Origin of the sequence: Actinomyces sp. SKVG-SVH-4(1) (genome assembly GCF_048514265.1) — a bacterium.
In the GTDB taxonomy this organism is placed as follows: Bacteria; Actinomycetota; Actinomycetes; order Actinomycetales; family Actinomycetaceae; genus Actinomyces; species Actinomyces oris.
Map to the genome: position 1 here is coordinate 91,345 of NZ_JBGEVE010000004.1, position 57,671 is coordinate 149,015.

Consider the following 57,671-nt stretch of genomic DNA (forward strand, 5'->3'; position numbering starts at 1 on the left):
TAGTAGGTCCGGGGGCCGTCGCCCAGGTCGAGCTCGACCTCGACCCACTCGGTGGCCTTGCCCAGCGGCGGCTCCGGGGAGGAGTCGGCGTCGTCGGGGTCGTAGGAGCGCGGCGAGTAGTCGGTGACCTCGGGCAGCTCGACCGGCAGCATCGACTCGGGCAGGGCGTGGACGCCGCCGTCCTCGTCCCACACGATCGGGAAGGGCTCACCCCAGTAGCGCTGGCGGGAGAAGAGCCAGTCGCGCAGGCGGTAGGTGACCGCGCCGCGGCCGGCGCCCTTGGCCTCCAGCCAGCCGATCATAGTGGCCTTGGCCTCGTCCTTGCCCATGCCGTTGATGTCCAGGTCGCCCTGGGCGGAGTTCACGACCACACCGTCACCGGTGTAGGCCTGGGAACTCAGGTCGACGCCGTGGGGGTCGTCGGCCGGGCCGATGGTCTGGACGATGTCGATGTCGTACTTGGTGGCGAAGGCGTAGTCGCGCTCGTCGTGGGCGGGCACGGCCATGATGGCGCCGGTCCCGTAGCCCATGAGGACGTAGTCGGCCACGAAGACCGGCACCTTCGCCCCGTTGACGGGGTTGATTCCGAAGAAGCCGGTGAAGACGCCGGTCTTGACCCGGCCCTCATCGGTGCGGTCGGCGTCCGACGTCGCCGCGGCCTGGGCGCGGTAGGCGGCCACGGCCTCGGCGGGGGTCGCGTAACCGCCGGTCCAGGCCTCCTTGGTACCCTCGGGCCAGGCGGCCGGGACGGTCAGGGCCGCGGCGTCGTCGGCGATCTGAGCCTCGGTGCGCACCGAGCCGGAGGCCTGCAGGCCACCCAGCATGGGGTGCTCGGGGGCCACCACCATGAAGGTGGCGCCGAAGAGGGTGTCAGGGCGGGTGGTGTAGACGCTCAGCGACGCGTCCTGCTGGGCGCCCTGACCGGCCCCGGGCACGGTGAAGGTCACCTCGGCGCCCTCGGAGCGTCCGATCCAGTTGCGCTGCATGAGCTTGACCTTCTCGGGCCAGTCCACGGTGTCCAGGTCCTCGGCGAGGCGGTCGCCGTAGGCGGTGATGCGCATCATCCACTGGCGCAGGTTGCGCTTGAAGACCGGGTAGTTGCCCCGCTCGGAGCGGCCCTCGGAGGTGACCTCCTCGTTGGCCAGCACCGTGCCCAGGCCGGGGCACCAGTTGACAGGGGCGCTGGAGACGTAGGCCAGGCGGAAGGAGTCGATGACCTCGGCCTGCTCGGCGGCGCTCAGGGCGTCCCAGTCGCGGCCGTCGGGGACGGGGACCTGGCCGGAGGCGAGCTTGTCGCGCAGCTCGGTCACCGGCCGGGCCGCACCCTTGCCGCGGCCGTCGCGGCGCGGGGCCTCGGGGTCGAACCAGGAGTTGAAGACCTGCAGGAAGATCCACTGGGTCCAGCGCACGTAGTCGACGTCGATCGTGGCCAGGGAGCGGCGCGGGTCGTGGGACAGGCCCAGGCGGCGCAGCTGGCGGCGCATGTTGGCGATGTTGGCCTCGGTGGAGATGCGCGGGTGCTGGCCAGTGGTGACGGCGTACTGCTCGGCGGGAAGGCCGAAGGCGTCGTAGCCCATCGTGTACAGGACGTTCCTGCCGGTCATCCGGGTGAAACGGGCGACGACGTCGGTGGCGATGTAGCCCAGCGGGTGGCCCACGTGCAGTCCCTTGCCGGAGGGGTAGGGGAACATGTCCAGCAGGAAGAACTTCTCCTTGTCCGCCCCGGGGCCGGCCAGAGCGCCGACGGGGTTGTCGGCGTTGAAGGTGCCCTCGGCCTCCCAGCGGTCCTGCCAGGCGGTCTCGATGGAGTCCGCCAGCTCCGCCGTGTAGCGGAAGGGGGTGTCGGACTCGACCGGTGCGGTTCTCTCTGACATCGCGGCAGCGCTCTTTTCCTACTCGTGCTTCCTGGTGCTGGGGCACAGCCTATCGCCCGCCAGCAGTGGCACCCGGCGGCGTCCACCCCACGGGCGGGCGAGACCGGTCACGTCGGTGGAGCCCAGCAAGGTTCGAGCGGTCTCGGCGGGACGTCACGCCGGCCCCGAGAGGAGAAGGCGCCGTCGATAAAGGCGCCAGATATGCGGCTAATCGTTGCTGTTCCAGTGATTCTGGAGCCTGCTTCAGCGTGCGGGGCACGGGCACCACTTGCTATACTGTACATATGTTCGACGGTGGTGCGCTTCCTCGCGTCCCGGCCGGTGATGCGGTCGGGATGCTGGGTGCGCCTGGCGGGGCGCCCACGTCGATACCGCAGGTCTCGGCAGAGGAGACGGCAGGCCTGTTGGCCTCCCTGGGTGCGGGCCAGGCGCTGGCCGGTGTGGTGGAGGGGCTGCTGTCCCACCTGCTGGTGACTGCCCAGGACTCCGACGATGAGGGCTCCACCGCTGATGGGGATGCAGCGCCGCCCCTCTTCACCAAGGAGCCGGGTACTGACGTAGCGCTGGTGGCCGCCTCCGAACAGCGCCGGACGATGGGCGTGGAGGAGGTCGGCACTTCGGGACTGATCGGCCTGGGGGCCTCGGGTTTGGGGGAACTGGCCGCGGCCTGCCACCGCCTGGCGGCCTGGGCCACCTGGGGCGAGGCCCTGGCGGCGGCCTGCCTGACCGGGTGCCCTGAGCTGTCCAGTCACCCGGGCCAGTGGGGCCCGCATGGTGAGGTCTCTCCGGTGGTGGGTTATGAGGAGCGGCGGTTCAATGCCACCTGTCTGCTCTCCACCCGCCTGGGCGTCTCTCGGACTCGGGCCGGTCAGATGGTGAATCACGGCCAGGCCCTCATGAGCATGGGCTTCGCCCCAGTCGAGGCCATGGAACGCTGCGGGGTCCTGGACTCGGCGAAGGCGTTCCTGGTGACCCGCCGCCTGGAAGACGTACCCACTCCGGTGGCGCTTGCAGTCCAGGACAAGGTTCTGCCTCAGGCGCCTAGGCGGAGCGTGTCGCAGGTGGGGAGGGATCTGGAGCGGGCCCTGACGGAGATCGACCCTGACGGCCACGCTGAGCGGAGCCAGAACAATACCGAGCAGCGGTGCGTGTCGCGCCCCCGGCCTGCGGGAGAGGGCCTCTGCCAAGTCCGGCTTCTGCTGCCAACCATGGACGCCCTGCTACTGGATGCCACCCTGGACGCAATCGCCACTTCGGCGCGGGCCTGCGGCGAGAAACGCACCCTGGGTCAGCTGCGAGCCGATGCCATCACCGCGATGACCCTCTCAACACTGCGCACCAGCCAGCAGGCCGCCTACCATATGCCCGCGCAAGACCCCACCACCCCCGCAAACACAAATCACGACGGCAGCAGCGGTGGCGACGACGGCACCGACAACGACAATCACGGAGGGTACAGCCTCGGCGGCGGCATCTGCGGCAGCGGCATCGGTGCCAGCGGTGATGACGGTATCTGTGGTGGTGGTGGTGGTTTGAGTGAGCCGGGTTCAGTGCTCTCGTCCTCGGTTCCTCTTGAGCCCCCTTCCCCGGGGCGGCTGCTGCCTGACGGGGTACCTCTGGAAGGGCTCCTGGGCGCTTTGAGCGGCCTGGTGGGATCGAACAGCCCGTGGTGGACCCCTTCAGCCACCGGTCACCTTCCTCTGCCAGAAGGCATCCGTATCAACGTCAACGTCACCGTTCCTCTGAGCAGCCTGGTTGGTCTGGCTCTGCCGGAAGAGGGCCCCACCGGCGGCGTCGATCCCGGAGGCGGCGGCCCCGGCACCTCATCCGAAGACAACCGGCTCCGGGACGGCATTTCTGGGGGCTGTGGTCCTGGGGACAGCGAGAGCCCCGACGACCCCCGCTGTCTTGATCCAGGTGGAGCCGGCCCTGGCGAGAGCTCCACCGCCATGCTCGAGCCTCTCAACAGCGCAGACTCCCCAAGCGGCGGGAGAAATCTGCCCACCCCCGGTGGGAGAAGTCTGCCCGGGCCTAGAGGGAGGAGTCTGCCTGAACTCGCCCCGGTTGCTCCCACCATCCAGCCCACTGCCCAGGTCATCTCCCCGTTTTCCGCCACACCAGTAGAGGTCGCTGAGGTGAGGATCGGGGCGCGCAGCGCAGCGGTACCGGCCATGACTGCCTGGGCCCTGGCCGCCGGCGGGACCTGGAGGCGCCTGGTGACCGACCCCGCCAGCGGCACCGTCCTGGACGTCGGCCGCACCAGGTACCGGCCCTCGGTGGGACTTGCGGACCTCGTGCGAGCCCGCGACAAAACATGTGTTTTCCCCACCTGCCAGACTCCGGCCTCCCGCTGCGACATCGACCACCTCACCGCCTGGAGCCAGGGCGGGACCACCAGCCTGGACAACCTCGTGGTGCTCTGTCAGGCCCATCACCGACTCAAGCACACTCCCGGATGGGCACTCACCAGGGACCGTGACAGCGGGGTCTTGTCTTGGCACACCCCGGACAAGACCGTCTATCGGCGCCACCCAGACGGCACCATCGACCGCCTGCCCCACAAGGTCGGCCCCCACCAGCACCTTGTTCCCAGCACCGTCGTCCCGGCCGACCTGAGCCAGCAGATCGGCCCCGAGCTCATCGACCGGCTCAACACCGCCCTCGACCGCACCCAGCCCAGCAGCGGCAGTGCCCGCCTCATGACCCGAGGCCCCCTACCCGGCGAAAAGGCGGGAGACTACGAGACCACCCCTCATCCAAGGGCCGCCCACACCCTGGGACTAGCGCCCCTCATCGACCAAGCCCCACCCTTCTGACGAGGACGAAGCGAGTAGCCTCGGGGGCTACGCGAGCGCCGCGCTGTCCATCTGCGCGGGCACGAACTCGCCCCAGCCGTCCTCGACGAGGCCGGCCCGCAGACGCTCCATGGCGGCGTCGAGTTCGGGGGCCTCGGGGTGGCGGGCCGAGGAGAAGGACAGGTCCTCCTCGCAGCGGATCGGCAGCACGTGCAGGTGCAGGTGGTCGACGCCGTAGCCGGCCACGACGAGCCCGGCGCGGGGCGCCTCGAAGACGCGCACCTGTGCAGCTCCAATGCGCTTGGCGACCACGGCCAGGTGCGCCACCACGTCATCGGGCGCGTCCACGTAGGAGTCGACCTCGAGCCGCGGGACCACGAGGACGTGCCCGTCGGTGTGCGGCTCAATGGTGGCGAAGGCGACGCAGACCTCGTCCGCCCACACGAAACGGCCGGGGATCTCGCCGGCGATGATCTTGGTGAAAATCGTGCTCATGGCCCCATTGTCCCCCAGCCACGCCCGGATCCGTCCAGGCCCCGCCCCTGGTCAGGCCAGCAGCCACAGGGAGCCGTCGGGGATGACGGCCTCCGGGGCGCCCGCGGGCACTGCGCCGCGTGAGGCGTCGTCATCCAGCAGGGCGATGACGGTCGCCCGCCTGCGGCCGCCGCCCTCCACGGCCGGCGCCACGGTGCCCCGATCGCGGATCCGCACCCGGCTGTCCAGCCCGATGCCGGCCCGCTCCAGGCGGCGCAGCGTCTCGGTGTCGTCCTGAATCCGTCCGACGACGCCGTCAGAGCCCACCGGAAGCGTCTCCAGGCCCACCAGGTCGGGCACGATGAGGCGGCCGTCGGCCGTGGGGATCGGGTCCCCATGCGGATCACGGGTGGGGTGCCCCAGGACCGCGTCGAGCCTCTCCAGCAGCCGCTCAGAGACGGCGTGCTCGAGCTCCTCGGCCTCAGCATGCACCTCGTCCCAGCCGAAGCCAAGCCGAGTGACCAGGTAGGTCTCCAGGATGCGGTGACGGCGGATCATGCCCATGGCCCGACGTCGCCCCTCCTCGGAGAGGGTGACGGCCTTGTAGGGCTCGTGGACGAGCAGCCCCTCCTCCACGAGGCGAGCCACGTTCTCCGAGGCGGTCGAGGGGGCCACCTCCATGCGTTTGGCCAGACCGGTGACGGAGGCGCCCGCGCCGCCCCACTCGCACGCGGCCCACACGATCTTGAGATAGTCCTGCGTGACGGTCGAGTCCCCCGCCACCGAGGACTTCCCACCAGACCCGCTTGGAGCCCTCCGCTCCCTGGGCGCAGTCACCCGAACAGCCTCGCCAGCTGGCCGCCGAAAGCGATGACGATGGTGAGAACCACCGCCAGGTACATCGCCGCCGTGATCCACCAGCGGGCCTTGAGCACGTCCAGCGCCAGGTTGTCACGCAGCCCCAGGTGCCCGCCGGCCGCGGCCCAGGCCCAGGAGTGAGCAGCCACCGGGATGGTGACGGACCAGATGACCATGCAGAAGGGGCAGAGCTTGCCGAAGGTCATGATGGATACGGACAGGAACCAGATGACGAAGGCGATCCCGCCGAGGCTGCCGGCGCTGAGCCCCCACCACATCCAGCGCGGCAGGCGCGCACCGCTGAGCAGTACCAGGCCGATCGCGGCCAGGGCCCCGAAGGTGATGGCCCCGACGAAGGAGTTGGGCACCCCCAGCAGGTTTCCCTGCCACACATTGAGGGAGTCGCCGCAGGACACCAGGGGGCTGACGTCGCAGACGAGCTCCGCGTACGGGTTGCGCAGCAGGTTGAGCTGGGCGGTGATGAGCTCCCAGCAGGCGAGGATCCCGATCAGTGCGCACACGGTGAGCAGCCAGCCGAATCCCCGCTCGGCCCCGGAGCGCCGCAGCCAAGCTGGGCGCGCGGACGAGCCCTCGCCGGTATCACGACGAGCGCGCCGGTCGAGCTCTTGAGCGGGGCCGGAGCCCAGGTAGGCCTCGAGCTCTTCCTCGCTCATCTCATCGATCTCGGCATCTGTGGGCATGCGCGACATCGTCAGTCTCCTCACCGGTGGTGCGTCAGCAGTTCTTCTGGGCCTCGTAGGGTTATCAGGACGAGAGCGTATGCCACATACGGTCACCTCTGTCCTACCCGTCCGAGGAATCGCTCTCCCCCTGGGGCTCGCCCTCCTCTGGCTGCGTGGCTTCCTCGGGCCTCGTGCTCTGCGGGGCTCCGGTCGGTGTCGGCACCGGGGTGGCCGACGCCGTCGGGCTCGGGGTTGAAGCCATCGTGGCCGTCGTCTGTCCCGCGGCGAGACCCGGCACGGACCGCCAGGCCCCCACCGTCACCGAGGCGTCGGAGTGGAGGATGACGGCGCGCCAGGCCACCAGCGCGCCGGCGGAGTCGAAGGACATGACGTGGAGGAAGGCGTCCTCAGTGACCGACCCCAGGGACGTGCCGCCCTTGCCTGCGCCCGAGATGATCCCGGTGACGGGCAGACCGGTTCGGGGGCTGATCGTCGTGGTCATCCCCCGTTCGGCGTGGACGTGCCCGGCCAGGAGCAGCGGCGCGCAGCCCTCCTTGGTGAGCGTGTCGAAAGTGGCGGGCTGATGAATGAGGACGACGTCGACCTGCGTGCTCCCGCAACTGGTCGTGGCCAGGCGGGAGGCGATCTTCTCGGTGGTCTCCCCGTTGCGGGGCTTGGTGCCCGCAGCTGTTGTGCGCTCGGCGTCGTCGTGCCCCAGGAAGGTGATCCCGGCGACCGTCTGGACCGAGCCGTTGGTGACGGTCCACCCCTGGGAACGCAGGCGGGCGGCCGTGGCGTCGGAGTCGTGGTTGCCGATCGTGGCGACCTTCTTCGTCGAGCTCGGGACCGCCTGGGTCAGCGCGTCGACGCACACCCGCTCCGGGTCCGAGCCGGTCATGGTCAGGTCGCCGTCGTCCATGTGGATGTCGGCGCCCGAGAGCTGGTCGAGGACTCCGGAGAAGGCGATGACATCGAGGTTGCAGTGCAGGTCCGTGGTGAGCACGGCGGTCTTGCGTCCCCGCTCGGGCACTGATCGGGCCCCGGTCACCGAGATCGAGGGCGTCGCGGTGGCCCGTGGGCTCTCAGAGGGCTGCGGGGCGGTGCCGGGCTCCGGGTCGGGGCCGGCATTCACCAGGGTCTTCGCGGAGGAGGCCCTGACCCGGCTCTGAAGGCTCTCGGTGTCCACCTTGCCGTCGACGGCGGTGACGTCCACCAGGCCCTCAGTCTGCTCGGCGGCCTTCCATGCGGCCCGCAGGTTGGTGTCCGCCTTGGCGTAGAAGCCCTTGTTCGTCTCCACGAAGGTTCGCGCCTTGGGCCCGTATGCGGTGACGACGTCGGCGATGCGTCCCGAGAAACGGGCCTGGGCCAACGGCGTCCCCTCGAGGACGGACAGGGTGGAGCCGGGCGAGGTGGCCGTGCGCATGGCCGGCACCAGGAGGGAGGCCGCGGTGGCCACGGTCGCACAGGCCGCCACGGTGGTGGCCCAGCGGTGTGAGGCGCCGGCTCGGACGGTCTCGCGCCAGGGCTTGGTCGGCGCCAGGCGCCAGGCGGCCACACAGCACAGGAAGATCGCCTCAACGACCCCGGCCCGGCGCAGGGCGTCGCCGGCCAGTGCGTAGAGGCCCTGCCGGATCGTCAGGTCGGGGTGGGAGACCAGTGAGAGGTAGGAGGTCGCGTCGGAGGACAGGGACTGGCCCACGCTGGCGGCATTGGCCGTATCGGGTGTCGGATCGCCCGGGATCTCCCCCAGAACCACCTTGACGCCGAGCATTCCTGCCGGGGACTCCAGCGAGGCCGTTCCCAGCGGCCCGAGGTCCAGCGTGACAGTGGAGTCCAGGGTCGTCGACCAGGTCGCCTCATGCGGGCCGACCGGTGACGAGGCCGTCGCCGTGGACAACCCCAGCAGGAGGGAGACGAGGCTGGAGGCCAGGATCATGGCCGCTGTTCCGATCACCGTGCGGGTGCCGGGGCGACGACGACGCCACCACAGGCGCGGCGACAGCAGCACCGTGGCGACCAGGGCGCAGCAGCGTCGCACGGCCGTCAGCAGACCGTCCCACAGGTCTCCTGCTCGCTCGGCGGTGCCGGTATCGGCGTCGGCTCCGGTGTCAGGGCCTGAAGATGTCTGTACCACCGCTCGCCTCAGAGCCGAGCACCCAGCGAGACCTGGGCGGCCGGGTCCTCACCGCCGTGCACGTCAGAGGCGATCAGACTCGCCAGGGAGGTGACGTAGGCAACGGTGTCCTGCCAGCCGCTCACGGCCTGGCAGGGAACGCCCAAGGCCTTGACGGGGTAGTCGTTGCCCTCCGGGTCCAGGCGGTCGCCGACGAAGATCATCTCCTCCAACGCGATGCCGGTCATCTCCGCCAAGCGCTTCATGCCGTAGGCCTTGTCCACCCCCTTGAGGGTGATGTCGACACTTGTGGAACCGCCTGAGCGAACCTCCAGGTCCGGAAGGAGCGGGGCGACGGCGTCACGCAGGGCGGCCTTCTTCTCACCCGTGGGATCCCACGCGCGTTTGGCGTCCAGGGGGGCCTCCTGCCCCAGTGCGGAGAAGGTGATCTGGCTACCGCGGTCCTCCAGGATCGCCCCCCAGGTCTGCTCCTCCCACAGACCGAGGCGTCGCGCCTGGGCCTCGACGATCTCAAAACCGGTGCGGATCTGCTCAGGGGTGAGGTCGTTGGCGTAGACCAGCGTCCAGGCGTCCTCATCGCTCTGGGCACGGGAGGGGTCGTAGGTGTAGTAGCGCGTTCCGCAGGTGGGCATGAGGTGAAGCCGGGAGAGCTCATCGGCGTCGGCGTCGAGGTGGGCCAGGACCTGGTCGCGGAACTGCCCCACCTGCCCACCGGAGATGATGCAGACGGGGACGACGTCGAGCAGCCGCCTGAGCGCTGTGGCCATGGCCGGTGGCATGGCCGACTTGGAGGGCGCCAGCGTGTCGTCGAGGTCGAAGGCCACCAGGCGGGGCAGCGCCCGGGGGCTCACATCAGTCTGAGTCATAGGCGTATTGTGTCCCACCCGCCTGGAAACCGGCCGAACCGGGCCCCAGACGGGTGGTGGAGTCAGTCTCTCTTCTCAAGCGGTCACGTCCGCGTTTCTCAGCGGACCGCACCGGTCAGTCGGTCTGCTCGGGGTGGAGCATGTGCTCGCGGGCCAGGGCCGAGGCCTCGGCCCGGGCGTCGCGGTCCTCGCGGCGTCCGCGCGAGATGAGCGCGGTGATGGAGACCGCCAGACCGCCCCAGATGATGACGATGGCGAGCAGCATGATGAGCACGGCGATTCCGGTCATCTCAGTCCTCCTCCTGGGAAGCGGCCTCCAGCGTGAGGGCCTCGAACTCGTCCACAGGGGTCCTCCAGGGGATGAGGCTCATGACGGCGGTGCCCAGGGCAACCACCAGCAGCATCCCCCATCCGAAGACCATGACGAAGCCGCTGGAGTAGGCCTCCGACTCATATCCCTCGGACAGGTACGTCCACAGGGTCTGGATGAACATGTACCCCAGCAGGACGGGGACGACGGCGCCGACGAGGAGCCTCCACCACAGGCCGATCATCCGGGACTCGGAGACGGCGTTGAGGTGGTCCTGAAGCAGCTTCGTGCGCCGCAGCAGCCAGGCGACCACCACGCACATGATGATGGCCGAGGCGACCACGCCGATGTTGTTGATGAAGGCGTCCACGACGTCGAGGTCCGGCAGGCCAGAGCTGGTGGCGAACAGGACGAAGGACAGGATGGCGGCCGGGACGCCGACGACGAGGGAGGCCGCCTTCGGAGTCAGGTCGAGCTTCTCCCCCACACCGGCGGCGACCACCTGGATGATGGAGATGAAGGAGGTCAGCCCCGCCATGGAGAAGGAGGCGAAGAAAAGCACCCCGAAGAGCGCGCCTCCGGGCATCTGAGCGATGACGGTGGGGAAGGTGATGAAGGACAGGGAGGGTCCGGTGATCTTCATCTCGCTGATCCCGACGTGCTGCGTGTGCGCCATGAAGCCGAGGGTCGCGAAGACGCCGATCCCTGCGAACAGCTCGAAGGAGGAGTTGGCGAAGCCCGCCACGAGACCGGTTCCCACCAGGTTGGAGCGGCGCCGCTGGAGGTAGGAGGCGTAGGTGAGCATGATGCCGAAGCCCACGGACAGGGAGAAGAAGATCTGCCCGAAGGCCGCCATCCACACCTGGTAGTCCAGCAGGGCGGACCACTTGGGCGTGAACAGGGCATTGAGCCCCTCCCCCGCGCCCGGGAGCAGGAGGGCGCGCACCACGAGGCCGGCAAACATGATGACCAGCAGCGGCAGGAAGATCTTGTTGGCCTTCTCCACACCTCCACTCACGCCCAGGGCGGTCACCACCAGGCCGAAGCCCCATACGAACAGCAGCGGCAGGGCCACGCCCATGACGACTGACGGCGAGTAGGCGACCTCGGAGCCGAGCCGGTCCATCCCGATGTAATGCTGGAAGAAGCCCGCCGCGTCGTCGCCCCAGGCGATGTTGACCGAGAAGAACATGTAGCGCAGGGACCAGGCCACGACCACCGCGTAGTAGGTCATGATGACGAAGCAGATGAAGACCTGGAACCATCCCAGCCACTCGAGCCTGGCGGACAGGCGCCTGAAGGCCGCCGGTGGCGAGCCCCGGAAGCGGTGCCCCAGGGCATAGTCGAGGAAGAGGATCGGCAGCCCGGCCGCCAGCAGCGCGATGACGTAGGGGACGATGAAGGCGCCGCCGCCGTTGGTGTAGGCCACCCCTGGGAAACGCCAGATGTTTCCCAGGCCGATCGCCGAGCCGATGGCGGCGATGAGGAAGCCGAGCTGCCCGCTCCACTGCTCGCGCGGGGGAGCCTGAAGAGACTCGCTCTCCCCTGTCTTGGAGGACATGAGTACCTTCCGTGATATGACGAATGCAGGCGGCCCAGGGGCCACCTCTTCCTGCGGACTGGTCGCAGGCCCTTTTGTCGTTGGACGCTAGTCGAGCGACCACGATATGTCGTCTGACGTCCACGATACGGACAGTTGTCAGGGTGGTCGCTTGTCTTTTCTCACGCGATCCATGCCACACTGAACACTACTGTTCACACCTGACTCACCACCCCGAGAGGACCCCCATGGCCACCCCTCACATCGCTGCAGAGCCCGGAGACTTCGCCCCCGCCGTCCTCATGCCCGGCGACCCCAAACGGGCCCAGCGCATCGCCGAGCTCCTCATGGATGACGCTCGTCTCGTCACTGACGTGCGCGGGATGCTGGGCTTCACCGGGACCGTGAACGGCAGGCCACTGAGCGTCATGGGCTCAGGGATGGGGCAGCCCTCCTTCACCATCTACGCCACCGAGCTGTTCAGCCAGTTCGGGGTGAAGCGGATCATTCGGGTGGGCACTGCCGGCGCCCTGTCCCCGAAGGTCAAGGTCGGCGACGTCATCGTGGCCACCGGCGCCCACACGGACTCCTCCATGAACCAGCTGCGCATCCCGGGCGTCAACTTCAGCGCCGTGGCGGACTTCCGGCTGGCCGCGGCCGCGTACCAGGCCGCGCAGCCCGAGGGGGCTCAGGCTGGAGGAGCAATCCACCTGGGCACCGTCATGTCGCGGGACCACTTCTACTTCACCCCCCAGGGACAGACCGAGGCGCTGGCGAGCTACGGGGTCCTGGGAGTGGAGATGGAGGCCGCCGCCCTCTACGGGGTCGCCGCCGAGTACGACAAGCAGGCGCTGGCGATCCTGACCGTCTCCGACCACCTGCTGGACCACTCCAGCGACATGAGCGCCACCGAGCGCGAGACACGTTTCACAGACTCCCTGCGCCTGGCCGTGGCCGCCGCGCACAGCTGATCGGCGCACGGCCTTCGGGCTTGCCGGCCTGTCCGGGCGACCCGGGCAACAGCGACTCCCCTGAGGCGGGGCGGGCACAGCTCGCCCCGCCCTTGACATCAGTGCCCTCCACACAGCGGAAAGTCCTCGACCACACTCGCGCAGGACTGCCTTACCTGCGAGGAATAACGAAAGTCGACGGCACACAACCCCGACTTTCCCCGAGGGCCGCAAACAGACCTGAACACCTTCACCTTGGCCGCTAAAACGGCGTCATTTCAACGTTCTTTGACATGCTGGGAGGCAGGGCAGGCTGTCCTTCGTTGCCGGGGAGCAGATGCGGATTTACGTTATTCATGTCCGCAGCGCACATCCGCTCGAAAGGAAAAGCATCATGTCCGTCACCAAGATCTCCTCCTGCACCACCACCTCCTGCGCCTTCAACAACGGCGGCTGCACCGCCTTCGCCATCACCGTCGGTGGCGACAACGGCGCACCGGCCTGCGACACCTTCATCAGCCTCGACGCCCGCGGCGGCCTGCCGGTGGCAGAGGGCCACGTGGGTGCCTGCCAGCGTCTCGAGTGCGTCCACAACAAGGACCTCATGTGCACGGCTGAGGCCGTGACCGTCGGGGGCGACACCGCCGCCTGCACGACCTACGAGGTCCGCTGACCGGAAGGCTCTCCAGCTCGAGCGGCTGGGGGCCAACGGGGGATGCCACCACATGGTGGTATCCCCCGTTTCGGTATTCGCGGCCAGCTGGTCGTAGCCGCGGCTGAGCTGACAGCCTCAGGGCCGGGTCAGGCGCTGCGGCAGAGCGTGAGAGGCCAGCTTCTCCAGGGCCGGCCCCACCTCGCCGGCGTCGGCCAGTGCCTGCCCGAAGGAGACCACGAGTGTGGTGACCTCCTCACCGGTGATGGACATGAGGGTCACCCCGTGAGCATCGACGTCGACGCACAGGGTCCTGTCCCACAGCGTCGGGCACACCCCGACGGCGGGGCGGGAGGAGCAGATCCATCCGGGCATCTGTCCCTCGCGCACGGCCTCGCACACAGCCCGCAGACCGAGCTGACCGACGGCGCTGACCGCCTCGTGGGCGTCCATGATCTCCTGGGGGCTCCAGGAGGCCGAGGGCGCCGCAGCGGCATCGGCCGAGTCGATGTCGAGGATCTCCTCGATGTCGTGGCTGGAGACCCCGGAGACGCAGTGAAGCATGACCCGTTCACAGGTGATGACGCCCAGCCGGCCGCCGGGACCCGCGGCGATCTCCCGGACCCGCTCGAGCGGATCCTCCCCGACGATGGCGCAGTGGCAGGCGGAAGCCCGAGAGGAGGCCAGCAGCAGGGCGCGGTCCTCGCCCTCGACCCAGGTCAGGCTCCCCAGCAGGTGAGCGGTGGCAGCCGTGATGCGCACACCGGGCTCGGCGGCGTCGAGAGTGACATCGAGTCGGATGTCGACGGCGACGTCGTCGGGCGCGATGGCCAACGGGGTGCCCTGGGGAGGACATGCGGCAACGAGGATTCGGCCATCGGCACGCAAGGCATGAGCGACGAAGGCGGCCGGCGCGGAGGGGTCGATGCGGTAGGCCGTTACCGCCGCGCTCCCACTGCCGGCCAGAAGACGCCGGGCCGTGCGCCGGGCACGCTGCATGATGTCGGGAACCTGAACGGACGTCACACGCTTACCTTCCTACCGTGTTGCCGCACGTGGGGGCGGGTGCTCCGGGCAACATCTGAAGGTGAGGCTACCCTCAGAGTGCCCGATGGGCCAGTTCCTTGCTGAAACCCGCACGTGGAGCGTGTCTCAGCGAGCCAGCCCGGGGAAGAGGTGCTGGATCCCGACGACGATCATCTGCACCGCGATCGAGGCCAGGATCATGCCCATGAGTCGGGTCATGATGGTGCGCATCGTCATGGACAGGCGAGCACCGATGCTGGCTGAGAAGTAGAGAACGATCCCGAGCGCCGCAAGGACAGCCACCAGGGCAGCTGCGACCGCCGCATGTCCACCCAGCCCCCGGGCCTGGGACTGGATGACGATGATGGTTGCGATCGTTCCCGGCCCCACGAGGATGGGGAAGGTCATGGGATAGAAGGCGACATCGTTCCCACCACCGGCAACGACGTTGTGCTGCGCCTTCTCCTGCGTACTGCCCTCGTGAGCACTGGAGCCGCCGCCATTGAGCATGGACAAGGAGATGATGAGCAGGACGATTCCGCCCGCAATCCGGAAATCGTCGACGCCGATGCCGAAGAATCTCAGGATCGTTGCCCCCAGGAGCAGGACGACGGCGCACATGACGGTGGAGGAGATCGTGGTACGAACTGCTGTGCGCCGCTGGGTCGCAGCATCCTGTTCCTGGGTGAGGCTCAGGAACAGGGGCAGGTTGACAAAGGGGTTCATGATTGCGAAGAAGGCGCCTAGCGCCTTGATAAGCACAGCAGTAGCCATCTCCACATTGTGCCGCACGCGGCGATGGCGGACAAAGAAACAAAATGGCCCTCGCCTCATGGCGGGGCCCCATATTGCTGGTGTGGTGGAGCTAGGGGGATTCGAACCCCCGACCTCTTCCATGCCATGGAAGCGCGCTACCAACTGCGCCATAGCCCCGTGACGGGTGTCCCACCCGGCGTTCACTCCGAGGGGATCGTGGAGCTAGGGGGATTCGAACCCCCGACCTCTTCCATGCCATGGAAGCGCGCTACCAACTGCGCCATAGCCCCGTTCGGGCGTCGCTCGCGTGCGGCGACGCGGATAACTGTATGAAGTTCGGACCCGTCAGGGCAAATCCGCACCACGTGCGCTACCTCACCTGCTCAGCCCAGGATTCTGCCCAGCGGACTGGAGTCCACCGGTGGTCCGGCATTCCACGTCACCACCGCCCAGCCCGGAGGCCGTTTGTTGGTCCGCAGGAGTGCGTAGCAGCAGTTGCTTATGCCACGCAGGCCGAACCACTGCTGGGCGTCCATCCCCAGCAGGTAGGTGGCCCCCAGGTTGGTAGCCGCTCCGTGGGAGACGGCCACGATGATGTCGTCCTTCTGGGAACCTGCGACGATGGCCTTGAGCGCCTCCCCCACTCTCTCGGCGGTTTGACGGCGCCCCTCGATCCGGAACTGAGGGAGGTCTCCCCCGGCCCGCCAGGTGGCGTAGTGCTCCGGCCACTGCTTCTTGATGTCAGCGGCCTTGAGGCCCTCCCAGTCCCCGAAGGACTTCTCCGCCAGACCCTCATCGATCTCGACGCTCAGTCCGGTCAGCGACGCCAGCGCCTCGGCCGTGTCCCGCGCCCGAATCAGCGGGGAGGAGACGATGCGAGTGGGCCCCAGGGCCGCGATGTCCTCGGCGGCACGCCGAGCCTGGTCACGACCGGTCTCATTAAGAGGGACGTCAACCTGGCCCTGAATACGCCCTTGACTGTTGTAGTCGGTCTGACCGTGGCGCCACAGAATGAGATCCGTCATGACGCGGTGGTCTCCCGACCGCCGAGGGAATCACCGTCCTGGCTGCCCTCATGCGCCAGGTCCGCCGGCAGCTCGATGGCGGGGCAGTCCTTCCACAGGCGTTCGAGCGAGTAGAACTCCCGGTCCTCGTTCTGCAGGACGTGAACGACGACGTCGCCGTAGTCCACCAGGACCCAGTGGGCGTCGGCGAAGCCCTCCCGGGTACGGCGCTTGGCCCCGGCTCGGTGCATGGCCTCATCGACTGCATCGACGATGGCGTGGACGTGGCGGTCGTTCGCCCCGGAGGCCAGCAGGAAGACGTCGGTGAGTCCCAGTCGCTCGGAGACGTCGATGGCGGCGAGGTGCTCAGCCTTCTTATCGGCCGCCGCGCGAGCGGCAGCGATCGCCAGGCCGGTGGCGTGTTCAGTGGCGGACACGGATCTCCTTCGGGAGGGTCAGTCGGACATCATGCGGCAGCGGCGACTGTACCGTGCCCACCTCCGTCAAACGAGCTGACGGATCCACTCCCCCGCACCGACGCCGGCTGCCATGGCGCTCGTACCACCGCCGAGCTTGCCGTTGGAGATCAGCAGTGCCAGGACAACAGCGATGATAATCAGCAGCAGGACGATGATGAGCGCTGCCATGAGGATCTTGCCGGTGCGCGAGGAGGCGCCGGGCTGCTCCATCGGCAGGACGTGATCCGGGGTGGGAACCCTTCCGGTCACCTCGTTGACGGGAGCCAGGTAAGGCTCCTCAGGGACCTCGGCAGCCGGGGCCGCCACGGAGTCCCACTCGGAGGCCCCCATCGGACCATTGCCGTTCTCGACCTCGTCGCTGTAGAAGGCGTACGGGCTGACGGCCTCGCCGGAGACGGCTGCGGTCTCTGCCGTCCCGTCGACGATCGCCTCCTGGAAGCTACCTGCCTGCGGGGGCTGATGCAGCGACCTCCACTGCGGGGCCCCGGGCGCACCGAACTCGGAGTCCTGTGCCCCCTGAGTCGAGGGTGCCGACGTCGACACCACCATGGTCTGCGCCTCAATGTCGACCTCGACCTCGGCGTCGTCCTGCACCATCGGCTCCTCGATGGAGGGAGCGCCGTAGACATCCTGCACGTCGGCGGCCTCCTGGGCGGACGGCGAGCTGTCCACGGGCTGGACCGAGCTGAGCTCTCCCGTGGAGGCGTTCACGGTGCGCACACCCTGAGCAGCAGCCGGAATCCGCACGATGGGTCGGCGCACCGAGCCGGCGGAGGACGCCGAGCCGGCGCTGACCCCGCTGCGGGAGGGCTCGGCGCTCCGCGTGGCACCAGCCTGCCCGTAGGCGGCGACGTCGGCAGCGCCGGGGGCGGTTGCGGAGACGGCGGGAACAGCGGAGGCGGCGCTCACGGCCTCGACCGCCGAGGAGGACTGTGAGGAGGCGCCCCCGTCGTCCTGGGCCAGCGGCTCGAGACCCTCCCGGTAGTCGTAGGGGCTGGTGGCGGGCTCCTCGGTCTCAGCGTCACCGCTCACCTCGACGGGGCCCTGAGACTCATTGTCCTGTGGGCTCTCCGGTTCGTCCGCCTCGGAGACGGAGCCACCTTCAAGACGGTCCTTGAGTGAGAAGCGGGTGGGGACCGGCGCCGGCTCGGAGCTGGCGTTCGCGGCCCAGTGAGCGTCGTAGTCGAGGGTGGCCACCGGCAGGTCGACGGCCTCCATCAGGCCCGTCTCGATCTCGGAGATCGCCACGGCCTCGGCCGCCGACAGCGAGCGCCAGCTCGGAGCAGAGGCGGCCGACCCCTCGGGGACGGACATGCTCAGGGGCGGGTTCTGCCCGCCCTGCTCGAGATAGTCACCCCCGTCCAGGGCGGTGGGCTCGGCCGGCTCCCCCGGCCCGGACTCGGCCTCGTCACCGGAGGTGGCGGAGGAACGGGAGGTGACCGACGAGGGATCGGCAAGAGGATCCTGGAGCGCCTGCGCCTGCTCAGGGGTGATCTCGCCCGCCTCGACGGCAGCCCTGAGCGCCTTGGCCTCCTCGCGCAGACGCCGCATCTCACGCCGGGTCAGGAGCGGCTGCTGACCGGTCAGGATCGCCTCGCGCTCCGCGGCGCGCTCCGCCTGCCGGATTGCACGACGACTACCGCGTGGAGCGTGCTCATCTGGCGTCGGCTCCTCGGACGTGGGGGCATTGACGCCGGTCTGCTCAGTGCTCACCGTCGTTCTCCTTCCTCAGGGACTGCTCGCGGGCCACTCTCGCCGTCATCGACGTCGCCGACGCCGGCCGCAAGGCCATACGATAGAGCCCGTACTTGCGTATGTACTGCACGACACCGTCAGGGACCAGGTACCACACCGGAGACCCCTCCCCGACCCGCTGGCGGCAGTCAGTCGACGAGATCGCCATGGCCGGCACCTCGACCAGCGAGATCCGGTCACGGGGAACCCCGGAGTCACTGAGGACGTGCCCGGGACGCGTCACCCCCACCAGATGAGCCAGGTCGAAGATCTCCTCACTGTCCTTCCAGGTGAGGATCTGCGCCAGCGCGTCGGCTCCAGTGATGAAGTACAGCTCCGCGCCCGGGTACTCGGCCGCGATGTCATGAAGGGTGTCGATCGTGTAAGTCGTCCCACCCCGGTCGATATCGACCCGGGAGACCGTGAACCTCGGGTTGGAGGCCGTGGCGATCACCGTCATGAGATACCGGTGCTCAGCCGGGGAGACCTTGCGCTCCTTCTTGAAGGGCTGGGCCCAGGTGGGCACGAAGATGACCTCGTCGAGAGCGAAGACGTTCTGAACCTCACTGGCTGCGACCAGGTGCCCATGGTGGATCGGATCAAAGGTTCCACCCATGATGCCGATGCGAAGCGGACGAGCAGACAGGGTCACGCGCTGCGCCTCGCTTCTCTCCTGGGGGACACGTTTGGTACTCCTCAACCGGCTTGGACAACTGCAGTTGGCGAACATACTGCCACGGCCTGCCCCCATTGTGGGTCTCCGCAACGCCATAAGCGAGTTATCAGCCAAGGGCGCAGAGACACGAGGCGGCATTCGGGCTGCTGTCAGGCTACTTCCAGTCGGCCAGTGCGCGCCCCGCCGCCCCCAGCGCCGGCGCGGTCGCCCCGAGCCGGGCCGCCACCAGTCGCGGTGCCGGCAGGTCGCCCACGAGATCCGCCACCCGGCCTCGCAGAGGCTCCAGGAATGCAGCCTCGTCCGCCCGCATCAGCTCGGAGTTGACGACGACGTCGAGGGGGCCGAGCAGGCCCACACCCTGAGCGATGAGCTCAGCCAGGCAGTCCAGGCCGGTGTCCCAGACACGGCGCGCCTCCCGGTCCCCCGAGGCGATCGCGCCCAGGAGGGACTCCAGCCCCGTGGCGCACTGGGCGAATGACTCATCGGAAGCGTCCTCGCAGCCGCCCGGCTCCGGCGCGGCGGAGCCGGAGCCGAGGGAGTCGGCAGAGTCATCGAGCATGCCGGCGGTGTGCCTCCTGACCATTGCGCACACCGAGGCGACATCCTCCAGGCGGGCCCGCTCCCCGCTCCAGTCCGGATCGGGAACCAGAATCCGACCGACCTGACCGGCCCAGCCCTCACCGAGCACCGGGGCTCCGCCCAGCAGGACGGCGGAGGAGATCCGCTCGCCGACCGCCAGATAGAGGCAGTTCCTCCCGGCCGCGCCCCACTGGCTCTCGGCCCAGGCGCCGCAACCGGCATCCTGATAGAGCCTCACCTCAAGGCCTCCGGAGAGTCCGGGTGACCCGGAGGCCTGAGACGACAGCGACCGTCTCACCAGACTCGCCAACGGGGCGTCCTGCAACCCAAGAGTCTCGCTGCGACGCACACGCCCCTCGTCCTCATCGACGACACCGGGCACACTGACCCCGACGACGAGGGCCGCTGCCCCGGACACCTCACCACTGAGGTCATCGGCGAGGCCCGCGCACAAGGACTGGATCGCGCTCCCGATCTCCTGGGCCAGCCGGTCGGCGTCTGCGCGGCACTGCCTGGGAACCGGCCGCTCCACGGAGGAGATGACACTCCCCCGGCCATCAGCGACAACCGCAGAAACGGCGTCGGCACTGACATCGACCCCTATGGCGACGACGCCCTCCCCACGGCGGAGGGGCTCGGCAAGGTCAGCGGGACAACCCATATCTTCTCTGTTCTCGGAGGCGGGATGGCGAGCCCACGGGGCCACCACTCCACACAATGACGTGATTGATGTCGACGACAGTAGCAAGGTTTACATCGCGATGTGTCGCCCTCAGGAGGCAACTGGGGACATCCCTGAACTATGCTGACGTCGGTACACCGACTACCTGCCGCACGGTCACTAGAATACGGCAAGTGGTTGATGCACAAATCAACCGTGCATCCCCTCCCAGCCCATCCCCTCTCCGTCCCGCACCACCCCCTTGACCCCCAGGAGGATCGAGATGTCTCGGCATGATCGCCATTCGGCCATCCTCGACATCGTCATGGACGAGGGCAGCGTCCATATCGACGACATCATCACGCGGCTGGGGGTCTCAGCGGCCACCGCGCGACGCGACCTCGACCACCTGGCTGACCAGCAGCTGGTCAGCCGCACCCGTGGCGGAGCCATCGCCAACCCCACCTCCACCGAGCCGCCTCTGCGCTACCGCACCTCCAAGATGGCCGATGAGAAGACCCGTATCGCCAAGGCGGCGGCCGCTCTGGTACACCCGGGCGACTCCATCGGTCTCAACGGCGGCACCACGACCACTGAGGTGGCGCGCGAGATCGCGCTCCTGCCGGCGCTGACCGATCCGGAGGTGCCGGTCACCCTGGTCACCAATGCCGTCAACATCGCCAACGAGATGGCCGTGCGCCAGTGCGTGCGCGTCGTCGTCACCGGGGGGATCGCACGAGCCCGGTCCTTCGAGCTCACCGGCCCTCTGGCCTCTCTCATCCTTCCCTCGATCAGTGTGGGCACGCTCTTCCTGGGAGTCGAGGGACTTGATGACAGAGGAGCCTACGCCCAGCACGACGGGGAGGCGGCCATCAACGCCGCACTGGTCGAGGCCGCCGAGCACGTCGTCATCGTGTGTGACAGCTCCAAGCTCGGCAGGACGGCCTTCGCCCTCATCTGCCCCACCTCCAGGATCGACACGGTCATCACCGACGACGGCGCCTGCGCCGACCAGGTCGAGGCCCTGCGACGAGCCGGAGTCCAGGTGCAACTGGTCTAGCATCCGACAAACCTGAGAGCTTTCTCATCCGCCCCTAATCGTCATCTTCTTCTGGCCGGTCAGGATCGTTTCAGAACGATCCAGAACCGACACCGGGAGAAGAGAGACGATCATGACGAGCGCTCCCCTACGCGTGGCCCTCTACAGCCACGATGCCAAGGGGTTGGGACACCTTCGCCGCAACCTCGCTCTGGCCCACCACCTGGCCCGGGCGCTGCCGGGGCTCACCGGCCGTGACGTCACCGGCCTGGTCATCACCGGGTTGACCCCGGGCCAGGAGTACCGCCTCCCCGACGGCTTCGACTGGCTGGTGCTGCCGGGGATCAAGAAGTCCGAAGGCATCTACCAGCCCCAGCGCCTGCGCATCACCCACGAGGACCTGGGCGAGGTCCGTAGCGCTCTGCTGAACGGCGTCCTGAGCACCTTCGCCCCGGATCTGCTCATCATCGACCGACACGCCTACGGGGTGCACCAGGAGCTGCGCGAGCCCCTGACTCACCTGCGCCGCACTCACCCCACCGCGCGCGTGGTGCTCGGTCTGCGCGAGGTCCTGGACACCCCCGCAACCGTGCAGCGCGAATGGGATGAGCTCGGCGAGGCCGACACGTTGCGCCGGCTCATCGACGAGGTCTGGGTCTACGGGGACGCCGCGGTCCACGACCTGAGCGCCACCGGCGAGGCCCCGCCTGCGCTGGAGGAGCGGATGCACTACACCGGTTACCTCGCCCACGGTCGCGACATCGCCGAGCCCAGGGACGGTTCCGAGGCCTCACCCGCTCTGGCCGGTAACGCCCTGGACCCCGAGCCCTTCATCCTGACGACCGCCGGTGGCGGCTGCGACGGCATCAACCTGCTGCGTGCCGCCGCGCAGGTACGCGTCCCTGACGGCTACCGGCATGTCGTGGTCACCGGCCCCCAGCTCGACGCCGCCCTGTTCCACCAGGTCGCTCAGGCGGCCGGTCCCCGCACCGTGGTACGCCGGTCCTGGCCCGGCATGAGCCGCCACATCCAGCAGGCCGCTGCGGTCATCGCGATGGCCGGCTACAACACGGTCACCGAGATCCTCGCCTCCCAGACCCCGGCCCTCCTCGTCCCGCGCGAGACGCCTCGCCTGGAGCAGTTCATCCGGGCCTCCGGCCTGAAGAAGGCAGGCGCCGTCGACCTGCTGAGAGTCACGGATCTGAGTGCCGCAGCGCTGGAGGACCGGCTCTCCGAGCTGCTGGGCGACCAGGAGGCCGCCCGTCACCAGCTGATGGGGCGACGTCGTCTGCGTCTGAACGGCCTGGCCACGGTCCCCCTGCTGGCCGCCGAGCTCATGGATCACCGACATGACGCACCCACCACGAGCCCGACCTACCTCACCAGCCACCCCACCAGCCTCACCAGGATGGAGATCCCCGCATGAATCCCCCACTCGACACCCACCAGCCCCACCAGGGCGCCCCCCGTATCGGATACGTCCTCAAGGTCTACCCCCGCTTCTCGGAGACCTTCATCGTCACCGAGATCCTGGCCCGCGAGGCCCAGGGCGAGGACCTGAGCATCTATGCACTGCGCCCCACCACGGATGCGCGCTTCCACCCCGAGATCGCCCGGGTCGCCGCCCGCGTCAACTGGGTGGGCCGACCGAACCGGGCCATCGACCTGTGGAGCCAGCTCACCGAGGGCCTGACTCGCCAGGAGGACCGCGAGCGCTTCGCCGTCATCATGCCGGTCCTGGCCGAGCTGCCCGGTGACGTGGTGGCCCAGGGCGTGGAGCTGGCGCGCCAGGCACGCCGGGACTCCATCACCCACCTGCACGCGCACTTCGCGTCCCTGGCGGGGCGGGTGGCGTGGATCGCCTCAGCCCTCACCGGCATCCCCTACACCGTGACCACCCATGCCAAGGACATCTTCCACGAGTCGGTGGACCCGGTGTGGCTGCGCCGGATCTGCGCCGATGCCCAGCGGGTCATCGCCATCAGCCGTTACAACGAGGACTACCTGGGAACTGTGCTGGCGGGCACGGGGGCCACGGTGTCGCTGCGTTACAACGCCCTGGAGCTGGATCGCTTCTCCTACCGTGCCCCGCAGCCGGTGTCCGCCACGAGGGCAGAGCCGCTGCGGGTGTGCGCCGTGGGTCGCCTGGTGCCCAAGAAGGGCTTCGCCGATCTGGTCGAGGCGGTGAGGATCCTGGTGAGCTCGGGGATCGACGTCGAGGTGGAGCTGGCCGGTGACGGCGATGAGCGTGAGCGCCTGACCGAGCAGATCGAGCGCCTGGGACTGGCCGACAGGATCCGTCTGCTGGGTCCGCTCACGCAGGCGGAGGTGCGCGAGCTGCTGGCGCGCTCGGACGTGTTCGCGGCGCCGTGCATCGAGGCGGCCGACGGCAATATCGACGGTCTGCCCACGGTGGTCCTGGAGGCGATGGCCTGCGGGACGCCGGTGGTGGCCACGGCGGTGTCGGGACTTCCGGAGGTGGTTCACGACGGCGTCACCGGGATTCTTCTTCCTCCGGGTGACCCGGCCTCGCTGGCCGTGGCCCTGCGCGGGATCGCACAGGGCGAGGTGGACATCGTCGCACTGTCGCGCGGTGCGCGGGCACTGATTGAGGAGCAGTTCGACTCTCGGGCCCAGGCCGCGGTGCTGGCCGCCTGGCAGTCGGGTCCCGTCCCGGCTTCCGGCGTGCGCCTGGCCGAGCAGGAAGGAGCCGCCTGATGCGCATCGCCTACATCTGCTGCGACCCGGGCATCCCGGTGTTCGGGACCAAGGGCGCCTCGGTGCACATTCAGGAGGTCGTTCGCGAGCTGCGGGCCGCCGGCCACGAGGTGGTGCTCTACGCCCTGCGCTCAGGCGAGCACGTGCCCGCCGACCTGGCCGATCTCGAGCTGCACCTGGAAGCGGTCGCCGACGTCGCCCCCGCTGAGCGGGAGCAGGCGCAGGTGCGTGCCGCCCAGAGGATTGCCTCGCGGGTCATCGCCGACGGCGCTGACCTGGTTTACGAGCGCTACTCCCTGTTCTCCACGGCTCTGGCCGACATCACGGCGGCCACCGAGGTGCCGGGGGTCCTGGAGGTCAATGCTCCGCTGATTGACGAGCAGCGTCGTCACCGCTCGCTGGTGGACGCCTCCGGCGCTGAGCAGGCGCTGCGCCGTCAGGTCGGGGCGGCGCGGGTCACGGTGTGCGTCTCGGACCCGGTGGCCGACTGGGTTCGCCGTCGCACCGCCGATATGCCGGACGCGGAGGCTGTTGCCGCCAGGGTCCACACGGTTCCCAACGGTGTGAGCGTGCGCCGCATCCAGCCTCAGCCGGCAGATCCCGAGCAGGTGGTCGTCACCTTCGTGGGGACGCTCAAGCCCTGGCACGGGGTGGCCGACCTCATCACGGCGGCGGCCCTGGCGCGTCAGCGGTGGAGCCTGCGGATCATCGGCGACGGACCCGAGATGGAGACGCTCCGTGCGCAGGCCGAACGCCTGGGGGTGGAGGCGGACTTCCGTGGGGCGGTCGCCCCTGAGGAGATTCCCACTCACATGGCGGGTTCGGCGATCGGGGTGGCTCCCTACCCTGATCTGGGGGGTCTGGAGCAGCAGTACTTCTCCCCCATGAAGGTCCTGGAGTACCTGGCCGCGGGGCTGGCAGTCGTGGCCTCCGACGTCGGTCAGATCCCCCAGCTGCTTGAGGAGGGATCGCAGCGCCACGGCGTGCTCGTGGCACCCTCGGACCCCACGGCGCTGGCCGCGGCCCTGGATGATCTGGCGGCCTCCCCCCAGCGGCGGGCCCGGATGGGGCGTAACGGTCGTCTTCTGGCTGAGGAGCGTCACTCCTGGAATCGGGTCGTCACCCGGATCCTGGGGCTGGCCGGCGTCGCTGAGGGTGGTGTGCGGTAATGGCTCCGCTTCCTCGTCGTCACGGGCGCAGTCGAATGCGCCACTCCCCCATGCGACAGACCCTGCGGCTGGTGGGCCCTGATGCCGCCCCGCAGTGGCGCCTCATGGCCGGCGGCACCGCGGTGCTTCTGGCGGAGGTGGTCTTCCGGGTGCTGGAGCCCTGGCCGCTGAAGGTCACCATCGACTCACTGGTGGCGGCGCTGGGCCGCCACACGGGCAGCGCCCCCGCCACGGTCTCCTCCCTGGTGGGGCTCGGTATCGCCCTGCTGGCGATCGTGGCCGGGCGGGCGGTGTGCAACTACCTGGCCACTGTGGCCTTCGCCCTGGTGGGCTCGCGCACCGCGGCCTCCCTGCGCAGCCGGGCCTTCCACCACGTCCAGGGCCTGTCCCAGCAGTTCCATGCCCGCAACCGCAGCGCGGACACGGTTCAGCGCCTCATCGCCGACGTCAACCGCATGCAGGAGGTGGCTGTCACCGCCGGCCTGCCGATGGCCGCCAACACCTTGACCCTGCTGGTCATGGTCGTGGTCATGGTGTTCCTGGACCCGCTGCTGGCCATGATCGTGCTCCTGGCGGTGGTGGCCTTCATGCTCGCCTCCTCGGGCAACTCGCGGCGGATCTCCGCGGCCTCCCTGCGCAGCCGCAAGTCGGAGGGGAACCTGGCCAACACGGCCCAGGAGGCGCTCGGCGCCATCAAGGTGGTCCAGGCCTACGGTCTGGAGCCGCTGCTGCATGAGCGTTTCACGGGCGCCAACTCGGTGTCCCTCAGTGAGGGGGTGCGCTCGCGCCGTATCGCCGCGCGCCTGGAGCGCTCCACGGACGTCATCGTCGGCGTGGCCACCGCCGTGGTCATGGTCGGCGGGGGCATCCGGGTCCTGAACGGCGCCATGTCGCCGGGGGATCTGGTGCTCTTCACGACCTACCTGCGCACCACCATGAAGCCGCTTCGGGACATGGCCAAGTACACCGGCCGCATCGCCCGGGCGACGGCCTCGGGTGAGCGGGTGGCCGACCTCATGGCGGTCAAGCCCGACATCGTCTCCCCTGCTGACGCCATCGTGCTGGACCGGGTCCACGGCATGATCCACTTCGACCACGTGCACGCCGCCTACGAGGGCCGCCCGGTGCTGCACGGTGTGAACCTGACGGTGGTTCCCGGTGAGCACGTGGCCCTCGTGGGGCCGTCGGGCTCGGGCAAGTCCACCCTGGTGTCCCTGGTGGTGCGGGCCCTGGATCCGACGTCGGGCACGGTGAGCCTGGACGGGCACAGCCTGAACGATCTCGATCTGCGGTTCCTGCGCTCGCAGGCCTCGGTCCTGCACCAGGAGGCGGTGCTGCTGACCGGCACGATCCGGGAGAACATCCGTCTGGGCCGGCCCAATGCCTCCGACGAGGAGGTGGAGGCGGCCGCGCGTGCGGCCCACGCCCACGAGTTCATCACCCAGATGCCCGGCGGCTACGACACGACCGTGGGCGAGCGAGGAGGCACCCTCTCCGGCGGCCAGCGCCAGCGCATCGCCATCGCTCGGGCGCTACTGCGTGACTCGCCGATCGTCATCCTGGATGAGGCGACCACCGGACTGGATCCGGCCTCGACGTCGGCAGTGCTGGAGGCGATCGATGAGCTGGTGGCCGGGCGCACGACCCTGACCGTCACTCACGATCCGCAGGCCGCCATGCGCGCCGACCGGGTGGTGTGGATCCAGGACGGGCGCATCCACCTGGAGGGCAGCCCTCAGGACCTCATGGAGTCCTCGGCCGACTTCCGTCGGTGGGCGAACAGCCACCTGGCGGACTCCTTCGCCCTGGTGGGGAGCGGATCATGACTCCTTCGCTCATCAAAGCGATGACCACGGCCGACGCCGTCGCCGCGGTCCTCGACGCCGATCGGCTCAGTGAGCTCCTTCAGCGCCCGGTGCGGGCCGCCAGGCTGCGCATCAAGCCTGAGGTCTCGGTCCTGGTCTCTCTGACGGACCGGAGCACCGGGCTCACCGCGGGCTGGGCCCGCTTGCTCTGGCCGGTCTCGCACTCCAAGGCCGCTCAGGCCGAGCGCCTGGCCGCCTCCCTGGGGCTGCAGCCCCCCGTCACCCGGTCCCTGGACGAGGGCCTGCTGCTGCAGTGCGGTGCGGTCCTCACCGACCCCAAGCTGGCTGAGCCTCTCGCCCAGGCCACGGAGCTGGGGGTGCTGGGCAGCTGGGAGGCCCGGGACGTGCTGCGCTACAACCCCTCACGGCGCCTGGTCCTCCGGGACGGCTCCACGGTTCTGCGGCTGCGAACCGGTGGCAGGGGACCTGCCGACGACGTCCACCGCGCCCTGTCCGGGCTCCTCCCGGTCCCCGGTCTGCTCGACTCACAGGCCGCGGCCCAGTGCGAGGGCCGTCTCAGCGTGCAGCAGTGGTGCGGAGACACGAACCTGGCTGACGTCTACGCGGACGACGCCGACCGGGCGGCCTCCGCTCAGGGCCTGAAGGAGGCCACCAGGCGTGTAGGGGCTCTGCTGGCCGAGCTGCACTCCTGCGCCGGGCAGCTGCCGGCGGACCTCATCGACCGGCTGCCGCATCAGCCTGCCGGCTCCCGGGAGCTGGCCGAGGTCCACGCCCGTCAGCTCGATGTCCTGGCGCCTGAGCTGGCAAGCCGGGTGCGGGCGGTGGGCGACATGCTGCCCTGCCACCTCCCCGGGACACCGGTTCTCACCCACGGCGATGCCTCCCCCGACCAGGTGCTCTACGAGTACTCGACCGGGCGGATCTGGCTGACCGACTTCGACCGGGTGCGCCTGGCGCCGGCGGCGACGGACCTGGGCTCCTACCTGGCGGAGGCACCGTCCTGTCAGCGGCATGCGCTGCTGGAGGGTTACGCCGTGCACCGGCTGGTACCGAGCGACGAGGAGCTGGGATGGGCGATCGCACTGTCGCGGCTGGCGCGGCTGGCCGACCCTCTGCGACGGGCCCACCCGTCCTGGCGTGAGCGCATCAGCGCGGACCTGGCCGCCATCGAGCGCATCGCCCGGTCGCCGGAGAAGGAGGCCGGCTGGGCATGACGGACACGACGAGCACAACACCAAGGACTGAGATGACACAGATGACGGAGGCGGCCGACATGCTCAGCACGCTGCGGGCCATCCCCGGGCTGCGACGGGCCTGGCCCGCCGGCCGGGACTCGGAGCCGGCGAGCGCGAGCATCGAGTGCGTCGACGGCCGGGGCCGCCTGCGCGCCGGGCACGTCACCGTGGGGAGCACCCCCGACCTGCTGTCCTACGCCAGTGACCCGGCCCTGCCGGCCCTGTCCAGGCAGCTGACCGGGAGACTCGTCGTCCACCGCGCCGGCCGCCGCGCCGTCGTCATGGAGGCCTCCCGGGTCCGCAAGATCGTGCGGCCCCACAAGGCCGCCTCCCTGGTGCGGGCCCACACGACCGCCGCCTCGGTGCTGCAGGTCACCGGTCTGCGCACCCCCAGGATCCTCGGCAACGGGGACGACGTCGTTGACCTCGAGCTGCTGCCGGGCCGCAGTCTCGATGAGCTCGGTGACGCCGGCCTGCCCGGGTGGAAGCGGTTCACGGAGGCCTGGTCGCTCCTGGGCGATCGTGAGGCGGACCTGCCCGTCCACGGGCCGCGTCAGGAGGCCCAGGTGCTGCAGCGCTGGCTGGCCTCCGCCCGCCGCTGCGGCCTCATCGACCAGCAGGATCTTCTGCACGAGCAGGTGGTGGACACCTGCCTGAGCCTGACAGAGGCGAGCGGGTTGCACGTCATCACCCACCGCGACCTCCACGACGGCCAGCTCCTGTGGGACGGAACCGACCTGTCCCTGCTCGACCTGGATACCGCGGCCATGGCCGAGGCGGCCCTTGACCTGGGCAACCTCTGGGCCCACGCGGATCTCATGGCGGTTCGCGGCCGGATCGGCCCCGAGGCCCACGCCCGGGTCCGCGGACTGCTCGACGACCTGGCCCGCGCACTGCCCGTGACGGAGCAGCGCCTGGAGACCTACTACCGCTCCTCAGCGCTGCGGCTCGTCTTCGTCCACTCCTTCCGGCCCGCCGCCCACCGGTGGCTACCGATCTGGGTGCGCCACTGCCTGGGAGACGCCTCCCCCTTCATGTCCCTGGACCTCACCAACGATTGGAACGACTCATGACCCCTCTTAAGCTCACCGTCATCGGCTGCGGATACCTCGGTGCCGTCCATGCTGCTGCCATGGCCCACCTGGGACACCACGTCCTGGGGATCGATACCCGACCCGAGCAGGTCGAGGCCCTCTCCCAGGGCCGCGCCCCCTTCTATGAGCCCGGGCTGCCCGAGCTGCTGGTCACCGGGGCCCAACAGGGAGACCTGCGCTTCACCTCAACGCCGACGCCGGCCGAGCTGGCCGAGGCCGACGTCCACTTCATCGCCGTGGGGACCCCACAGTCCACCACTGGCGGGGAGGCCGACCTGAGCCAGCTGTGGAGCGTGGTCGACATGCTTCACGACGCCCTGCCCGAGGGTGGGCGCAGCCTGGTGGTGGGCAAGTCCACCGTCCCGGTGGGCACCGCCCAGCAGGTGGCCGAGCGCCTGGCAGGACGCGCCCTGGTGCTGTGGAACCCCGAGTTCCTGCGCGAGGGCTTCGCCGTGGCCGACACCCTCCACCCCGACCGCATCGTCTACGGGGTCCCTGCCGATCCCGCCGACGCCCAGGAGGCCCAGGCCGTGCTCGACGCCGTCTACCAGGACCTGCTGGAGGAGGGCATCCCCCGGATCGTCACCGACTACCCCACCGCCGAGCTGGTCAAGACCGCGGCGAACTCCTTCCTGGCCACCAAGATCAGCTTCATCAACGCCATGGCCCACCTGTGCGACACCGCCGGGGCCGACGTCACCGTCCTGGCCGACGCCATCGGCCACGACCCGCGCATCGGTCGGCGATTCCTCCAGGCCGGCGTCGGCTTCGGCGGAGGCTGCCTGCCCAAGGACATCCGGGCGCTGCGGGCCAGCGCTGACCTCCACGGCGCCGTGCACCTGGCGGACCTGCTGGGCCGGGTCGACTCCATCAACCGCGAGCAGCGCGACCGGATCGTCGAGCTGGCCCGCACCCACGTGGGCGGCGACCTGTCCGGTCGGGCGATCACCATTCTGGGGGCGGCCTTCAAACCCCTGAGCGACGACGTACGCGACTCCCCCGCCCTGGACGTCGCCTCCCGTCTGGCCGACCTCGGGGCCGAGGTCACGGTCTGCGACCCGCAGGCCCTGCCCGTGGTGGCCCGCTCCCACCCCCACCTCACCTTGGAGGACGATCCCCGCGCCGCGCTCAAGGGAGCCGAGCTCGTCCTGCTGCTGACCGAGTGGGACCAGTTCGTAGCCCTCGACCCCGTTGAGGCCGCCACCGGCGTCGCCGAGCGCGTCATCATTGACGGACGCAACGCCCTGGACCCGGTGACCTGGCGTGAGGCCGGGTGGACCTACGCGGGAGTGGGACGCTGAATCGGGCCGCTCCCGGCTCCGCCCATGCCCGGATCCATGGGGCGGAGCCCAGTGGATCCGGGCACAATGGCGAGGTGACCTCACTGCTGCCCACTCGTACCGTCACCATCGGAACCCGCGTCATGTGGGCGATCGTGCTGGTGGCCGGCATCGCGCTGGTCATGTGCGGGGCGATCGTGTGGGCGCTGGGGCTCTCCAGCGTGTCGGCCGATGCCACCAACCGGCTCGAGCACAGCCGCGACCGGATCCGCCAGCTGGCCGCCGACAGGCAGGACCCCTCCAGCGGTCAGCCCCTGGAGGACGTCTCCGCGGTTCTTCGTACCCACATCCAGCGCACTGCCGAGGGGCGCGGTGAGGCCGAGCTCGGCTTCGTGGGCACCGATGCCAGTACGACGCTGACCTGGGTCTCCGCAGACAACGTCTCCTTCCGCCCCGAGCAGGACAAGGAGCTGCTCACTCGGGTCTCCTCCCAGGCCGCCGCCTCGGAGTCCGTCATCGAGACGGTGCGCACCCCCACCTCGAGCTACCGGGTCCTCGTTGTCCCGTTGCAGGGCGGCGCCCAGCGCGGCGCACTCGTGCACGTCATCGACCTCAAGGTCGCCGAGTCCCAGCTCCGGCGCACCATGGCCTTCTACGCGGCCGCGGCCGTGTTCACCGTCGCCCTGGTGACGGGTCTGGCCTGGTTCGCCGTCGAGCGGCTCCTGCGCCCCATCGAGCAGCTGCGCCGAGCCACCGAGTCCATCGGCGAGGAGGACCTGACCACCCGGGTACCGGTCAAGGGCCGGGATGACCTGACGGCCCTGGCCGCGGCCGTCAACCGGATGCTCGACCGGGTCCAGACCTCGGTGGAGGCCCAGCGCAACCTGCTCGACGACGTCGGCCACGAGCTGCGCACCCCGATCGCCGTGGTCCGCGGTCACCTCGAGCTCACCGACCCCGCGGACCCCGAGGACGTGCGCCAGACCCAGCTGCTGGCCCTTGACGAGCTCGACCGGATGGGAATGCTCGTGGGCGACCTGATCCTGCTGGCCAAGAGCGTCCAGAGCGACTTCGTCACCCCAGTGGACACGGATGTCGCCGAGCTGACCGAGCTGGTCTTCGACAAGTCCCTCGCCCTGGGTGAGCGCCGCTGGAAGATGGAGTCGGCGGCCTTCACCCGGGCCATGGTCGACCCCACCCGGATCACCCAGGCCTGGCTCCAGCTGGTGGCCAACGCGGTGAGGTACTCCGAGCACTGCTCCACCGTGTCCCTGGGATCGGCCGTTCGCGACGGCCACCTGCAGATGTGGGTCAGGGACGAGGGCATCGGGATCGCCCCCGAGGACATCGACCTGGTGCGCCAGCGCTTCAAGCGCACCGCCGGCGCTCAGAAGCTCGCCTCCGGAACGGGACTGGGGCTCAGTATCGTCGAGACGATCGTCGCAGCACACGGCGGGAGGCTGGACATACTCTCTGAGGTGGGCCGAGGATCGGTGTTCACCATGGTGATCCCTCTCAGGCCCCCCACCGCCGTGGCCTCCTCCCGAGGCGACGCCCTCACACCTGCCGGGGACTCGCTCCCCGCTCAGCCCCCGACAGCCTCCCGAAGGAGTCACTCACCATGAGCCGCATCCTCATCGTTGAGGACGAGCCCCGCATCGTCGCCTTCCTCACCAAGGGTCTCAAGGCGGCCGGGTTCACCACGCACACCACCGCCGAGGGCGGGCAGGCCGTGGCCCTGGCGGTCCAGGAGGACTTCGACCTCGTCATCCTGGATGTGGGCCTGCCCGACATCGACGGCTTCGAGGTGCTCCAGCAGCTACGCGGCCAAGGAGTGGGAACGCCGGTCATCATGCTCACGGCGCGCTCCTCGGTGGCCGACCGCGTCGCCGGCCTGGAGGGCGGCGCGGACGACTACATGCCCAAGCCCTTCTCCTTCGAAGAGCTCCTGGCCCGCATTCGGGTACGGCTGCGCCCGGATGCCACCGGCCCCGACCAGATGCGCCTGACCCACCGCGACATGGTTCTGGACCTGCGCACCCGCACCCTGACACTGGAGGGCAGGACCGTGGAGCTCTCCGCCAGGGAGTTCGCCCTGGCCGAGACCTTCATGCGCCACCCCGGTCAGGTCCTCAGCCGCGAGCAGCTGCTGAGCGCCGTGTGGGGGCTGGACTTCGACCCCGGCTCCAACGTGGTTGAGGTCTATGTCTCCTACCTGCGCAACAAGCTGGGAAGGCAGCGGGTGGAGACCGTGCGCGGCATGGGCTACCGGCTCATCTGATCCGCGACGCCGGCCGTCTCGTCAGCCGTCCGCTCAGTCATCGATGTCGCGGTCGTCGTCATCGGCTTCCTTCACACCGTTCCTGGCCGGCTTCTTGTCGTCGTCATCATCGTCCACCTCGGTGCGTCCGGGGGCGGCCGGTGCGGCGGTCCCGGCCGGGGCGGCCGGTGCGGCGGGGGCCGGCTGGCGATGGCCGTGGTCGACGGCGACAGGCGGGTCGGGCTCCACCGCCTGAGGCGCGTGCCCCTGCGTCGAGGAGTCCGATGAGGTCGAGGAGTCCACCTCGGAGCCGCCGGACTCGTGCCGGGTGGAGCCGGCACCGCCGCCGGCAGTCGAGCTCTGCGTGGCCGTCACGGAGGACTGGGACGAGGTGACCCGTGGGGTTGCCGTCAGGACGATTCCCGGTTCCTTCGCGGACTCGGCGGGGTGGGAGAAGACCATGCGGGTGACTGCGAGCAGGAGACCCGCGGTCACGATGACAACGGTGGTGGCCACGACGCGGCCGCGTCCGAAACGATGCAGCAGACTCGCCATTCCAGCGTCCCCCTTCTCCCCGGCTCTGGCTTGACGGGACCTGCCCGACTTTTGTCGACCGTAACATGAATAAGAGGACAAAGCACCGGAGCACGACGCCGGGGAGTGACAGAACTGATCCGCGGGCTTGTCGCAATCAGCACAACTCCGCGGCGCCCGGCATCGCTCGCGGGTGCGAGGGGTCAGGGACGGATGTGGCCGTCTCCCTCGACGATCCAGGTCGTTGTCGTCAGCTCGCTCAATCCCATGGGGCCGCGGGCGTGGAGCTTCTGGGTGGAGATGCCCAGCTCGGCTCCCAGCCCCAGCTGTCCGCCGTCGGTGAAGCGGGTCGAGGCGTTGACCATGACGGCCGCCGAGTCCATGCCGGCGATGAAGTCGTTGATGACGCTCACGTCCTGGGCGAGGACCGCCTCGGTGTGTCCGGTGGTGTGGGCGCGGATGTGGTCGATGGCCTCCTCCAGGCTCTTCACGACGCGCACGGCCAGGTCCAACGAGCCGTACTCGGTGTCCCAGTCGGCCTCAGTGGCCTGGGTCAGGAGGACATCACGTCCAGCGGTCGTCACAGCCTCGGTCAGGATCCGGTGGGCGGTGGGGTCGGCGTGCAGGACGGTGTCCTTGTCCCACAGGGCGCGGGCGGCTGCCGGCAGGTAGGTGGCGGCGACGTCGGCGTGGACCAGGAGCGTCTCGGCGGCGTTGCACACGCCGACGCGCTGGGTCTTGGCGTTGACGATGATGTCCACCGCGGCCTCCAGGTCGGCGCTGGCGTCGACATAGACGTGGCAGTTGCCCGATCCGGTCTCGATAACGGGGACGGTGGACTGCTCGACGACGGTGCGGATGAGCCCGGCCCCTCCCCGCGGCACCAGGGCATCGACCAGTCCGTGGGCGCGCATGAGGGCGCGGGCCCCGTCCCGACCGGCGGCATCGACGCTGGTGACGAGATCTGCGGGCAGTCCCTGCGCCTCCAGGGCGCTGCGCAAGGCCGCGACGATGGCGGCGTTGGAGCCCTGGGCGGCACTGCCCCCGCGCAGGATGATGGCGTTGCCGGACTTGACGGCCAGGGCGGCGGTGTCGACGGTGACGTTGGGGCGGGCCTCGTAGATCATGCCGACGACGCCCAGTGGCACCCGGACCCGACGCACTCGCAGCCCGTTGGGCATGACCGAGCCGTCAACGACCTGGCCCACAGGGTCGGGCAGGGCGGCCACCTCGCGCAGGGAGTCGGCGATGGCCGACAGCCGCCCACTGTCCAGGGCCAGGCGGTCGAGGAGGCCGGCCTTCATCCCGCCCTGGCGTCCGCGCTCCAGGTCGGCGGCGTTGGCCGCGAGGATCGCTTCGCCGTGCTCGGTGAGGCTATGGGCCATGGCCTCCAGGGCGGCGTCCTTGACGGCGCGTGGGGCCCTGGCCAGGCTCCGTTGCGCCACGCGAGCGGAGCGGGCGGTTGCGGTGACGAGCTCGTGGGCCTCAACGTCGTTCATGGGGACACCTTAGAAGACGAGGCCGCTGGTGTCCTCAGACCCCGGCGATGCGGGGCAGCTCAGCCAGATCGTCGCGGTGGATCACGGGAGCCACGTGGTCGGGGGCGGGGGCACCCTCGGCCCGGGCCGCCAGGACCTCGCGCAGCTCGGCTGCGGCGTAGCGGCATATCCCCCGGGCCAGGACACCCTCGGGGCCGACGACGTCGACGACGGAGCCCGACTCGAAGTCGCCGTCGAGACCGGTCAGGCCCGGCAGCAGGAGCGACTTCTTCCCCACGGTCAGGGCCCGGGCCGCCCCGGCGTCGATGAGAACGCGCCCGTCGGGCTGGGAGGCGTGGGCCATCCACAGCCGGCGGCTGGGGCGGTGGGGACCGGTGGGCTCGAACCAGGTGCCCAGGTCTGCGGGAACCTGTTCCTGGCCCAGGAGCGCTGCGGCGTCGTCGGCCCGGGCGATGAGGGTGGTGGTGCCCGAGGCACAGGCGATGGTGGCGGCCTGGAGCTTGGTGGTCATGCCACCGGTTCCCACGAAGGAACCGCGCCCGGAGACACTGACCCCCGCCAGGTCCGCCGAGGAGCGCACGTGGCGGATGGGAGTGGCGCCGGGGGTTCCGGGGCGCGCGGTCCACAGGCCGTCGACGTCGGTGAGAAGCACCAGGACGTCGGCGGTCACCAGGTGGGCCACGAGAGCGGCCAGCCGGTCGTTGTCACCGAGGCTGAACTCGCTGGTGGCCACCGCGTCATTCTCGTTGATGATGGGGACGGCTCCCAGTGAGAGCAGGGAGTCGAAGGTGGCGCGCACCGTGCGGTAGTGGCTGCGGATGGCGACGTCGTGGGCGGTCAGGAGGACCTGGGCGGTCACCAGTCCGTAGGCGCTCATCGCGGTCTCCCAGCGGGCGGCGAGCCGCCCCTGTCCCACGGAGGCGGCCGCCTGCAGGAGGCTGAGCTCGTCGGGGCGCCGGCTCAGCCCCAGGGGCACCAGCCCTGAGGCGACGGCCCCGGAGGAGACCAGGACGACGTCGTGGCCGCGACTGCGCATTCCGGCGATGAGGCCGGCGAGGATATCGATGCGGTTGAGATCGAGCCCGCCGTCGGCGCGTGTCAGGGAGGAGGAACCGACCTTGACCACGACGCGGGCCCCCTCAGGCAGGCGTTCCGGGCGCTCCTGTCCGTGGTCTGAGTCGGCACCGGTTGCTGCTGGAGTCATGGGTTCGCGCCTCAGTCCTCGTCGTCCCCGTGCCAGGAGGCGGCATCGGTCCACAGGCCCTCGGCGGCCTCGTCGCGCAGCTGCTGGCGCGCGGCCTCCTTGGCATCCATCATCTCGTGGTACTGGCTGCGCCGCTCCACGTTGGTCCGACGTCGACTGGTCTCCAGGCGCAGGTCGGTGCCTCGGGCGCCCAGCAGCTCGGGGCCGGTGGTCATCGTGGGCTCCCAGGTGAAGAGCACTCCCCCGTCGACCTCGCCGATGAGGACGGTGTCGCCGGCGTGGGCGCCGGCCTTGACGAGCTCGTCCTCGACCCCGGCCGCGGCCAGGCGGTCGGCGAGGTAGCCGACGGCCTCGTCATTGGTGAAGTCGGTCTGACGCACCCAGCGCTCGGGGCGCTGCCCGCGGACCTGGTAGACCTGACCCTCGCTGGGATGGGCCAGCAGACGCACCTGGGCGACGCTCTCCTTCTCCCGCCGCCCGACCGCCGCGGGCCGGATGACGGGACGCGCCTCACCGGAGCCGTCGGTCCCAGCGGACTCACCGTCACGCTGGGACGTGGCAGGAGCGGCCTTCCGGGCCCGCTCGACCTCCCCGGCCAGGGCGAAGGACAGGGGGCGCAGCCCCGTGTGCGCGACCGCGGAGATGATGTGGACAGGCAGTTCCCGGGCCTCGATGTCGGCGCGCACGAACTCGGCGAGCTCGGCGGCGTCGGGGACATCGACCTTGTTGAGCACCACGATGCGGGGGCGCTCCATGAGGGGGACCCGGCCGGTGAGGGAGGGGTCGTCCTCCTGCTCGCCGAGGCGCTCGGAGTAGGCCGCGAGCTCGGCCTCAATGGTGTCCAGGTCGGAGAGGGGGTCGCGGCCCGGCTCGAGGGTGGCGCAGTCCAGGACGTGGACGATGACGGCGCAGCGCTCGATGTGCCGCAGGAAGTCAAGTCCCAGACCTTTGCCCTGGGAGGCTCCGGGGATGAGTCCGGGGACGTCGGCGATGGTGTAGCGCACGTCGCCGGCCTCGACGACCCCGAGGTTGGGGACGAGGGTCGTGAAGGGGTAGTCGGCGATCTTGGGGCGGGCGGCGCTCATGGCGGCGATGAGGGAGGACTTGCCGGCGCTGGGGTAGCCCACCAGGGCGACGTCGGCAATGGTCTTGAGCTCCAAGGTGATGTCCTGGGCCTGACCGGGCTCTCCCAGGAGGTGGAAGCCGGGGGCCTTGCGCTTGGAGGAGGCCAGGGAGAAGTTGCCGCGTCCGCCGGTGCCACCCTGGGCGACGACGACGCTGGTGCCCTCCCCCACGAGGTCGGCGATGACCTGACCGCGCGAGTCCTTGACGACGGTGCCCTCGGGAACGGGCAGGACGAGGTTCTTGCCGTCGGTACCGCGGCGCCAGTCCCCCATGCCGGGGGTGCCGTTGCCGGCCCGCTGGTGCGGGGAGCGGTGGTAGCTCAGCAGGGTCGTCACCCGGGGGTCGACCGTCAGGACGACGTCACCGCCATGACCGCCGTCGCCGCCGTCGGGCCCGGCCAGGGGCTTGAACTTCTCACGGTGCACGGAGGTGCAACCGTTGCCGCCGTCGCCGCCGGCCACGTGGAGGACCACTCGGTCAATGAAGCTGGGCATGGGGTCTCCTGTGAGTCCGGGATAGCGCGAGAGGGCGGACGGCAGGTGCCGTCCGCCCTCTCGCGACGTGTTGATGTGCTCGGGGCTCAGGCCTCGGGGAGCACGACGTTGACGACCCGGCGACCGCGGAAGGTGCCGAACTCGACGTTACCGGCGGCGGTGGCGAACAGGGTGTCGTCGTTGCCGCGGCCGACGTTGCGGCCCGGGTGGAAGTGGGTGCCGCGCTGGCGGACGATGATCTCGCCGGCCTTGACGAACTGGCCGCCGAAGCGCTTGACGCCGAGGCGCTGCGCGTTGGAGTCGCGGCCGTTACGGGAGGAACCAAGACCCTTCTTGTGTGCCATGGTTGAAGGCTTCTTTCTTCTCGAGCGTGTGCGTTCAGGATGCCCGCGTACTGGCTGACGCCGGGGCGGTCACTTGATGGCGGTGACCTTGACGGCCGTCAGCTGAGCGCGGTGGCCCTGGCGCTTGCGGAAGCCGGTCTTGTTCTTGAACTTGAGGATGTTGATCTTGGGGCCCTTCTCGTCGCCGATGATCTCGGCGGTGACGGAGGACTTGGCCAGATCGGCGGCAGAGGTGGTCACCTTGTCGCCGTCCACCAGCATGACGGGGGCGAGGGTGACCTCGTCGCCGATCTCACCAGCAAGCTTGTCGACAACCACGACGTCGCCGACGGAGACCTTCTCCTGACGGCCGCCGGCCTTGACGATCGCGTAGACCACTTGAATGCTCATCTCTGTAGATTCTTCGAAAGGCTCTCACTCGCTGCAAGACCGGGATCGGCCTCGCCGGGAGGGCCCTGTCTGGGCAATGGCGCAAGAAGCACCGGCAGATAACTCTAGGCGATCATGTCGCCAGCACCAACCTCCGATCCGCCCCGCCCCCTGTGTTCTTGGGCACGGAGACGTCGTCAGGCCGACTCCTCCGGGGTGTCTGAAGAATTCTCCGGTGAGGGCGCGGCGCTCTTGGCCGTGGCCCGCCGTCGCGTTCTCCTCGCCGGCTTGTCCTCGGCCGGCTCCGGCGGCGCCTCGCCGGGCTGCGGCTCAGCGGGGTCCTCGGAGGTCGCGGCAGCCTTCTTCTCGGCCTTCTTGCCGGTCTTCCTCCCCGACTTCTTGTCCGCCTTGTCGCCCTTCTTCTCACTGGACTTCTTCGCCGGCTTCTTGTCAGCCGCCTTCCTCGACCGGCTCTTGACCGGCTTGTCCTCGACCGGGGCATCCGAAGCATCCTGGCCATCGGCGGGCTGCCCGTTCTCCGCGGTCTGCGTTGCAGCGTCGGCGGTGTCACTCACGCCGGCCTCTGGGGCCTCAACGGCCCCCTGATCCTCATGAGACTCCTGCCCCTCCTGCTGGCTGTCCTTGTGAGCCTGCTCGGCGGCGGCCGCGATCTGAGCCAGGGCTCCGCGCACTGCCGCCCGGGCCTCATCGTCGGCTCCGGGTTCTGGCGATGCGGCGACGTCGCGCCCTGCCGATGCCTTGCCGCGACCGGAGCCCTTGGAACTCTTGGAGCCCTTGGTCTCCTGAGAGTCCTGCTTAGTCTCCTTCTTGCCCCCGCCGGCAGCCTGCTCCTCACGGTTCTTGCGTCCGCGCGAGCGCCCGCCCCCGCGCGAGGCTGAGGCCGACATGTCGACCTGCTGGTTCTCCACGGGCTCGTCGTGAACGATGAAGCCCCGGCCCTTGCAGTGCTCGCAGGTGGTGGAGAAGGCCTCGACCAGGCCCTGCCCCACCCGTTTGCGGGTCATCTGGACCAGTCCCAGCGAGGTGACCTCGGTGACCTGATGGCGTGTCCGGTCGCGCCCCAGGCACTCCACGAGCCGGCGCAGCACGAGGTCCCGGTTGGACTCCAGGACCATGTCGACGAAGTCGATGACGACCATGCCGCCGATGTCGCGCAGGCGCAGCTGGCGGACGATCTCCTCGGCGGCCTCCAGGTTGTTGCGGGTGACGGTCTCCTCCAGCGTGCCCCCCGCGCCGGTGAACCGCCCGGTGTTGACGTCGATGACGGTCATCGCCTCGGTTCGGTCGATGACCAGGGTGCCGCCGCTGGGGAGCCAGACCTTGCGGTCGAAGCCCTTGGCGAGCTGCTCGTCGACGCGGTGGGCGGCGAAGACGTCCTCGGGCCCGACCCAGTGCTCGAGGCGCTCGGACAGATCCGGGCTGACCTCGTCGATGTACTGCGAGATCGTGGACCAGGTGTTGTCCCCGGAGACGACGAGCTTGCGGAAGTCCTCGTTGAAGACGTCGCGGATGACTCTCACGGCGAGCTCGGGCTCACCCTTGAGCAGGACGGGGGCCTTGCCGCTGCCCTTCATGACGGAGGACGCCTTCTTGTCGATGGCCTCCCACTGGGCCACGAGGCGCTCGACGTCGGCGGTCAGCTGCTCCTGGGTGGCCCCCTCCGCGGCGGTGCGCACGATGACTCCGGCCGAGTCGGGCACGATCCGCTTGAGGATCTTCTTCAGGCGGCTGCGCTCGGTATCCGGCAGCTTGCGCGAGATGCCTGTCATGGTGCCGCCGGGGACCAGGACCAGGTATCGGCCCGCCAGGGTGATCTGACTGGTGAGCCGGGCGCCCTTGTGGCCGATGGGGTCCTTGGTGACCTGGACCAGGACGGTGTCGCCACTGGAGAGGGCGTCCTCGATACGGCGGGGCCTGCCCTCCAAGCCGGCGGCGTCCCAGTTGACCTCGCCGGCGTAGAGGACGGCGTTGCGCCCCTTGCCCAGATCCACGAAGGCGGCCTCCATGGAGGGCAGGACGTTCTGAACCCGGCCGACGTAGACATTGCCGACCATGGAGGTCTGGGTGTGCCGGGAGACGTAGTGCTCCACGAGGAGCCCGTCCTCCAGGACGGCGATCTGGTTGAGACCGTCGGACTCGCGCACGATCATCTGCCGGTCCACGGACTCGCGACGGGCCAGGAACTCGGCCTCGGTGACGATGGGACGACGGCGCCCGGCCGCCCTGCCCTCGCGGCGGCGCTGACGTTTGGCCTCCAGGCGGGTGGATCCCTTGAGGGCGGTCACCTCGTCACGCAGGTCGCCCCCCTCCGAGCGGGTACGGGAGCGACGTCGCCGGCGGCGCGATCCGGACACGGTACTCGTGGCGGCCTCCGCGACGGCATCGGAGGAGGTCTCACGCGAGGGAGCCTCATCGGCGCTGTCATCCTCCGCGGCCTGCGACTCATCATCGGCGTCGGCGCGCGTCGGGTCTTCGCCACGCGAGCGCGAGCGCCGACCGCGCCCACCACGGCGCCGCTTGCGGCGGGCCCCGCCCTCGTGGGCGTCCTCCGAAGAATCGGCCCGGGCCTCATCGGTCCCGTCAGCACTGTCAGTGCCATCGGCCTCTGAGACCTCAGCGGGCTCGGCGTCGGCCTCGTCGTGGGAGGAGTCCTCGCGGCGCTCCTGCGGGGTCCCGGTACCGGCGGCAGCCCGCCGACGCCGACGGCCGCGACCACCACTGCGGTCGGCACGGGAGGACTCGGACTCAGCATCCTCGTCATGTCCCTGGGCACCGGTCCGCGCGTCGGCGTCCCCCTCATCCGCCTCGTCCTTGGCTCCCTGGTGACGCGAGGCAGTCGGCGCCTCCTGGGGAGCGGCGCTCGCCGCGGTGACCCGACGACGCCGACGGGCCCGGCTGGGGTCGGGGGCCTGGAACAGGAGCGAGGCGGCAGGAAGCCGGGGAACCTGGAGGTCCTCCTCCTCATCGAGGTTCGTGCCGGCGGGCTCGTCGCCCTCGTGGGGCTGGTCGGATTCCTCGTCGTCGGTCTCGTCGATCTCAGCCGCCCCCTCGACCTGGTCCTCGAGATCCTCCTGCGCGGCTTCGTCCCTCGATGCATCCTCGGTCACGCCCGGCTCGTCAGGCTCGTCGGCCTCGACGGCGACACGGGCCTCGGCGGCGGGAGCCTCCTCAGGAGCGGCGGAGGCCGCGACAACCTTCCGGCGCCGACGCGGCGGGACCGGCTCAGCCACAGGAGCTGCCGGGGCCTGCTGCACACCGGGTTCCTCAAGGCCGGAGGTGGTGACGGTCTCCGAACTCCCCGCCGAACCGGGCTGCTCGGCAACGGGGGCCTGTGCGGGGGCGGCCGCGGCCGCGGTGACCCTGCGGCGGCGGCGCGGAGCCGGGGAGCTCACGACCTCACCGTCGCCGTGCTCGAAGGATTCTGTTGATTCTGATGTGGTGCGACGTGCCATGGGGCTTGCACTCTCCGGGGCCGACGCCGTCGCCGTACCCTCGACGCGTCAGCGCGGTTGTGCCCCCTAGCGGGAGCAGCGAAAAAGTCTTGAGCGCACCCGCGAGGGCGCACGCCTCACCTGACGTCCACTCAGACCGGGCTCGCAGCGGCGCATCTCAGGCGGCGCAAGGTCCTCGGACAGGGACGGTCGTAAGGCGCGGCTTCAGGTACTGGTACGAGGCACCCGACGCCGACTCGAAGTATCCCACACAAACGCCGAGATGCGCTTGTGCGACTCATGGCGCCCTCGATCTGCGTTCACGTTGCCCTCATCACGCCCCCAGCAGGCACCCACGAGAAAAGAACCGGTCGGACCGCATGCTGCGACACCTTCACACGCCACACGTTTCACGACATGACGTCATGGTTGCCTTATAATACTCCTATTGACCTGTAGGACGATCTACAGAGCAACCTATCGATCTCATCACCATCTCCGAAAGGTGGCGCGGATGGCCATCTCTCCTATGGCGCTGGACTCTCTGGATCTAGCGCGCTGGCAGTTCGGTATCACCACTGTCTACCACTTCATCCTGGTTCCGCTGACCATCGGGCTGTCCCCGCTGGTGGCTCTCATGGAGACGCTGTGGCGCAGGACCGGTAACAAGCAGTGGCTCGTGGCTACCAAGTTCTTCGGCAAGATCCTGCTCATCAACTTCGCGCTCGGCGTGGCCACCGGCATCGTTCAGGAGTTCCAGTTCGGCATGAACTGGTCGGAGTACTCCAGGTTCGTCGGCAACATCTTCGGCGCCCCCCTCGCCTTCGAGGCCCTGCTGGCCTTCTTCATGGAGTCCGTCTTCCTGGGCCTGTGGATCTTCGGATGGGACCGTCTGTCTCCCAGGCTGCACAACCTGTGCATGTGGGCTGTGGCCGCCGGCACGAACTTCTCCGCCTTCTTCATCCTCACCGCCAACTCCTGGATGCAGCACCCGGTGGGCGCCGTCGTCAATCCCAAGACGGGGCGCGCCGAGCTCGACGGGGTGAGCGGCTTCCTCAAGCTCCTGTCCAACGAGCTGGTGTGGGCCACCGTGCTGCACGTCATCTCCTCGGCTCTACTGGTGGCCGCGGCCGTCGTCATGGGCGTGTCCGTGTGGTGGATGGTCAAGGCCGCCCAGGCCAAGCAGGACTTCGAGGCGCGTGAGCTGTGGCGGCGGGTCGCCCGTTTCGGGGCCATCACCATGGTGGCCGCGGGTCTGGTCACCGCCGGCACGGGCCACATGCAGGGTCAGCTGGTCGCCGAGTACCAGCCGGCCAAGATGGCCGCTGCCGAGGGTCTGTGCCACACCGAGGCCGGAGCCCCCTTCACCGTGGCCGCCTTCGGGGACTGCAAGAACGAGGACGGCATGGTCCGGTTCATCTCGGTTCCCGGTGTCTACTCCTTCATGGCCACCAACGACTTCAACGCCAAGCTCACTGGGCTCAAGGAGGCCGGCGACACCTACGCCAAGCAGTACGGCACCACCGATGCGCGCGGCAACGCCGTCGACTACAGCCCCAACATCATGGTCAACTTCTGGTCCTTCCGCCTCATGATCGGGCTGGGCATGGCCTCCATGGGCCTGGGGGCCCTGGCCCTGTGGCTGACCCGCTCCAACAGGCTCATCTCCCGCCCGGTTCTGGGCAAGGCGGCACTGGCAACCATGTGGCTGCCCTTCATCGCCTGCTCCTTCGGGTGGATCTTCCGTGAGATGGGCCGTCAGCCCTGGGTCATCGTCCCCAACCTGTCCGATCCGGTCTCCCAGGTCTACATGCTCACCGCCGACGGCGTCTCCTCCGTGGTCTCCTCGGGCACGGTGCTGGCCTCCATGGTCATCTTCACCCTGCTGTATGCCGCACTCGGAGTGGTCTGGTTCGTGCTGCTGCGCCGCTACATCCGTGAAGGGGTGCGCACCCCGGTGCCGGACAAGACCGGCACGTCTGAGCAGACCGATCAGGACGGCAAGGAGACGGACTCCAGCGACGACTCCAATGACTCCTCCGAGGCCGCCCCGGCCCTGTCCTTCGCCTACTGAGCCGAGGAAGGTAGAAAACCCATGACACTGAGCATCCTCTGGTTCATCCTCATCGCCGTCCTGTGGATCGGCTACCTCACCCTGGAGGGCTTCGACTTCGGCGTCGGCATGATTCTGAAGATCCTGGGCCGCGACGAGCGCGAGCGGCGCGCGACACTGGCCACGATCGGCCCCCACTGGGACGGCAACGAGGTATGGCTGCTGACTGCCGGCGGCGCGACCTTCGCCGCCTTCCCCGAGTGGTACTCCACCCTGTTCTCCGGGGCCTACATCGTCCTGTTCATCATTCTGCTGTGCCTCATCGTGCGCGTGTGCGCCATCGAGTGGCGCCCCAAGGTCAACTCCCAGACCTGGCGCGACCGCTGGGACTGGGTCCACACGATCAGCGCCTGGCTGCCCTCCATCCTGTGGGGAGTGGCCTTCGCGAACCTGGTTCAGGGCATGCACATCGAGGTCGTCCAGATCTCCAACGGCGCCGTCGTCCCGGCCGACCAGGTGCCGGCCGACTCCCTGGTGCCCGGTGCCGCCCACCAGATCACCGGGGGCCTGCTCACCATGGTGACTCCCTTCACTCTGCTGGGCGGAGCCGTCACCTGCCTGCTCTTCCTCAACCACGGTGCGCTCTTCGTGGCCCTCAAGACCACCGGGGATCTGTCGCAGCGCGCGCTGCGGATGTCACGCCGCCTCGCCCCGGCGGCCACCGCGGTCACCGCCGCCTGGGCCCTGTGGGCGCAGCTGGCCTACTCGGGCAGCGCTCTGTCCTGGATTCCGCTGGTCATCGCCGCCGCCGGACTGATCGGCTCTCTGCTCATGGGACGCTCCGGGAACGAGGGACGGGCCTTCGCCCTGCACTTCGTGGGGATCGCCTTCGCCGTCGTCTTCATCTTCGCCGCGATGGCCCCCAACGTCATGCGCTCCTCGGTGGACCCGGCCTACTCGCTGACGATCCAGCAGGCCGCGAGCGCCGACACGACACTGCTCATCATGAGCGTCGCCGCGGCGGTGTTCGTCCCCGGGGTCCTGGCCTACACGATCTGGAGCTACAAGGTCTTCGCCTCGCGCATCAGCGTTGAGAGCATCAATCCCGACGAGGGCGGGTTGCACCCCACGCTGGTGCGCGACTCGACGCAGCCCGAGGCGCACTTCGGGTACTGACGGACAGCGCGATGCATCGGCCGGGGGTCTCCGGGCCCTTGGACCTACTCCCCTATCCTTGAGCAGGTGAAGCCCCTCGATCCCCGGCTGATGCGTTACGCACGCTCCGCCCGCCGATACATCGCCGCCACCGCCGTCACCGGAATGGTGACCGCCGTGCTGGTGGTGGTTCAGGCCTTCCTCATCTCCGGTGCGGTCTCCTCGGTCATCTCCGAGGGGGCCGCACCGTCTGCCGTCAGGGCACTGGCGGTGGCTCTGGGCGGGGTGCTGGCGGCCAGGGCCCTGGTGGTCCTGCTCCAGGAGGTTCATGCCCACCGGTCCGCCACGGAGACCATCGTTGAGCTGCGTCGTCTGGTTCTGGAGCACGCGGCCCGACTAGGCCCCCGGTGGCAGGCGATTCACGGGACGCAGACGGCCACTCTTCTGACTCGCGCGCTGGACGACCTCGAGCCCTACTTCACCCGCTACCTTCCCCAGCTGGTGCTGGCCTCGACGGTGACACCGGCCACGGTGCTGGTGCTCCTCACCCAGGACTGGTCGGCCGCGGTGGCCGTGGTGTGCACCTTGCCCCTCATTCCGATCTTCATGATCCTCATCGGCAGGATGACTCAGTCCGTCTCCCAGGAGCGTCTCAAGACCATGCAGGTCTTGGGCGATCAGGTGCTCGATCTCATCTCGGGCCTGCCCACGCTCAAGGCCCTCGGGCGCGAGCGGGGACCGGTCGAGCAGGTGCGCTCCTTGAGCAGCTCCTACCGGCGCACCACCATGTCGACCTTGCGGGTCGCCTTCCTGTCGGGGGCGGTCCTGGAGTTCATCACGACGCTGTCGGTGGCGATCATCGCCGTCCAGATCGGGTTCCGGCTCGTGGCCGGACGCATGGACCTGTTCACCGGTCTGCTCGTCCTCATGGTGGCCCCTGAGGTCTATCAGCCGCTGCGGCAGGTGGGTTTCCAGTTCCACGCCTCGGCCAACGGGGTGGCGGCGGCGAACGCGGTCTTCGAGGTTCTTCAGACCCCGGTGCCCGAGCACGGCGACCTGCCGGCCCCCGACCTGCGCTCGTCGACGATCGAGCTCGATGAGGTGTCCGTCGCCTCCCGGGGCGCGTGGGCCCCCGCCGGGCTCAGTGCCTCGATCCGGCCGGGCAGCCTGGTGGCGCTGACCGGCCCGTCAGGTGCGGGCAAGACGACGACGACGCAGGTCCTCCTCGGCCTGCTGCCCCCCGACCGGGGGCGGGTGAGGATCGTGCCGGACGGCGGCGCCCCCAGCGGCGTCGTCGACCTCGCCCAGATCGATCCGGCCACCTGGTGGGAGCAGATCGCCTGGGTGCCCCAGCGCCCCACCATCACCCCGGGCACGGTGCTGGACAACGTCCTGGATCAGGTCGGGCCGGGAGCCGCGGCGGCAGAGGACGTGCCCGACGTACTGGTCGAGGCGGCCCGGGCCACGGGCTTCGATGAGGTCGTCGACGGCCTGCCGCAGGGCTGGTGGACCCCGGTGGGCAGTGCAGGTGTGGGACTGTCCGTGGGGCAGCGCCAGCGTCTGGCCCTGACCCGTGCCCTGTGCTCGACGGCGCCCCTGGTGGTCATGGATGAGCCGACCGCACACCTGGACGCGGCCAGTGAGGCCCACGTCCTGGACGCAGTCCGTGCGCTGCACGCCTCGGGGCGCACGGTGGTGGTCATTGCGCACCGTCCTGCGCTCATGGCCCTGGCCGAGCAGACCATCGCCGTGACGAGCCAACCGGTACCGCCGGCGGACATCGCACCTGACCGGACACCTGACCAGGTATCTGCCCATGAGGCGGCAATGGCGCAGGAGGAGGCCCTGTGAGCACGGCAAGCACATTGACCCCTGAGCCCCCTGAGCCCCCTGAGAACCCCGCGAACCCCGCACATCCGACTGCCTCCGCCCTCTCCCCCGCGCTGTCCGCTGATGAGCGACGCTCCCTGCGCCGGGCGGTGGGACTGCTGAACCTGGACCGCTCACGCTTCATCCTGGCCGTAGTCGCCGGGACGGCGGGTATGGCCTCGGCCGTGTCCCTGTCCGGGGTGGCGGCCTGGCTCATTGCGCGGGCCTCACAGATGCCCGACGTCGTCGCGCTGGGGGTTGCGCCGGTGGCGGTGCGGCTCTTCGGCATCTCACGCTCCGTGCTGCGCTACTGCGAGCGGCTCGTCTCCCATGACACCGCCCTGAGAGGCATGGGCGCTCTGCGCACCCGCCTCTACAAGTCCTTGGCCTCAGCCCGCACCGACACGGTTGCGGGCCTGCGCCGCGGCGACGTCCTGGCGCGAGTGGGCAGCGACATCGACGCGGTCGGGGATCTCGTGGTGCGCGCCTATCTGCCGGCGGCTGTCGCCGCCGTCCTGGGCGCAGCCACATGTCTCGGCGTCGGCGTGGTCTACTGGCCGGCGGGCCTCATCCTGCTGGCCTGTCTGCTGCTGTCGGGACTGGTGGGCCCGTTGGCCACCATCCGTTCGGCGAGAATCGCCGAGCAGGCCCGTCAGAGGCAGGCCACTGAGCTGTCCACGGAGGTGCTGGCGGTCCTGGAGGGGGCCCCCGAGCTGTCCGTCTCCGGGCGTCTGGCCGGCTCGATGCGCCAGGTCGCCTCCCGGGAGGAGAGCCTGACCCGTCTGCGGGACCGGGCCGCGGTACCGGCCGCGATCGCGGCGGCCGTGGACATGGCCGCCATGGGCCTGGCGGTCCTGGGAAACCTGGTGGTGGGGGTGAGCGCCGTGTCCTCCGGGCAGCTGGCCCCGGTCTGGCTGGCAGTGATCGTCCTGGTTCCACTGGCCGCCTTCGAGGCCACCTCAGCGCTCGGCCCGGCCAGCGTGCAGCTGGTCAGATCGGCCGGCGCCGCCTGCCGCATCGTGGAGCTCATCGAGGCCGCTGAAGCCAGTGCCGCCAGCGGCTCCGCGACGTCCTCCGCGCCTCTGGAGCTGCCCGAGCCCTCTGCCCAGGGCCCGTACCTCAAGGCACGGGGTCTGGCGGTGGGCTGGCCGGGCGGCCCGGTGGTGGCCGAGGACATCGACCTGGATCTGCGGGTCGGTCACCGAGTGGCGATCGTGGGGCCGTCGGGGATCGGCAAGTCGACACTGCTGGCCACGCTGGCGGGGCTGCTGGAGCCTCGGGGCGGCACGCTGACGCTCGACGGCGTCCCCCCGTGGCAGGCGGACCACTCAGAGGTGGCGGCCCGGGTGTGCCTGACCGCGGAGGACGCGCACGTCTTCCACACCAGCGTCCTGGAGAACCTGCGCGTGGCGCGCGGGGACGTCACCCCCGCCGAGGCCGGCGAGCTGCTGAGGCGGGCCGGCCTGGGGAGGTGGCTCGAGGCTCTTCCCGAGGGAGTTGAGACCATCATCGGCACCGATGCCACCACACTGTCAGGTGGGGAGCGGCGTCGGCTCCTGCTCGCCCGGGCCCTGGCGGCTCCGGCTCCCCTGATGCTGCTGGACGAGCCCGGTGAGCATCTCGATGCCCTCACCGCGGACCGGCTCGTGACCGACCTGCTGACAGCGGGCGACCAGGGCCGCGGCACTCTCCTGGTCACCCATCGTCTCAGCGCCCTGGAGCACGCCGATGAGGTCCTCGTCATGGGACGCCGGCCGCAGGCCATCGGCGAGCAGGCCCCGGCGACTATCCTGCACCGAGGCAGCCACCGCGAGCTCCAGGACGTCTCCGAGACCTACCGGTGGTCGCTCTCCCAGGAGGATCAGGACAGGCAGCAGGACCACGTATCCGGTACGAGCTGAACGAGCTGAGCACGATGACGACACCCCACCCGCAGCACGCAGCAGACACTATCGGCGAGAGTCTTGGCTTCCCCGGTGTGCCCGAGGACGCCCCGGAGGAGCTCGACGGCCCCCCGGCGCGACGTGAGGAGGCGCTGGCGACCTCTTCGGAGGAGAACGCCGCGGCGGGGCGTCTGGCCTACGCCGTCCACGCCGACCAGCTGGTCTCCACCCGTGGCCGCCGGGTGTCGGCCCTTCAGCCGAGCCTGGACGAGGCGACTGTCGCCCTCATCCAGGCGGCCCTGAGCCTCACCAGCTCCCTGCGGGTCCCCGACGCGCTGCGCCGTCTGGTGGAGTCGGCCTGCTCCATCACGGGTGCCTCGTGGGGAACCATCGCCGTGCTCAACCACGCGGACATGGATGTTGATTCGGCCGGCCCCCTCTCGCCCGATTCCTCCGGCGCGAGCTCGGGCACCGGTCTGTGCAGCGGGGTGCCCACGGCGACCCTCGATGAGCTCGCCCAGATGGCCGGCGCCCCCGATACCGCCGGCACTTCGCACGCCTCCTCTGAGTCCCTGCTCAGCGGGCTCGAGGGCACCGGGATGGTCATCGACAACGACCTGGGCAGGGCATCGGCCTTCACCGGTGCCATCGAGGGTGAGGAGACCGGCAGTCTGCTCTCGGCCCCGCTGCGCCTTCACGGCCAGGTCTACGGACATCTCTACCTGTGTGACAAGCCGGGGGGCTTCACCCGCTCGGACGCCGACGCCGTCCTGACCCTGGCCCAGGCCGCAGCCGTCGCCGTGGAGAACGCCCGCCTGTACCGCGAGGCCCGTGACCGCGAGCAGTGGATGGTGGTCTCCCAGGAGCTGACGACGCTGCTGCTCTCGGGCGCCGAGGAGGATGACGCACTGACGCTCATCGCCCACCGTGTCCGCCAGGTCGCTCACGCCGACACCGCCGCCCTCATCCTGCCCAGCATCGGGGAGCGCTGGATCTGCGAGATCGCCGACGGCGAGCACGCCCGGGAGCTGATCGGCACCTTCTTCCCGCCCGAGGGTCGGGCCCTGACCACCCTGGCCCATCAGACCGGCCTGGTCGTGGACTCCCTGGAGGACGCCTGGGGCGACGGCGACCTGATGGTCCCCCAGCTGGCCCAGTTCGGGCCGGCCCTCTACGCCCCCATGATCCACCGGGGGCGGGGCGTGGGGGTGATGCTGCTCCTGCGCTCCCCCGGCGCGGCACCCTTCACCGCCCAGGACCTGGAGATCGCCGAGCTCGTGGCGGGACAGGCCACCATGGCCTTCGAGCTGGCCGACGCCCAGCACGCCGAGGAGATGGCCACGCTGCTCGATGAGCGGGCCCGTATCGGCCGGGATCTGCACGACCTGGCCATCCAGCAGCTCTTCGCCACCGGGATGCAGATCTCCGCGGCCCGGGAACGGCTGGCCTCCAGCGCGCAGGCGGACCTGGATGCGGTGTGCTCCGTGCTGAGCACCGCCCTGGAGGCGGTGGACGACTCCGTGGGCCAGATCCGCTCCATCGTGCGTTCCCTGCGCGATCGCGATGAGGAGGTCGGGGTGATCGAGCGGCTGCGGCGCGAGGCCTCGCTGGCCCGCAACGCCCTGGGCTACGCCCCCTCGCTGCTGCTGAGCGTCGACGGCCGGGGTCTGGCCCAGGTGGACCGCGATGAGGAGGACCGGCTCATCGCCTCGGTCGACGCCGCCGTGGCACCGGATATTGCCGACGACATGGTCGCCGTCGTGCGTGAGGGACTGAGCAACGTGGCCCGTCACGCCCACGCCTCCTCGGTGACGGTGGACGTCAAGATCGAGGGGGTGCAGCCGGGCTCGGAGCAGTGCTGCGGCCCGGGCGACGACGAGGGTCACGCCTCGGGAGACGCCGAGCCCTTCCGGGGCAGCCCGGTGGTGGAGATCGTCTGCCGTGACGACGGCGTCGGGGTGAATCCCTCAGTGACGCGCCGTTCGGGGACGGCCAACATGGCCGAGCGGGCCCGCCGTCACGGCGGCAGCTTCGTCATTGGTCCACGGGCCCGCTCCGACGGCGAGCGGCGCGGCACCTGCTTCACCTGGCGAGTGCCCTTGGACGGGGGCGGCCGGGTGCGCTGAGTCCGCGTGCGCCCCTCAGTGGCGGGCTCAGCGCGCAGAAGGACCCGTCAGCTGTTGCGCCAGCCTGAGGCTCGCTGACCGGCGACCCAGGCGGCGACCTGGGTGCGTCGCTGCAGACCCATCTTGGCCAGCAGGGAGGTGATGTGGTTCTTGACCGTCTTCTCGGCGACTCCGAGCCGCTCACCGATCTCCCGGTTGGACAGGCCGTCGCCGATGAGGTCGAGGACCTTGCGCTCGGCGTTGGTCAGGTCGGCGGTGGGGTCATCGTGGTCCGCCCGGCGGCGCGTCACAGTGCGCTCGTCGAGCAGGACGCGTCCGGAGGCGACGGCCCGCACGACGTCGCTGATCTCGGCACCGTGGACCGTCTTGAGCAGGTAGGCCCGGGCACCTGCCGCCAGGGCCTCGGCCAGGGCCTCGTCGTCGTCGAAGGAGGTCAGCACGATCGGCAGGGCCTGGGGCACGGAGTCCCTCAGCTCCTGCATGAGCTCGATGCCGGTGCCGTCGGGCAGCTGGAGGTCCACGAGGATGACATCGGGGCGGACCAGCTCGGCCCGACGCACCGCCTCAGCTCGAGATCCCGCCTCGGCGACGACGTCGAGCCCATCAGCGCGGTCAATGATCTCGGCAATGCCGCGACGGACGATCTCGTGGTCGTCCACGATCATGACGCGGACGATCTCCGACGATGGGGTGTGTGCCATACTCATGACATTACCAGGGTATGGAAACCTACGTCACAATCCTGGCAGCACTGTGGCGATGCTGCGGTGATGCTGTCGTGGAGGCTCCCTGCGAGCACTGGCGGCGCCTACCGGTGCCGGCGCGGACGGGTCTGGCAACGGGGACAGTAGGTGTGAGAACGCCCTCCCAGAGTCTCACGCACCATGGTGGCCTTGCAGCGGCGGCACTCCAGTCCCTGGCGCCCGTAGGCGCCCAGCTCGCGGGCGAAGAACCCGGCGGCACCCTCGACATCGACGTAAAGGGCATCGAAGCTCGTGCCACCGACCTCAAGGGCCCGGCGCATGACCTCAGCGGTGGACTCGAGGATCCGGGCCACCACCCGTGGGCCGAGACCGGTTCCCGGGCGCAGGCCGTGCACCCCGGCCTCCCACAGGCCCTCGTCGGCGTAGATGTTGCCGATGCCCGAGACGAGTCCCTGGTCGAGCATCTGGGTCTTGATGGCGCGCCTCGAGGCGCGTACCCGGGCGACGACGCCGGCGGGGCCGGTCAGCTCCAGGGCCGGGTCGAGCAGGTCCCGGGCGATATGGGTGGCGTCGGCGGGCAGCAGCGGCCGCGGGTCGCCCATCCCGCCGGGAGCGCCGTCAGCGGTGGGGGTCAGATCGACGATGTGCAGGCCACCGAGCATGCGCTGGTCGACCAGGTCGAGGACCGCCGCGCCGTCACCGTCGTCACCATCGGCGCCGTTGTCGCCGCCGAGGCCGGTGCTGAGGTGGAGGCGTACTCGCAGGTGGCGGGCGGAGGTGGAGATGTCCCGCACGTAGCGGGGCTGCTCGGTAGCACTCAGGTCCGCTGGGCGCCCGCCGGGCAGAGTGTCCGGATCGGCCAGGAAGGCCGCGGCACGGTGGGACTCCGGGGCAGCGTCAGGAGCGGTCGCGACGGTGGTGCCGCGCACGAGCAGCTGGCCGCTCATGCCCAGGTGGGCCGACAGGGCGCGTCCGTCATCCAGGGGCAGCCACAGGAACTTCCCGCGGCGGACGGCCGCGGTCAGGGTGCGCCCGGTGAGCTGGTCGACGAAGGCCTGTGCTCCCCCGTCCTGGCGGCGCAGCGGACGCGGATCGAGGACCTCGACGCGGGTGACGGTGCGTCCGGCCACGTGCCGGGCGAGACCGGCGCGCACCACCTCGACCTCGGGCAGCTCTGGCATCAGCTCGTCTGGGAGCCCTGCCCGGTGAGCAGGTCGGCGCGTAGGGCCTCGTTGACTCCGGGCAGGTTGAGGCCGCCGTCGCCCCGGGCGGCCAGGATGGCGGCGTAGGCGGCCTCGGCGGCGTCGTGCTCGGCGACCTTCTTCGAGCTGCCGGTGCCCTGCCCCAGGACCTCGCCGTCAACGATGGCGCTGGCGGTGAAGACCCGCTGGTGATCGGGGCCGGTTCCGGTGACCTCGTAGGCGGGGTTGCCGAGCTGGTGGACGGCGGTGAGCTCCTGGAGGCTCGTCTTCCAGTCCAGGCCCGCGCCGCGGGTGCGGGCCGAGTCCAGGAAGCGGGAGACGAGCCGGGTGACGACCGTGCGGGTCTCCTCCAGACCGTGGGTGAGGTAGGTGGCGCCGATGAGGGCCTCGACCGTGTCGGACAGGATGGAGTCCTTGTCCCGCCCGCCTGAGAGCGCCTCGCCCTTGCCGAGCTTGATGAACTCCCCCAGTCCCAGGTCGCGGGCGACGGCGGCCAGGGCCGGCTCGGAGACGGTGGCCGCACGCATTTTGGCGAGCTGGCCCTCGGGGACCTCCGGGTGGGTGCGGTAGAGGTACTCGGTGACGATGATGCCCAGGACGGAGTCGCCCAGGAACTCCAGGCGCTCGTTGGTGGGCAGGCCGCCGTTCTCGTGGGCGTAGGAGCGGTGGGTCAGGGCCAGATCGAGCAGGTCGGCATCGATGCTCGGCCCCCAGCGGTAGACGAGGGCCTCGGTGTCGGTGCGCGCGGGCGGGGCGCTGCGGCGCTTGGCCATCAGGCCTGTTCCTCCCCGCTCGTGGGCGCGTCCTGCTCGCCCTCCTGACCGGTCTCGGTCTCCAGCAGGCCGGCCAGGGCGGACCAGCGTGGGTCAAGGACCTCGTGGTGGTGGTCGGCGGGCAGGTCCTCGAGCCGCTTGCCGCAGTCGGGGCACAGTCCGGGGCAGTCGGGGCGGCACAGGGGTTGGAAGGGCAGCGTGGGCACCAGGGCGTCGCGCAGTGCCGGCTCGAGGTCCAGGGTGGTCTCCCCCACCGCCAGGAGGTCCTCTGCCTCCTCATCGCCTTCGGCCCGCTGGGCCTCGATGACCTCGGGGAAGAGGTAGAGCTCGTCGATCCTCACGCTGCGGTCCTCATCGAGGTCGCGCAGGCAGCGCACGCACTCGCCGTGGACGTGCAGGTCGGCGTCGGCCTGCGCCAGGACGCCGTCGTCCATGGAGGTCAGGGTGACGTCGAGGGCGAGGTCACTGCCCTCGGGCACGCCGATGACCTCCGTGCCCAGGTCGGCGGGGGCCGGGGTGCGGATCTGCAGGTTCTTGACCGAGCCGGTGGCACGGGGCAGGTCGACGATATCGACGACGAGTCCTGACATGGGTTCCTCCACAGCGGGTTGACCGCGCCGCATCCAGCGATGACCGAGGGGCCCCAGCGGCATGATGTCCGCGTGATACCCAGGTCATGTACCAGGTGATGTGCATGGTGCTGGGCGGCTGGTGGGCGGGGTGATGGACGAGGTGTCTGGCGCGAGCGTACCCGGTGGGGATGCGGCGCCTCTGGTTCAGTGGGCGGAGGGGTCCACGGACCAGCCCGAGCGGCGGCGCACGGGCTCCTGGATCTCCACCGGCTGGCCCGCGCCGTCGCCCAGGCGACCGGCCAGGACCTCTCGGCCGGCGCGGATCTGCTCGGCGACCTTGGCGACCTCGGCCTCCAGGGAGGCCAGGGTGCGGTCGGAGTACTCATCGGCCCCGTGACGCAGGGAGGCGGCCTTGTCCTCCGCCGCGGCCACGATGCTGTCGGCCCGGTCATTGGCCATGCGCACGATGTTCTCCCCGGCCACGAGCCGCTCGGACTCCTCCTGGGCGTACTGGACGAGCCGTTCGGACTCGGCCCGTCCCTCAGCCAGGACGGCGTCGGCATCGGCGACGATCTTCTCGGCGCGACGAACGGCACTCGGGACCGCGTCACGAGCCCGGTCGATGAGGTGCAGGGCGTTCTCCCGGTTGACGATCGCCGAGGCGCTCATCGGCATGGATCGGGCATTGCTGATGAGCTCGTCGAGCTCATCGAGGATGCGCAGCAGGTCTTCTCCGGCATCGCGGCTGGTCGTCACGGTAGGTCCTCTCGAGTGTGGTCGGCGCCGACGAAGCGGCTTGGCGGGGTCCCGGGCGGGACGAGTCCTGAGTCGACGCCGTCGTGGGCTACAGACCCGGGGGCCTGAGCCAGCCGGACCGCCAGGGCGCGGGCCACAGCGGGCGGGACGAGGACGGAGACGTCCCGGCCATAGCCGGCGACGTCCTTGACGAGGGAGGAGGAGATGTGCGCGTAGGCGGCGGACGCGGGGAGGAAGACCGTTTCGGGCGCCCCCAGGTCGCGGTTGAGCAGGGCCATGGGCAGCTCGGCGTCCAGGTCGCTGCCGCTGCGCAGGCCCTTGATGATGGCGTTCGCGCCGTGCTGAGTACAGTAGTCGGCCAGGAGCCCGGGGACGATGTCCACCTCGACGCCGGGCAGGTGGGAGGTGGCCTCCCTGGCCAGGCGGAGGCGTTCGTGGGCGTCGAGCAGGTGGCGTCCGGCCTTGGCGGCGTTGTGGGCGATTCCGATGACGACGACGTCGAAGAGCGTGGTCGCGCGGGCGGCGATGTCGACGTGCCCCAGGGTGAGGGGATCGAAGCTTCCGGGGTAGACGGCCAGGCTCATACGGTCACGCTAATGGCTGGGCCCGCTGCGGTGCGGGACGCGCGCCGCACCACCCTCGCCAGCACGCCAACGTGGCACCCCGGAATCCTGGGGCGGCGCTGCTATATTTCCCTTGTGTCCACACGCGTGACCCTCAGTGACGTGGCCGAGGCCGTCGGAGTCTCAGCGCAGACCGTCTCCCGCGTACTCAACAACCACCCGTCGGTCCGTCCCGAGACACGTCAGAAGGTTCTGGCGGCCGTTCAGGCGCTGGGTTACGAGCCGAACCTCGCCGCCCGCTCGCTGGCCTCGGGATCCTCCGGGGCCGTGGGCATCCTGCTGACGGCCGGACTGTCGCACGGGATGGCCTCCACCTTCTCCGCGATCGCCAGGGCGGTGCGCGAGCGGGGGGACACCTTCGTCCTGGCCACTGCCGAGGGCGGCGACCCGGAGTCCGTGCGACAGGCGCTGGCCCACCTGCACGGTCACCGCGTGGCGACCATCGTGGTCCTGGCCCAGCGCGCCGACGTCCTGACCATCCTCTCGTCCCAGCGCCACCGCGGTCCGATCGTGGCCATCATCTCGGGGCAGCACGAGTTCTCCGAACTGGCCACCGTCTCCATCGACCAGGCCCTGGGAGCCAGGCTGGCCACGGAGCATCTTCTGGATCAGGGGCGCAGCCGCCTGCTGCACGTCACCGGGGACCTGTCCTGGCAGGACGCCTCGGAGCGCCTGGCCTCCTACCAGTCGGCGTGCGCACAGGCCGGGGTTCCCGGCCGCTGGGTGGGCACGGACGCCTGGACGGGAGAGGCCGGGGCCAAGGTCGCCAGGCGCCTGCTCGACAGCGGTCTGCCCGACGCCGTCTTCGCCGCCAACGATGACATCGCCCTGGGGCTGTGCCATGAGCTGCTCGCCGCCGGCGTGAGGATCCCCGACGACGTCGCCGTCGTCGGCTTCGATGACATCCCGCTGGCACGTTGGGCGACCCCGTCCCTGTCCAGCGTCACGCAGGACTTCGACGCCCTGGGACGGGCCGCACTGAGCCTGTCCGACGAGATCGTCGAGGGCGCCCCCGCCCGCAGTGTCTGCCTGGAGCCAACGCTCGTCGTCAGGGCGTCATCAACCAAGGCCTAGCATGGACGATCACCTTCCCGGACGAGCCCACTGGGCCCACTGAGCCTGCGGAGCTCTGCGCGCCCGGCTCGTACTGAGTGGGCGCACAGAGCTCCGAAGTGAGAGGCGACCGTCAGGAGGCGCTGACGGGCCTGGGTGTGCGCAGCGTGTAGACCCCGTAGGCGGCCACCACCACGAAGCACCCGGCTACCGTGATGTAGGACACCGCAGGAGACGTCTTGTCCATGATGTAGCTCTGCACCAGTGGCATGGTGGCTCCGCCGATGATGGCCATGACCAGGCCGGCGGCCCCGAACTTAGTGTCCTCCCCCAGCCCAAGGAGGGCCTCGCCGTAGATAGTGGGGAACAGCAGGGAGATGCACGCCGACAGGGAGACGATGGCCAGCACCCCCAGAATGTTGACACTCACCATGGCGAACAGGGACAGGCCGACCCCGAGGGAGCACATGAGCAGAAGCAGCTTTCGTGCGTCATACCGCCCCATGAGACCCACCATGAGGAACCGGAAGACCAGGAAGACGATGAGACTCGCCTGCAACCAGTATCCGGCGATCTTGTCCGACACCCCCAGGGCATCTGTGACGTAGTGCAGGGTGTATGTCCAGATACAGGTCTGGGCGGAGACGTTGAAGTACTGCGCCACTACCCCGAAGCTGTAGCGCTTGTTGCGCAGCAGGCGCGCGAGCCTGCCCGGCCCGCCGCTGTCACCCGCAGCCGAGTCCACCGGCCGCTCCGCAACCCTGACCCGGCCGATCATGACGGCCAGCAGGATGTAGAGGAGCCCGAGGGCGACATAGGGGCCCATGACCGCCTTGAGCTCTGCGCTCTGGGTGGCCAGCAGCATCTCGTGGCTCATGGCCTTGCGCTGCTCGGCGGTGGCCGGGTTCACCTTGGGCAGGATGAGTAGGGCGGCCAGCAGCACCCCCAGATTGGAGCCGATGGGGTTGAAGGCCTGCGCGAAGTTGAGGCGCCGAGTGGCGTTGCGCTCCGGCCCCATGGACATGACGAAGGGGTTGGCGCTGGTCTCCAGAATGGACAGGCCGGCGGCCAGGGTGAACAGGGCGGTCAGGAACACCGAGTAGGTCATGACGTAGGCCGCGGGGATGAACAGGAGCCCGCCGGTTCCCGCCAGCACCAGCCCGATGAGGACGCCGCCCTTGTAGCCCAGGCGGCTGTTGATGAAGGCCG

The 57,671-nt window shown here is 69.8% G+C and carries 48 protein-coding genes and 2 tRNA genes (2 of these 50 only partly in view); 19 read left to right on the top strand and 31 right to left on the bottom strand.

The genetic code is table 11. The features are described from left to right. On the bottom strand, positions 1-1,874 hold the 5' portion of the coding sequence (locus AB7V09_RS05030; protein WP_419143110.1) for a leucine--tRNA ligase. It extends 1,108 nt beyond the left edge of the window; 1,874 of the gene's 2,982 nt are visible here — the first part of the coding sequence; its start codon is at positions 1,872-1,874; the stop codon falls past the left edge of the window. Positions 1,875-2,158: 284 nt separating this feature from the next. On the opposite strand from AB7V09_RS05030, the gene AB7V09_RS05035 reads away from it, so the two are divergent. Further along, on the top strand, positions 2,159-4,690 hold the full coding sequence (locus AB7V09_RS05035) for a DUF222 domain-containing protein (protein WP_419143111.1): 2,532 nt from the start codon (positions 2,159-2,161) through the stop codon (positions 4,688-4,690). A 27-nt stretch (positions 4,691-4,717) separates the two neighbouring features. Here AB7V09_RS05035 and AB7V09_RS05040 read toward each other — a convergent pair whose 3' ends face one another. The 7 genes from AB7V09_RS05040 to AB7V09_RS05070 all read right to left on the bottom strand — a co-directional run bounded on the left by AB7V09_RS05040 (position 4,718) and on the right by AB7V09_RS05070 (position 11,555). After that, the gene (locus AB7V09_RS05040) at positions 4,718-5,164 is read right to left on the bottom strand and encodes an HIT family protein (protein ID WP_075378203.1); all 447 of its coding nucleotides are present in this window, start codon (positions 5,162-5,164) and stop codon (positions 4,718-4,720) included. A gap of 51 nt (positions 5,165-5,215) precedes the next feature. After that, entirely contained in the window at positions 5,216-5,980 is a 765-nt protein-coding gene (locus tag AB7V09_RS05045; RefSeq protein WP_419143112.1) for a metal-dependent transcriptional regulator, read from the bottom strand. Continuing rightward, positions 5,977-6,711, bottom strand: a complete 735-nt coding sequence (locus AB7V09_RS05050; RefSeq protein WP_009405640.1) for a vitamin K epoxide reductase family protein — start codon at positions 6,709-6,711, stop codon at positions 5,977-5,979. The genes AB7V09_RS05045 and AB7V09_RS05050 overlap by 4 nt, the downstream gene beginning before the upstream one ends. Before the next feature lie 94 nt (positions 6,712-6,805). Continuing rightward, positions 6,806-8,818: a metallophosphoesterase family protein gene (locus AB7V09_RS05055; protein WP_419143113.1), complete on the bottom strand. Its 2,013-nt coding sequence runs from the start codon at positions 8,816-8,818 to the stop codon at positions 6,806-6,808. Positions 8,819-8,826: 8 nt separating this feature from the next. Further along, positions 8,827-9,684: an HAD hydrolase family protein gene (locus tag AB7V09_RS05060; protein WP_070512541.1), complete on the bottom strand. Its 858-nt coding sequence runs from the start codon at positions 9,682-9,684 to the stop codon at positions 8,827-8,829. 115 nt (positions 9,685-9,799) lie between these two features. Further along, positions 9,800-9,973 carry a methionine/alanine import family NSS transporter small subunit gene (locus tag AB7V09_RS05065; RefSeq protein ID WP_075415208.1) on the bottom strand — a complete coding sequence of 58 codons (174 nt, stop codon included), beginning with the start codon at positions 9,971-9,973 and terminating at the stop codon, positions 9,800-9,802. A 1-nt stretch (position 9,974) separates the two neighbouring features. Next, positions 9,975-11,555: a sodium-dependent transporter gene (locus tag AB7V09_RS05070; protein WP_419143114.1), complete on the bottom strand. Its 1,581-nt coding sequence runs from the start codon at positions 11,553-11,555 to the stop codon at positions 9,975-9,977. 227 nt (positions 11,556-11,782) lie between these two features. Between AB7V09_RS05070 and deoD the strand changes: the two genes are divergently transcribed. Next, complete coding sequence (gene deoD / locus AB7V09_RS05075) at positions 11,783-12,505, top strand: purine-nucleoside phosphorylase (protein ID WP_419143115.1); 723 nt, start codon at positions 11,783-11,785, stop codon at positions 12,503-12,505. Between the two features lie 373 nt (positions 12,506-12,878). Further along, complete coding sequence (locus AB7V09_RS05080) at positions 12,879-13,157, top strand: DUF1540 domain-containing protein (protein WP_004565152.1); 279 nt, start codon at positions 12,879-12,881, stop codon at positions 13,155-13,157. A gap of 117 nt (positions 13,158-13,274) precedes the next feature. On the opposite strand, the gene AB7V09_RS05085 is transcribed toward AB7V09_RS05080, so the two are convergent. The 9 genes from AB7V09_RS05085 to AB7V09_RS05125 form a co-directional block, all read right to left on the bottom strand. After that, complete coding sequence (locus AB7V09_RS05085; protein WP_271289260.1) at positions 13,275-14,162, bottom strand: hypothetical protein; 888 nt, start codon at positions 14,160-14,162, stop codon at positions 13,275-13,277. Between the two features lie 126 nt (positions 14,163-14,288). Beyond that, positions 14,289-14,936, bottom strand: coding sequence for a MarC family protein (locus AB7V09_RS05090; RefSeq protein ID WP_419143116.1), 648 nt, complete (start codon positions 14,934-14,936; stop codon positions 14,289-14,291). An 83-nt stretch (positions 14,937-15,019) separates the two neighbouring features. After that, positions 15,020-15,095: transfer RNA gene (locus tag AB7V09_RS05095), tRNA-Ala, on the bottom strand. Positions 15,096-15,135: 40 nt separating this feature from the next. Next, positions 15,136-15,208 (bottom strand) — tRNA-Ala (locus tag AB7V09_RS05100). A gap of 93 nt (positions 15,209-15,301) precedes the next feature. Then, a complete protein-coding gene (locus tag AB7V09_RS05105) occupies positions 15,302-15,943 on the bottom strand; it encodes a histidine phosphatase family protein (protein WP_419143117.1) in 642 nt (213 codons plus the stop codon). Beyond that, complete coding sequence (rsfS, locus tag AB7V09_RS05110) at positions 15,940-16,359, bottom strand: ribosome silencing factor (protein ID WP_004565156.1); 420 nt, start codon at positions 16,357-16,359, stop codon at positions 15,940-15,942. Before rsfS ends, AB7V09_RS05105 begins: the two co-directional genes overlap by 4 nt. A gap of 66 nt (positions 16,360-16,425) precedes the next feature. Further along, positions 16,426-18,114 (bottom strand): hypothetical protein, encoded by a 1,689-nt coding sequence (locus AB7V09_RS05115; RefSeq protein WP_279014662.1) that lies wholly within the window; start codon positions 18,112-18,114, stop codon positions 16,426-16,428. After that, a complete protein-coding gene (gene nadD, locus AB7V09_RS05120) occupies positions 18,104-18,787 on the bottom strand; it encodes a nicotinate-nucleotide adenylyltransferase (RefSeq protein ID WP_009405885.1) in 684 nt (227 codons plus the stop codon). The genes AB7V09_RS05115 and nadD overlap by 11 nt, the downstream gene beginning before the upstream one ends. Positions 18,788-18,965: 178 nt before the next feature. Beyond that, positions 18,966-20,051, bottom strand: coding sequence for an ROK family protein (locus AB7V09_RS05125; protein ID WP_419143118.1), 1,086 nt, complete (start codon positions 20,049-20,051; stop codon positions 18,966-18,968). A 283-nt stretch (positions 20,052-20,334) separates the two neighbouring features. Between AB7V09_RS05125 and AB7V09_RS05130 the strand changes: the two genes are divergently transcribed. The 10 genes from AB7V09_RS05130 (at position 20,335) to AB7V09_RS05175 (ending at position 32,693) form a co-directional block, all read left to right on the top strand. Next, positions 20,335-21,111 (top strand): DeoR/GlpR family DNA-binding transcription regulator, encoded by a 777-nt coding sequence (locus AB7V09_RS05130; RefSeq protein WP_419143119.1) that lies wholly within the window; start codon positions 20,335-20,337, stop codon positions 21,109-21,111. 112 nt (positions 21,112-21,223) lie between these two features. Beyond that, entirely contained in the window at positions 21,224-22,516 is a 1,293-nt protein-coding gene (locus AB7V09_RS05135) for a glycosyltransferase family protein (RefSeq protein ID WP_009406101.1), read from the top strand. Continuing rightward, positions 22,513-23,808: a glycosyltransferase gene (locus AB7V09_RS05140; RefSeq protein WP_419143120.1), complete on the top strand. Its 1,296-nt coding sequence runs from the start codon at positions 22,513-22,515 to the stop codon at positions 23,806-23,808. Before AB7V09_RS05135 ends, AB7V09_RS05140 begins: the two co-directional genes overlap by 4 nt. Continuing rightward, the gene (locus AB7V09_RS05145; RefSeq protein WP_419143121.1) at positions 23,808-24,977 is read left to right on the top strand and encodes a glycosyltransferase family 4 protein; all 1,170 of its coding nucleotides are present in this window, start codon (positions 23,808-23,810) and stop codon (positions 24,975-24,977) included. The genes AB7V09_RS05140 and AB7V09_RS05145 overlap by 1 nt, the downstream gene beginning before the upstream one ends. Positions 24,978-25,027: 50 nt before the next feature. Next, positions 25,028-26,803, top strand: a complete 1,776-nt coding sequence (locus tag AB7V09_RS05150) for an ABC transporter ATP-binding protein (protein ID WP_419143122.1) — start codon at positions 25,028-25,030, stop codon at positions 26,801-26,803. Beyond that, entirely contained in the window at positions 26,800-28,017 is a 1,218-nt protein-coding gene (locus AB7V09_RS05155) for a phosphotransferase family protein (RefSeq protein ID WP_419143123.1), read from the top strand. Before AB7V09_RS05150 ends, AB7V09_RS05155 begins: the two co-directional genes overlap by 4 nt. A 32-nt stretch (positions 28,018-28,049) precedes the next feature. Continuing rightward, on the top strand, positions 28,050-29,111 hold the full coding sequence (locus tag AB7V09_RS05160) for a phosphotransferase (protein ID WP_419143124.1): 1,062 nt from the start codon (positions 28,050-28,052) through the stop codon (positions 29,109-29,111). Next, positions 29,108-30,433: a UDP-glucose/GDP-mannose dehydrogenase family protein gene (locus tag AB7V09_RS05165; RefSeq protein ID WP_309341864.1), complete on the top strand. Its 1,326-nt coding sequence runs from the start codon at positions 29,108-29,110 to the stop codon at positions 30,431-30,433. The genes AB7V09_RS05160 and AB7V09_RS05165 overlap by 4 nt, the downstream gene beginning before the upstream one ends. A 74-nt stretch (positions 30,434-30,507) precedes the next feature. Continuing rightward, on the top strand, positions 30,508-32,037 hold the full coding sequence (locus AB7V09_RS05170) for a sensor histidine kinase (RefSeq protein ID WP_419143125.1): 1,530 nt from the start codon (positions 30,508-30,510) through the stop codon (positions 32,035-32,037). Then, on the top strand, positions 32,034-32,693 hold the full coding sequence (locus tag AB7V09_RS05175; protein ID WP_419143126.1) for a response regulator transcription factor: 660 nt from the start codon (positions 32,034-32,036) through the stop codon (positions 32,691-32,693). The genes AB7V09_RS05170 and AB7V09_RS05175 overlap by 4 nt, the downstream gene beginning before the upstream one ends. 33 nt (positions 32,694-32,726) lie before the next feature. Here AB7V09_RS05175 and AB7V09_RS05180 read toward each other — a convergent pair whose 3' ends face one another. The 7 genes from AB7V09_RS05180 to AB7V09_RS05210 all read right to left on the bottom strand — a co-directional run bounded on the left by AB7V09_RS05180 (position 32,727) and on the right by AB7V09_RS05210 (position 41,714). Then, positions 32,727-33,227, bottom strand: coding sequence for a ubiquitin carboxyl-hydrolase (locus AB7V09_RS05180; protein ID WP_419143127.1), 501 nt, complete (start codon positions 33,225-33,227; stop codon positions 32,727-32,729). A gap of 182 nt (positions 33,228-33,409) precedes the next feature. Continuing rightward, positions 33,410-34,705: a glutamate-5-semialdehyde dehydrogenase gene (locus AB7V09_RS05185; RefSeq protein WP_419143128.1), complete on the bottom strand. Its 1,296-nt coding sequence runs from the start codon at positions 34,703-34,705 to the stop codon at positions 33,410-33,412. Positions 34,706-34,739: 34 nt separating this feature from the next. Further along, positions 34,740-35,909, bottom strand: coding sequence for a glutamate 5-kinase (gene proB / locus AB7V09_RS05190; RefSeq protein WP_419143129.1), 1,170 nt, complete (start codon positions 35,907-35,909; stop codon positions 34,740-34,742). A gap of 11 nt (positions 35,910-35,920) precedes the next feature. Further along, the gene (gene obgE / locus AB7V09_RS05195) at positions 35,921-37,528 is read right to left on the bottom strand and encodes a GTPase ObgE (protein WP_279014782.1); all 1,608 of its coding nucleotides are present in this window, start codon (positions 37,526-37,528) and stop codon (positions 35,921-35,923) included. Between the two features lie 86 nt (positions 37,529-37,614). Next, the gene (gene rpmA / locus AB7V09_RS05200; protein ID WP_003785909.1) at positions 37,615-37,872 is read right to left on the bottom strand and encodes a 50S ribosomal protein L27; all 258 of its coding nucleotides are present in this window, start codon (positions 37,870-37,872) and stop codon (positions 37,615-37,617) included. Between the two features lie 69 nt (positions 37,873-37,941). Beyond that, positions 37,942-38,262, bottom strand: coding sequence for a 50S ribosomal protein L21 (gene rplU, locus AB7V09_RS05205; protein WP_004565174.1), 321 nt, complete (start codon positions 38,260-38,262; stop codon positions 37,942-37,944). A gap of 176 nt (positions 38,263-38,438) precedes the next feature. After that, positions 38,439-41,714 carry an Rne/Rng family ribonuclease gene (locus tag AB7V09_RS05210; protein ID WP_419143130.1) on the bottom strand — a complete coding sequence of 1,092 codons (3,276 nt, stop codon included), beginning with the start codon at positions 41,712-41,714 and terminating at the stop codon, positions 38,439-38,441. A gap of 493 nt (positions 41,715-42,207) precedes the next feature. Here AB7V09_RS05210 and AB7V09_RS05215 point away from each other — a divergent pair, with 493 nt between their 5' ends. From AB7V09_RS05215 to AB7V09_RS05235, 5 genes are all read left to right on the top strand, one after another. After that, positions 42,208-43,767: a cytochrome ubiquinol oxidase subunit I gene (locus AB7V09_RS05215; protein WP_075415048.1), complete on the top strand. Its 1,560-nt coding sequence runs from the start codon at positions 42,208-42,210 to the stop codon at positions 43,765-43,767. 21 nt (positions 43,768-43,788) lie between these two features. Then, positions 43,789-44,922 carry a cytochrome d ubiquinol oxidase subunit II gene (cydB, locus tag AB7V09_RS05220; protein WP_419143131.1) on the top strand — a complete coding sequence of 378 codons (1,134 nt, stop codon included), beginning with the start codon at positions 43,789-43,791 and terminating at the stop codon, positions 44,920-44,922. A gap of 66 nt (positions 44,923-44,988) precedes the next feature. Further along, positions 44,989-46,752: a thiol reductant ABC exporter subunit CydD gene (cydD, locus tag AB7V09_RS05225; RefSeq protein ID WP_419143132.1), complete on the top strand. Its 1,764-nt coding sequence runs from the start codon at positions 44,989-44,991 to the stop codon at positions 46,750-46,752. Beyond that, on the top strand, positions 46,749-48,671 hold the full coding sequence (gene cydC / locus AB7V09_RS05230; RefSeq protein WP_419143133.1) for a thiol reductant ABC exporter subunit CydC: 1,923 nt from the start codon (positions 46,749-46,751) through the stop codon (positions 48,669-48,671). The genes cydD and cydC overlap by 4 nt, the downstream gene beginning before the upstream one ends. A 14-nt stretch (positions 48,672-48,685) precedes the next feature. Continuing rightward, positions 48,686-50,779 (top strand): GAF domain-containing protein, encoded by a 2,094-nt coding sequence (locus AB7V09_RS05235; RefSeq protein ID WP_419143134.1) that lies wholly within the window; start codon positions 48,686-48,688, stop codon positions 50,777-50,779. A 47-nt stretch (positions 50,780-50,826) separates the two neighbouring features. On the opposite strand, the gene AB7V09_RS05240 is transcribed toward AB7V09_RS05235, so the two are convergent. The 6 genes from AB7V09_RS05240 to coaD all read right to left on the bottom strand — a co-directional run bounded on the left by AB7V09_RS05240 (position 50,827) and on the right by coaD (position 55,370). After that, positions 50,827-51,486, bottom strand: a complete 660-nt coding sequence (locus AB7V09_RS05240; protein WP_020991587.1) for a response regulator — start codon at positions 51,484-51,486, stop codon at positions 50,827-50,829. A gap of 101 nt (positions 51,487-51,587) precedes the next feature. After that, positions 51,588-52,664 carry a bifunctional DNA-formamidopyrimidine glycosylase/DNA-(apurinic or apyrimidinic site) lyase gene (gene mutM, locus AB7V09_RS05245; protein WP_419143135.1) on the bottom strand — a complete coding sequence of 359 codons (1,077 nt, stop codon included), beginning with the start codon at positions 52,662-52,664 and terminating at the stop codon, positions 51,588-51,590. Beyond that, positions 52,664-53,458: a ribonuclease III gene (rnc, locus tag AB7V09_RS05250; RefSeq protein ID WP_075374424.1), complete on the bottom strand. Its 795-nt coding sequence runs from the start codon at positions 53,456-53,458 to the stop codon at positions 52,664-52,666. The genes mutM and rnc overlap by 1 nt, the downstream gene beginning before the upstream one ends. Beyond that, the gene (locus AB7V09_RS05255; protein WP_004565184.1) at positions 53,458-54,048 is read right to left on the bottom strand and encodes a YceD family protein; all 591 of its coding nucleotides are present in this window, start codon (positions 54,046-54,048) and stop codon (positions 53,458-53,460) included. Before AB7V09_RS05255 ends, rnc begins: the two co-directional genes overlap by 1 nt. 186 nt (positions 54,049-54,234) lie before the next feature. Beyond that, complete coding sequence (locus AB7V09_RS05260) at positions 54,235-54,786, bottom strand: hypothetical protein (protein ID WP_004565185.1); 552 nt, start codon at positions 54,784-54,786, stop codon at positions 54,235-54,237. After that, entirely contained in the window at positions 54,783-55,370 is a 588-nt protein-coding gene (gene coaD, locus AB7V09_RS05265; RefSeq protein WP_419143136.1) for a pantetheine-phosphate adenylyltransferase, read from the bottom strand. Before coaD ends, AB7V09_RS05260 begins: the two co-directional genes overlap by 4 nt. A gap of 114 nt (positions 55,371-55,484) precedes the next feature. Between coaD and AB7V09_RS05270 the strand changes: the two genes are divergently transcribed. Continuing rightward, positions 55,485-56,483 carry a LacI family DNA-binding transcriptional regulator gene (locus tag AB7V09_RS05270; RefSeq protein ID WP_419143137.1) on the top strand — a complete coding sequence of 333 codons (999 nt, stop codon included), beginning with the start codon at positions 55,485-55,487 and terminating at the stop codon, positions 56,481-56,483. A gap of 112 nt (positions 56,484-56,595) precedes the next feature. Here AB7V09_RS05270 and fucP read toward each other — a convergent pair whose 3' ends face one another. Then, positions 56,596-57,671: the 3' portion of an L-fucose:H+ symporter permease gene (gene fucP, locus AB7V09_RS05275; RefSeq protein ID WP_419143138.1), read on the bottom strand. The gene runs 253 nt beyond the window's last position; 1,076 of the gene's 1,329 nt are visible here — the last part of the coding sequence; the start codon falls outside the window, past its right edge — the gene reads right to left on this strand; its stop codon occupies positions 56,596-56,598.

Bases quoted from the DNA above. Each gene is read 5' to 3' on its own strand.
- AB7V09_RS05240 (WP_020991587.1), bottom strand. From the start codon at position 51,486: ATGAGTATGGCACACACCCCATCGTCGGAGATCGTCCGCGTCATGATC.
- AB7V09_RS05180 (WP_419143127.1), bottom strand. From the start codon at position 33,227: ATGGCGAGTCTGCTGCATCGTTTCGGACGCGGCCGCGTCGTGGCCACC.
- AB7V09_RS05040 (WP_075378203.1), bottom strand. From the start codon at position 5,164: ATGAGCACGATTTTCACCAAGATCATCGCCGGCGAGATCCCCGGCCGT.
- AB7V09_RS05165 (WP_309341864.1), top strand. From the start codon at position 29,108: ATGACCCCTCTTAAGCTCACCGTCATCGGCTGCGGATACCTCGGTGCC.
- AB7V09_RS05235 (WP_419143134.1), top strand. From the start codon at position 48,686: ATGACGACACCCCACCCGCAGCACGCAGCAGACACTATCGGCGAGAGT.
- AB7V09_RS05175 (WP_419143126.1), top strand. From the start codon at position 32,034: ATGAGCCGCATCCTCATCGTTGAGGACGAGCCCCGCATCGTCGCCTTC.
- AB7V09_RS05125 (WP_419143118.1), bottom strand. From the start codon at position 20,051: ATGGGTTGTCCCGCTGACCTTGCCGAGCCCCTCCGCCGTGGGGAGGGC.
- AB7V09_RS05185 (WP_419143128.1), bottom strand. From the start codon at position 34,705: ATGAACGACGTTGAGGCCCACGAGCTCGTCACCGCAACCGCCCGCTCC.
- cydB (WP_419143131.1), top strand. From the start codon at position 43,789: ATGACACTGAGCATCCTCTGGTTCATCCTCATCGCCGTCCTGTGGATC.
- proB (WP_419143129.1), bottom strand. From the start codon at position 35,909: ATGACTCCAGCAGCAACCGGTGCCGACTCAGACCACGGACAGGAGCGC.
- AB7V09_RS05145 (WP_419143121.1), top strand. From the start codon at position 23,808: ATGCGCATCGCCTACATCTGCTGCGACCCGGGCATCCCGGTGTTCGGG.
- AB7V09_RS05135 (WP_009406101.1), top strand. From the start codon at position 21,224: ATGACGAGCGCTCCCCTACGCGTGGCCCTCTACAGCCACGATGCCAAG.
- AB7V09_RS05140 (WP_419143120.1), top strand. From the start codon at position 22,513: ATGAATCCCCCACTCGACACCCACCAGCCCCACCAGGGCGCCCCCCGT.
- AB7V09_RS05210 (WP_419143130.1), bottom strand. From the start codon at position 41,714: ATGGCACGTCGCACCACATCAGAATCAACAGAATCCTTCGAGCACGGC.
- AB7V09_RS05065 (WP_075415208.1), bottom strand. From the start codon at position 9,973: ATGACCGGAATCGCCGTGCTCATCATGCTGCTCGCCATCGTCATCATC.
- AB7V09_RS05090 (WP_419143116.1), bottom strand. From the start codon at position 14,936: ATGGCTACTGCTGTGCTTATCAAGGCGCTAGGCGCCTTCTTCGCAATC.
- rnc (WP_075374424.1), bottom strand. From the start codon at position 53,458: ATGGCCAAGCGCCGCAGCGCCCCGCCCGCGCGCACCGACACCGAGGCC.
- AB7V09_RS05035 (WP_419143111.1), top strand. From the start codon at position 2,159: ATGTTCGACGGTGGTGCGCTTCCTCGCGTCCCGGCCGGTGATGCGGTC.
- deoD (WP_419143115.1), top strand. From the start codon at position 11,783: ATGGCCACCCCTCACATCGCTGCAGAGCCCGGAGACTTCGCCCCCGCC.
- AB7V09_RS05155 (WP_419143123.1), top strand. From the start codon at position 26,800: ATGACTCCTTCGCTCATCAAAGCGATGACCACGGCCGACGCCGTCGCC.
- AB7V09_RS05255 (WP_004565184.1), bottom strand. From the start codon at position 54,048: ATGTCAGGACTCGTCGTCGATATCGTCGACCTGCCCCGTGCCACCGGC.
- AB7V09_RS05050 (WP_009405640.1), bottom strand. From the start codon at position 6,711: ATGTCGCGCATGCCCACAGATGCCGAGATCGATGAGATGAGCGAGGAA.
- AB7V09_RS05060 (WP_070512541.1), bottom strand. From the start codon at position 9,684: ATGACTCAGACTGATGTGAGCCCCCGGGCGCTGCCCCGCCTGGTGGCC.
- rplU (WP_004565174.1), bottom strand. From the start codon at position 38,262: ATGAGCATTCAAGTGGTCTACGCGATCGTCAAGGCCGGCGGCCGTCAG.
- rpmA (WP_003785909.1), bottom strand. From the start codon at position 37,872: ATGGCACACAAGAAGGGTCTTGGTTCCTCCCGTAACGGCCGCGACTCC.
- AB7V09_RS05215 (WP_075415048.1), top strand. From the start codon at position 42,208: ATGGCCATCTCTCCTATGGCGCTGGACTCTCTGGATCTAGCGCGCTGG.
- obgE (WP_279014782.1), bottom strand. From the start codon at position 37,528: ATGCCCAGCTTCATTGACCGAGTGGTCCTCCACGTGGCCGGCGGCGAC.
- AB7V09_RS05130 (WP_419143119.1), top strand. From the start codon at position 20,335: ATGTCTCGGCATGATCGCCATTCGGCCATCCTCGACATCGTCATGGAC.
- mutM (WP_419143135.1), bottom strand. From the start codon at position 52,664: ATGCCAGAGCTGCCCGAGGTCGAGGTGGTGCGCGCCGGTCTCGCCCGG.
- AB7V09_RS05150 (WP_419143122.1), top strand. From the start codon at position 25,028: ATGCGACAGACCCTGCGGCTGGTGGGCCCTGATGCCGCCCCGCAGTGG.
- coaD (WP_419143136.1), bottom strand. From the start codon at position 55,370: ATGAGCCTGGCCGTCTACCCCGGAAGCTTCGATCCCCTCACCCTGGGG.
- AB7V09_RS05105 (WP_419143117.1), bottom strand. From the start codon at position 15,943: ATGACGGATCTCATTCTGTGGCGCCACGGTCAGACCGACTACAACAGT.
- AB7V09_RS05160 (WP_419143124.1), top strand. From the start codon at position 28,050: ATGACACAGATGACGGAGGCGGCCGACATGCTCAGCACGCTGCGGGCC.
- AB7V09_RS05070 (WP_419143114.1), bottom strand. From the start codon at position 11,555: ATGTCCTCCAAGACAGGGGAGAGCGAGTCTCTTCAGGCTCCCCCGCGC.
- AB7V09_RS05080 (WP_004565152.1), top strand. From the start codon at position 12,879: ATGTCCGTCACCAAGATCTCCTCCTGCACCACCACCTCCTGCGCCTTC.